50 protein-coding genes and 3 pseudogenes (1 of these 53 cut by a window edge) are annotated in these 50,231 nt (G+C 40.9%); 46 read left to right on the top strand and 7 right to left on the bottom strand.

Translation table 11 applies throughout. From position 1 onward, the window contains the following. On the top strand, window positions 1-641 hold a 641-nt coding region (locus tag ABE547_RS04635; protein WP_347377653.1), incomplete at its 5' end, for an IS3 family transposase. A gap of 209 nt (window positions 642-850) precedes the next feature. On the opposite strand, the gene ABE547_RS04630 is transcribed toward ABE547_RS04635, so the two are convergent. Further along, complete coding sequence (locus ABE547_RS04630; RefSeq protein WP_347377652.1) at window positions 851-2,020, bottom strand: AraC family transcriptional regulator; 1,170 nt, start codon at window positions 2,018-2,020, stop codon at window positions 851-853. Window positions 2,021-2,301: 281 nt separating this feature from the next. Here ABE547_RS04630 and ABE547_RS04625 point away from each other — a divergent pair, with 281 nt between their 5' ends. The 8 genes and pseudogenes from ABE547_RS04625 (at window position 2,302) to ABE547_RS04590 (ending at window position 9,882) form a co-directional block, all read left to right on the top strand. Continuing rightward, a complete protein-coding gene (locus tag ABE547_RS04625) occupies window positions 2,302-3,630 on the top strand; it encodes an MFS transporter (protein ID WP_347377651.1) in 1,329 nt (442 codons plus the stop codon). 51 nt (window positions 3,631-3,681) lie between these two features. After that, window positions 3,682-5,691, top strand: coding sequence for a right-handed parallel beta-helix repeat-containing protein (locus ABE547_RS04620; RefSeq protein ID WP_347377650.1), 2,010 nt, complete (start codon window positions 3,682-3,684; stop codon window positions 5,689-5,691). A 253-nt stretch (window positions 5,692-5,944) separates the two neighbouring features. After that, window positions 5,945-6,073, top strand: a pseudogene (locus ABE547_RS04615) (DNA-binding protein); the annotation flags it as partial. Window positions 6,074-6,375: 302 nt separating this feature from the next. Next, window positions 6,376-7,305 (top strand): DDE-type integrase/transposase/recombinase, encoded by a 930-nt coding sequence (locus ABE547_RS04610; RefSeq protein WP_347377649.1) that lies wholly within the window; start codon window positions 6,376-6,378, stop codon window positions 7,303-7,305. Window positions 7,306-7,433: 128 nt separating this feature from the next. After that, window positions 7,434-7,778 carry a hypothetical protein gene (locus ABE547_RS04605; RefSeq protein WP_347377648.1) on the top strand — a complete coding sequence of 115 codons (345 nt, stop codon included), beginning with the start codon at window positions 7,434-7,436 and terminating at the stop codon, window positions 7,776-7,778. A 6-nt stretch (window positions 7,779-7,784) separates the two neighbouring features. Next, a complete protein-coding gene (locus ABE547_RS04600; RefSeq protein WP_347377660.1) occupies window positions 7,785-8,261 on the top strand; it encodes an ABC transporter permease subunit in 477 nt (158 codons plus the stop codon). A 141-nt stretch (window positions 8,262-8,402) separates the two neighbouring features. Next, the gene (locus ABE547_RS04595) at window positions 8,403-8,963 is read left to right on the top strand and encodes an ABC transporter permease subunit (protein WP_347377647.1); all 561 of its coding nucleotides are present in this window, start codon (window positions 8,403-8,405) and stop codon (window positions 8,961-8,963) included. A gap of 133 nt (window positions 8,964-9,096) precedes the next feature. After that, window positions 9,097-9,882, top strand: coding sequence for an AAA family ATPase (locus tag ABE547_RS04590; protein WP_347377646.1), 786 nt, complete (start codon window positions 9,097-9,099; stop codon window positions 9,880-9,882). A gap of 176 nt (window positions 9,883-10,058) precedes the next feature. On the opposite strand, the gene ABE547_RS04585 is transcribed toward ABE547_RS04590, so the two are convergent. Then, on the bottom strand, window positions 10,059-10,769 hold the full coding sequence (locus tag ABE547_RS04585) for a phosphatase (RefSeq protein ID WP_347377645.1): 711 nt from the start codon (window positions 10,767-10,769) through the stop codon (window positions 10,059-10,061). A gap of 253 nt (window positions 10,770-11,022) precedes the next feature. On the opposite strand from ABE547_RS04585, the gene ABE547_RS04580 reads away from it, so the two are divergent. The 24 genes from ABE547_RS04580 to ABE547_RS04465 all read left to right on the top strand — a co-directional run bounded on the left by ABE547_RS04580 (window position 11,023) and on the right by ABE547_RS04465 (window position 32,118). Continuing rightward, complete coding sequence (locus tag ABE547_RS04580) at window positions 11,023-13,557, top strand: glycyl radical protein (RefSeq protein ID WP_347377644.1); 2,535 nt, start codon at window positions 11,023-11,025, stop codon at window positions 13,555-13,557. A gap of 24 nt (window positions 13,558-13,581) precedes the next feature. Then, window positions 13,582-14,373: a glycyl-radical enzyme activating protein gene (locus ABE547_RS04575; protein ID WP_347377643.1), complete on the top strand. Its 792-nt coding sequence runs from the start codon at window positions 13,582-13,584 to the stop codon at window positions 14,371-14,373. 2 nt (window positions 14,374-14,375) lie between these two features. After that, complete coding sequence (locus ABE547_RS04570) at window positions 14,376-14,753, top strand: BMC domain-containing protein (RefSeq protein ID WP_347377642.1); 378 nt, start codon at window positions 14,376-14,378, stop codon at window positions 14,751-14,753. A gap of 3 nt (window positions 14,754-14,756) precedes the next feature. Then, window positions 14,757-15,221 carry a EutP/PduV family microcompartment system protein gene (gene eutP, locus ABE547_RS04565; protein WP_347377641.1) on the top strand — a complete coding sequence of 155 codons (465 nt, stop codon included), beginning with the start codon at window positions 14,757-14,759 and terminating at the stop codon, window positions 15,219-15,221. 119 nt (window positions 15,222-15,340) lie between these two features. Further along, window positions 15,341-16,141, top strand: a complete 801-nt coding sequence (locus ABE547_RS04560; RefSeq protein WP_347377640.1) for a class II aldolase/adducin family protein — start codon at window positions 15,341-15,343, stop codon at window positions 16,139-16,141. A gap of 29 nt (window positions 16,142-16,170) precedes the next feature. Then, window positions 16,171-16,698 (top strand): heme-binding protein, encoded by a 528-nt coding sequence (locus ABE547_RS04555; protein WP_347377639.1) that lies wholly within the window; start codon window positions 16,171-16,173, stop codon window positions 16,696-16,698. Beyond that, a complete protein-coding gene (locus ABE547_RS04550; RefSeq protein ID WP_347377638.1) occupies window positions 16,689-18,080 on the top strand; it encodes an aldehyde dehydrogenase family protein in 1,392 nt (463 codons plus the stop codon). Before ABE547_RS04555 ends, ABE547_RS04550 begins: the two co-directional genes overlap by 10 nt. Window positions 18,081-18,097: 17 nt before the next feature. Beyond that, a complete protein-coding gene (locus ABE547_RS04545; protein ID WP_347377637.1) occupies window positions 18,098-19,309 on the top strand; it encodes a zinc-binding dehydrogenase in 1,212 nt (403 codons plus the stop codon). A gap of 18 nt (window positions 19,310-19,327) precedes the next feature. Then, complete coding sequence (locus ABE547_RS04540) at window positions 19,328-19,645, top strand: BMC domain-containing protein (protein WP_347377636.1); 318 nt, start codon at window positions 19,328-19,330, stop codon at window positions 19,643-19,645. 51 nt (window positions 19,646-19,696) lie between these two features. Continuing rightward, the gene (locus tag ABE547_RS04535) at window positions 19,697-19,972 is read left to right on the top strand and encodes a BMC domain-containing protein (protein WP_347377635.1); all 276 of its coding nucleotides are present in this window, start codon (window positions 19,697-19,699) and stop codon (window positions 19,970-19,972) included. A gap of 21 nt (window positions 19,973-19,993) precedes the next feature. Then, window positions 19,994-20,278 (top strand): BMC domain-containing protein, encoded by a 285-nt coding sequence (locus ABE547_RS04530; RefSeq protein WP_347377634.1) that lies wholly within the window; start codon window positions 19,994-19,996, stop codon window positions 20,276-20,278. A 147-nt stretch (window positions 20,279-20,425) separates the two neighbouring features. Next, window positions 20,426-20,704: a BMC domain-containing protein gene (locus ABE547_RS04525; protein ID WP_347377659.1), complete on the top strand. Its 279-nt coding sequence runs from the start codon at window positions 20,426-20,428 to the stop codon at window positions 20,702-20,704. A 35-nt stretch (window positions 20,705-20,739) separates the two neighbouring features. Continuing rightward, complete coding sequence (locus ABE547_RS04520; protein WP_347377633.1) at window positions 20,740-21,384, top strand: phosphate propanoyltransferase; 645 nt, start codon at window positions 20,740-20,742, stop codon at window positions 21,382-21,384. 89 nt (window positions 21,385-21,473) lie between these two features. Then, window positions 21,474-21,740 carry a EutN/CcmL family microcompartment protein gene (locus ABE547_RS04515; RefSeq protein ID WP_347377632.1) on the top strand — a complete coding sequence of 89 codons (267 nt, stop codon included), beginning with the start codon at window positions 21,474-21,476 and terminating at the stop codon, window positions 21,738-21,740. 9 nt (window positions 21,741-21,749) lie between these two features. Next, window positions 21,750-23,075 (top strand): 4Fe-4S dicluster domain-containing protein, encoded by a 1,326-nt coding sequence (locus tag ABE547_RS04510; RefSeq protein WP_347377631.1) that lies wholly within the window; start codon window positions 21,750-21,752, stop codon window positions 23,073-23,075. A gap of 16 nt (window positions 23,076-23,091) precedes the next feature. After that, complete coding sequence (locus ABE547_RS04505; protein WP_347377630.1) at window positions 23,092-23,640, top strand: BMC domain-containing protein; 549 nt, start codon at window positions 23,092-23,094, stop codon at window positions 23,638-23,640. Window positions 23,641-23,661: 21 nt separating this feature from the next. Next, a complete protein-coding gene (locus ABE547_RS04500; RefSeq protein ID WP_347377629.1) occupies window positions 23,662-24,426 on the top strand; it encodes a DeoR/GlpR family DNA-binding transcription regulator in 765 nt (254 codons plus the stop codon). A 10-nt stretch (window positions 24,427-24,436) separates the two neighbouring features. Continuing rightward, window positions 24,437-25,582: a 1-propanol dehydrogenase PduQ gene (locus ABE547_RS04495; RefSeq protein ID WP_347377628.1), complete on the top strand. Its 1,146-nt coding sequence runs from the start codon at window positions 24,437-24,439 to the stop codon at window positions 25,580-25,582. A 129-nt stretch (window positions 25,583-25,711) separates the two neighbouring features. Continuing rightward, window positions 25,712-26,563: a class II fructose-bisphosphate aldolase gene (locus ABE547_RS04490; RefSeq protein WP_347377627.1), complete on the top strand. Its 852-nt coding sequence runs from the start codon at window positions 25,712-25,714 to the stop codon at window positions 26,561-26,563. A 23-nt stretch (window positions 26,564-26,586) separates the two neighbouring features. Continuing rightward, window positions 26,587-27,591, top strand: a complete 1,005-nt coding sequence (locus ABE547_RS04485; RefSeq protein WP_347377626.1) for a LacI family DNA-binding transcriptional regulator — start codon at window positions 26,587-26,589, stop codon at window positions 27,589-27,591. A gap of 1 nt (window position 27,592) precedes the next feature. After that, window positions 27,593-29,101, top strand: coding sequence for a xylulokinase (gene xylB, locus ABE547_RS04480; protein ID WP_347377625.1), 1,509 nt, complete (start codon window positions 27,593-27,595; stop codon window positions 29,099-29,101). 11 nt (window positions 29,102-29,112) lie between these two features. Beyond that, window positions 29,113-30,162, top strand: a complete 1,050-nt coding sequence (locus tag ABE547_RS04475) for a galactitol-1-phosphate 5-dehydrogenase (protein ID WP_347377624.1) — start codon at window positions 29,113-29,115, stop codon at window positions 30,160-30,162. 10 nt (window positions 30,163-30,172) lie between these two features. Further along, complete coding sequence (gene pfkB, locus ABE547_RS04470; protein ID WP_347377623.1) at window positions 30,173-31,105, top strand: 1-phosphofructokinase; 933 nt, start codon at window positions 30,173-30,175, stop codon at window positions 31,103-31,105. 14 nt (window positions 31,106-31,119) lie between these two features. Further along, window positions 31,120-32,118, top strand: a complete 999-nt coding sequence (locus ABE547_RS04465) for an aldo/keto reductase (RefSeq protein WP_347377622.1) — start codon at window positions 31,120-31,122, stop codon at window positions 32,116-32,118. Window positions 32,119-32,195: 77 nt separating this feature from the next. Here ABE547_RS04465 and ABE547_RS04460 read toward each other — a convergent pair whose 3' ends face one another. After that, a complete protein-coding gene (locus ABE547_RS04460) occupies window positions 32,196-32,705 on the bottom strand; it encodes a hypothetical protein (RefSeq protein ID WP_347377621.1) in 510 nt (169 codons plus the stop codon). Window positions 32,706-32,883: 178 nt separating this feature from the next. Between ABE547_RS04460 and ABE547_RS04455 the strand changes: the two genes are divergently transcribed. From ABE547_RS04455 to ABE547_RS04430, 6 genes are all read left to right on the top strand, one after another. After that, a complete protein-coding gene (locus ABE547_RS04455) occupies window positions 32,884-33,885 on the top strand; it encodes a LacI family DNA-binding transcriptional regulator (RefSeq protein WP_347377620.1) in 1,002 nt (333 codons plus the stop codon). Window positions 33,886-34,140: 255 nt separating this feature from the next. Beyond that, on the top strand, window positions 34,141-35,115 hold the full coding sequence (locus ABE547_RS04450; protein WP_347377619.1) for an ABC transporter permease: 975 nt from the start codon (window positions 34,141-34,143) through the stop codon (window positions 35,113-35,115). A gap of 31 nt (window positions 35,116-35,146) precedes the next feature. Further along, window positions 35,147-36,643, top strand: a complete 1,497-nt coding sequence (locus ABE547_RS04445) for a sugar ABC transporter ATP-binding protein (protein WP_347377618.1) — start codon at window positions 35,147-35,149, stop codon at window positions 36,641-36,643. Between the two features lie 14 nt (window positions 36,644-36,657). After that, the gene (locus ABE547_RS04440; protein WP_347377617.1) at window positions 36,658-37,632 is read left to right on the top strand and encodes an ABC transporter permease; all 975 of its coding nucleotides are present in this window, start codon (window positions 36,658-36,660) and stop codon (window positions 37,630-37,632) included. A 65-nt stretch (window positions 37,633-37,697) separates the two neighbouring features. After that, window positions 37,698-38,816, top strand: coding sequence for a substrate-binding domain-containing protein (locus ABE547_RS04435; RefSeq protein WP_347377616.1), 1,119 nt, complete (start codon window positions 37,698-37,700; stop codon window positions 38,814-38,816). A gap of 120 nt (window positions 38,817-38,936) precedes the next feature. Next, on the top strand, window positions 38,937-39,380 hold the full coding sequence (locus ABE547_RS04430; protein WP_347377615.1) for a hypothetical protein: 444 nt from the start codon (window positions 38,937-38,939) through the stop codon (window positions 39,378-39,380). 31 nt (window positions 39,381-39,411) lie between these two features. Here the strand turns inward: ABE547_RS04430 and ABE547_RS04425 are convergent, their stop codons facing one another. Further along, window positions 39,412-40,260 (bottom strand): AraC family transcriptional regulator, encoded by an 849-nt coding sequence (locus tag ABE547_RS04425; protein WP_347377614.1) that lies wholly within the window; start codon window positions 40,258-40,260, stop codon window positions 39,412-39,414. 122 nt (window positions 40,261-40,382) lie between these two features. On the opposite strand from ABE547_RS04425, the gene ABE547_RS04420 reads away from it, so the two are divergent. From ABE547_RS04420 to ABE547_RS04395, 6 genes and pseudogenes are all read left to right on the top strand, one after another. Then, window positions 40,383-41,867, top strand: a complete 1,485-nt coding sequence (locus ABE547_RS04420; protein ID WP_347377613.1) for a rhamnulokinase family protein — start codon at window positions 40,383-40,385, stop codon at window positions 41,865-41,867. A 14-nt stretch (window positions 41,868-41,881) separates the two neighbouring features. Further along, window positions 41,882-43,681, top strand: a complete 1,800-nt coding sequence (locus ABE547_RS04415; RefSeq protein ID WP_347377612.1) for an L-fucose isomerase — start codon at window positions 41,882-41,884, stop codon at window positions 43,679-43,681. An 82-nt stretch (window positions 43,682-43,763) separates the two neighbouring features. Then, on the top strand, window positions 43,764-44,210 hold the full coding sequence (locus ABE547_RS04410; protein ID WP_347377611.1) for an RbsD/FucU domain-containing protein: 447 nt from the start codon (window positions 43,764-43,766) through the stop codon (window positions 44,208-44,210). Window positions 44,211-44,455: 245 nt separating this feature from the next. Further along, complete coding sequence (gene arcA / locus ABE547_RS04405; protein ID WP_347377610.1) at window positions 44,456-45,691, top strand: arginine deiminase; 1,236 nt, start codon at window positions 44,456-44,458, stop codon at window positions 45,689-45,691. Between the two features lie 30 nt (window positions 45,692-45,721). Beyond that, window positions 45,722-45,835, top strand: a pseudogene (locus tag ABE547_RS04400) (ornithine carbamoyltransferase); the annotation flags it as partial. Between the two features lie 25 nt (window positions 45,836-45,860). Further along, the gene (locus tag ABE547_RS04395) at window positions 45,861-46,961 is read left to right on the top strand and encodes a hypothetical protein (RefSeq protein ID WP_347377609.1); all 1,101 of its coding nucleotides are present in this window, start codon (window positions 45,861-45,863) and stop codon (window positions 46,959-46,961) included. A gap of 54 nt (window positions 46,962-47,015) precedes the next feature. Here ABE547_RS04395 and ABE547_RS04390 read toward each other — a convergent pair whose 3' ends face one another. Beyond that, window positions 47,016-48,272 (bottom strand): AraC family transcriptional regulator, encoded by a 1,257-nt coding sequence (locus ABE547_RS04390; protein ID WP_347377608.1) that lies wholly within the window; start codon window positions 48,270-48,272, stop codon window positions 47,016-47,018. Between the two features lie 149 nt (window positions 48,273-48,421). On the opposite strand from ABE547_RS04390, the pseudogene arcC reads away from it, so the two are divergent. After that, a pseudogene (arcC, locus tag ABE547_RS04385) lies at window positions 48,422-49,359 on the top strand (carbamate kinase). 140 nt (window positions 49,360-49,499) lie between these two features. Here the strand turns inward: arcC and ABE547_RS04380 are convergent. Then, window positions 49,500-50,069: a phosphoribosyltransferase family protein gene (locus ABE547_RS04380; RefSeq protein ID WP_347377607.1), complete on the bottom strand. Its 570-nt coding sequence runs from the start codon at window positions 50,067-50,069 to the stop codon at window positions 49,500-49,502. A gap of 22 nt (window positions 50,070-50,091) precedes the next feature. Continuing rightward, window positions 50,092-50,231: the 3' portion of an NCS2 family permease gene (locus ABE547_RS04375; RefSeq protein ID WP_347377606.1), read on the bottom strand. 919 nt of this gene lie beyond the right edge of the window; only the last 140 of its 1,059 coding nucleotides appear in the window; its start codon lies beyond the right edge, outside the window; it ends in the stop codon at window positions 50,092-50,094.

Below are 50,231 nucleotides of genomic sequence, written 5' to 3'. Positions count from 1 at the left end.
ACAGGGTCATGGATGAAATAGGCCTTAGTCATCAACCAAAGCGTAAGCCGAATGGTATTACCAAGGCCGATCGGGAAGCTCGTAAGTCAGATGATCTTCTGAAGCGAGATTTCAAATCTGATAAGCCACTTGAAAAATGTGTAACTGACATCACAGAAATCAAGGCTAAAGATGGAAAACTGTATGTTTCAGCTATCTTTGACTGCTTTGATTCCAGTGTCCTTGGTCTGGCAATGGAAACCAACATGAAAGCAACTTTGTGTGAGCATACCCTGGATAATGCCTATCTGTCATATCCTGATCTGCGAGGGGCTATTGTACACTCTGACAGAGGAACACAATATACCAGTGAAACTTATCGTAAGGCTCTTGCTAAATACGGTATTATTCAAAGCATGAACAGTGCTGGTGGCAGGTGCCACGATAATGCCCGATGCGAAAGCATGTGGGCCAGAATGAAAAGCGAGCTTCTCTATGACCGCTACAATACGGAGACCATGACCATAGAGGAACTGAAGGTTCTCATTTGGAGATACTTCATTAGTTACTGGAATAACAGGAGGATCTGCTCTGCCAACGGTGGGCTTCCTCCGATAATTAAGCGCCAGAGATACTACCAATCTCTGGAACAGGCTGCATAGGCAGTGATATCTTTGAGATAAATGTGTCAACCAATATTGACAATATCAAACTGAAATTTTGAAAGCCCTCGAGAATTGTCCTCGAGGGCTTTTTCTTTTGGAAAAATACGAAAGCAGAAAAAACGAGTGTGATCGTAAGAGCAAGGTTATGAATGAAATATGTGGCATGTTCGAAAAAGATGCTGCTGTTTGTCTGAGGTATGGCATGGTTAATTTTTGGAGCGTATTTGTATTCTCCATTCTTTGGGTGGTAAACCATATTTTTCCTTGAATATTTGATAAAAATAAGTCCGATTGGAATAACCCAGTAACATACAAATATCACTCACACTTATGGTGGTTTCTGTAAGCAGACGCTCCGCTTCCAGAAGAGAGAACATCTGGGCATATTGGATGAAGTTCATACCGGTATATTTATGTATGATACGGGTGAGGTGGTCTCCTGTGTATCCTAATTGATGTTCTAATTCGGAACGTGATATATTACCATGTTGGTTTTCAATCATTCTGCTGATTTGAATGAACAGCTCTTCGTGTGGCGGCGTATTCACAAGATAAGATGTCGGTTCATAAAAAACAGTGTCTTCAAAGCAGGATAAAAGCTGGCAAAGATAGTTCAGAGTATTATAATACCATCCTGGTTTCCTAGAGGTGACGGCAATTAACAAAGAATTAATAATGTAAATGGTGTGCTCGGATAAGGTCTTACTGCTGTGGTATTCTTTGTTTTGTATCAATGGTTTAGCAGGGAGCGGAGGGGTCTGCTTAATATGTCGAATGGCTATGAATTCTTTTTTTGATTCTTTTTTGCATTCCTTTTGAAAATCCGTTCTGATCAATGAAGAAAAAATGGGATGAAATGTTCTGCTGGTATCTTCTGTGAAGTCATTTGTCTCATTTTTTAGCACATCTTTTAAAAAGTCTTCCTGAAGCATAATCAAAAAGTACTCACAATCTATATCATGAAGTTCAACATGTCGTATGTTTTTGTTACAGACACAGCAATCATTTTCGTGAAAATAATAATCTTGTCCTTCAATGATCATATGCAATGTCCCGGACACAATATAGGTTATTTCAAAAAATTCATGTCTGTGAAGAGATGTGGTTTCCGCGGTTATAAATTCAGAATAACTGGAAGAGATTGTGAAATTATGAGATTTTGTTACCTCAGTAAGGACAAATTGATCGTTTATCTGACTTACTTTTCCATAGAGAAACATAAATGGGCTGAATAATTCAACAAAAGAGGAAACGGTATCTCCATAATTACGAAATACAAGATCAGAATTGTGAATCCCCTGTCCTTGAAGATAAAGACTGGGATTGCTGGTGCTGTCTGAAAGCCTGATGCCGGGGAAAACGGTATGTTTCGTCATATGTTTTTTTCCTTTCTAAACCTGTGTATTCTTGTTACTATTATAACATTCAAATTCGGATTGAAAAGACAAAAAATGAACAAATCGGATTACGATACAAAATAGATTAGTAAAGACGAATGGCGTTATTTTATTAAACCATTCATTGGCATACAATAAGTACTATAAAAACAACAGTTCTCGAGAAACATGGTTGAAAAATAATTACAAATGAATAATGAATGCGATAATCATATCGGAAAAAGATATCATTATTGCCGTATATGTTTGGAGGAATACGTATGAAGGAAAAATTTTCATTTCGAGAAATGCTCTGCTATGCATTTGGTGATATGGGGTGTAATTTTATATGGACCACAGTAGCATCTTTTTTAATGCTATACTACACAAATAGTGTTGGAATCAGTGCGGCTGCAACCGGTACGCTGATGCTTATCACGAGACTTCTGGACGGAGTTTCTGATTTGGTTGCCGGTTTTGCTATTGACCGTACAAAAACGAAATGGGGAAAAGCACGACCTTGGATTTTGTGGACAGCTCCATTTATGGGAATTGGTCTTGTTTTACTGTTTAGTGTGCCGGAGACTCTTCCGTCAGGAGGAAAACTTGTATACGCTTATATAACTTATATTCTTATGGCAGCCGTAATTTATACTGCTTGTAATTTAGCATATACAACGTTATTGTCGCTTATTACACCAGATCCGGAAATTCGATCCAAGATCAGTTCTATCCGTTTTTTCTTTGTTGTAATAGCAGTATTGGTTATTAGTTATGCAACAACACCTTTAGTTGAAAAAATTGGCTGGGGAGGTATGGCTGCAGTGTTTGGCCTTCTTGGTTTTGCTTTTATTTTGATTTGCTTTTTTGGAACAAAGGAACGTATTACAGAAAGCCATATGGAGAACAGTACCTCATCCGAAGAGAAGGTTTCGGTAGTAGAATCTTTCAAAATTCTATTCAAAAACAAGTATTTTATTCTTGTCGCCTTATTATTTGTATTGAGTTATGTATCAGGTGGCGTCGTTAATGGATCTGGCGTGTATTATGCAACTTATATTCTGGGGAATGGAAACCTGTTTGGAAATTTAATGTTATTCGGAACGTTACCGGGACTCTTGTTTATTCTTTTTATTCCTAAGATGAATCAGGCTATGGGAAAGTGGAGATTGCTCTTGTTAAGTTTTGCCATTCAGATTGTTTCTTATGTTTTAATTGCAATATATCCGGATAATCTTCCTATGCTTTATACGGCTTTGGTGATCCGGGCATTTGGGCAAACGGCACCAATGTCACTTATTTTTGCATTGGCAGCCGATGTGGTAGATTTTGGAGAATTAAAAACAGGGAAGAGAATTGATGGTCTTACCTATTCTGCAGTTTCATTTGGCATGAAGGTTGGTACCGGTATTGGATCCGCAATCGTTGGATGGGCCTTAGCATTTGGACATTTCGATGGAATGGCAGCGGTTCAGCCGGACACTGCAATGACGGCAATTAAGGCATTATATTCCTATATTCCAATTGTTATTGGAGTTATCACATTTATCGTTATGTATTTCACAGATGTTGAAAAGGCAAGTGACAAGTTACGTAGGGAAAAAGCATAAGATTTATCTGTTTTGAAGTTTTTAGACAGAATAGGGAAAGGCGGTTTGATAATGAAATTATTTGTGGATGCAAAATCATCTAAACAGGGAGACGGAAGCAGGGAAAATCCGTTTAAATGCATTAATGACGCTGCAAAGGTAGCTGCTCCCGGAGATGAAATATTGGTTATGCCGGGGATTTATCGGGAAAATGTATGTCCGGTTCGTGCAGGGCTTCCGGATGCGCCAATAGTTTATAAGAGTGTTGAACCGTTAGGGGCGGTTATTACAGGTGCAGAGCCGGCAAAGAATTGGGAATTGTATCAGGATACTGTGTGGCGCATGAGTGTAGATAATGGCATCTTTGCGGATTACAATCCTTATACAACCTTTATTTATGGAGACTGGTATATGGGTCCCAAGATATATCATACAGGAGTTGTTTATCTGGATGACCGTCAAATGTATGAGGTCTCTTCATTGGAAGAATGCATAAAGGCAGAGGTATATCCATATTCTTGGGAACCGGAGTATTCTAGGTATAAATGGTACACAGAACAAAAAGAAAATAAAACAATCATTTATGCCAATTTCCTGGGTAAAAATCCGAATGAAGAAAATGTCGAGATTAATGTACGTAGAAATTGTTTTATGCCGGTACAAAATGGGATCGATTATATAACGGTTCAGGGATTTAACATCAATAAGGCTGCTACTACATGGGCACCTCCTGCAGCATATCAGGATGGAATGATAGGCCCTCATTGGTCTAAAGGCTGGATTATTGAAGATTGTGATATCAGTAATAGCCGGTGCAGCGGCATTTCATTGGGAAAATATTATGACGAAGAGAACGATCATTACTTTACCAAAAACCATGTTAAAAGTCCAACACAGATGGAACGAGATGCAGTCTGCAGAGGACAATATCATGGATGGACCAAAGAAAAAATTGGAAGTCATATAATCAGACGAAATAATATTCATCATTGCGAACAGGCCGGAATCGTCGGACGTATGGGATGCGTATTCAGTGTTGTTGAAAATAATAATATCCATCATATTAATAATATGCAACAGCTTATAGGAGCAGAATTGGCGGCAATTAAATTTCATGCGGCAATTGATGTTGTTATCAGGAATAACAACATTCACCATTCTACCATGGGAATATGGCTGGACTGGGAGGCTCAGGGAACACGAATTTCTGGAAATCTATTTCATCATAACAATGCACCGTCTGAAGATACACCGCTGATGTTTGGCGCTATGATGTGTCAGGATGTATTTGTAGAGGTCAGTCATGGTCCTACATTGATTGATAATAATATTATGCTTTCACAAACTTCTGTGCGTATAGCAAGCCAGGGTGTAGCCTTAGTACATAACCTCTTTTTGGGAGCATTGACCGGAATCGGTGGTGGGACGGATAATATAGCAAATGGTGTAATTGAACGTCGTTATACGCCCTATCATATACGACATGAAACGGAAGTGGCTGGATTTATGACGATACTTCATGGTGATGACCGGATTTACAATAATATTTTTGTACAGAACGAACCGGTTAAAGAGGCAGAAGTTACGGAAGATATGGGATTTACGACGGTAAATAATAATATTTGCGGAACAGAAATTTTTGATTCGTTTTTGAATTATCAAACATGGATTGACCAATTTGACATGGAACATCTGCCGGATATGACTGCTCTGCAGGATTACCATTTCAGAAGTCTTCCTGTCTGGATCAATGGAAATGTTTATCTCAATGGTGCAAGATCCTGGAAATTGGAAAAGGATAAATTTGTAGATCATACACATAAGGTTACGGTAGAGTTAATTGAAGAAGGGAATCAGTATAGATTAAAAACCAATTTGGCACAGGTTCTTAAAGATTATACAACGGGAATGATCTGCACACAGACTCTTGGTAAAGCTTTTGAACCAGATGAATATTTTGAAAACCCGGATGGGACACCTATTATTTTTGATAGGGACTATTTTAGTGAACATCGGAGTATAAATGTCATTCCAGGACCGTTTGCTGATCTGACAAAGGCGGAAGACGGTTTATGGTACTGAATAAGATGTGACAAATGAAAATATGTAGTAAATATGATAATGATAATATGGGACTGATGTTAAAAATATTAAATTCGTGTATGTGCATATTATAAAAAAACCGGTTATTGACATATGCCCATAAATTATAAAATAAAGAAAAGCAAAAAGACACCGGAATTTCTGACAGTAGATGAATACGAGACAATCCGTCTTCTGGATAAAGAAGGATATAGTCAGGAGCAGTGTGCAGGGTTTTTATCAAAAATATGCAGCAGTGGAAGCTTTTGGGAACGGAACATTAGATTATAATCAGGATGTGAAATGTAATCATCATGACCATAATCATGGAGAGGAACATACCTGTGGTGATCACGGTTGCGGAAACCATAGCTGCCATTAATGAAAATCAGATAGAACGTTGGGATTTTCCATCTTAACGTTCTATTTTCTTTTCTTTGCAAAGAAATTTTTCCCGGATTTGACACCTGAATCCGAATTTGAAAAATTTGAAAAAAAGTTTAAAAATATAAAATTAATAATAATGTTTCCATTTTACTACATCCATTGACACCGTACCATTTTACCGCACAGGCATGTTGGGATACAATAGATAGGTAACAAATAAAATACAAGGATTCACTTCGATATGATATATTGGAGTTGACGAAAAACCAATGATCTTAACGAAAGGAGAATCCTTGTATGCCAAGTTTATCACACCCAAAATATCATCGTCAACGTATTGTTAAATATGCGCAGAAACATTCTGTAACAGAAACGGCAATCCGTTACCGTGTGAGCCGTAAAACGGTTTATAAATGGATTTCACGGTACGACGGAACCATAGAAAGTCTGGAGGATCGAAGTCACAGACCCAAGACTTCTCCAAGAAGTCATACGGAACAGGAGCTTCGCCAAATTCGGCGCCGACTGAAAAAACACAAATGGACAGATCTGCTTCTGGCATATCAGGATTTAATAGAGAAAGATGGATATACCAGAAGCTATGGAGGTTTCAAACGAGTTGTAAGGAGCTTAAAGGCTTTAAAACCAGACAAAAGGAAGAAAAAGAAACGCAAACTGAAACCGTATCAACGAGCCGATTATCCAGGGCAGAAAATACAGATAGATGTAAAATATGTGCCATCTTACTGTGTGACAGATGGAAGAAAGTATTACCAGTATACGGCAGTAGATGAGTGTAGCAGATGGACATACCGAGAGATGTACGACGAGCATAGTACCTATAGTTCCAAAGATTTTTTGATCAAACTAATACAGCACGCACCGTTTCCGATTCGAGAAGTTCAGACGGATAATGGATGTGAATTCACAAATCGGCTGTTGGTGATTAAGAGCAAACATCTCACCATGTTTGAGAAAGCGTTGGAGGAACTGGGAATCTTATATCATCGGATCCAGATAGCAACTCCAAGACATAATGGGAAAGTGGAGAGGCAGCATCGTCAGGATGAAGCACGGTTTTATAAGCAAATGCGGATGTATAATCTAGAAGATGGACGAAAACAGCTTGCAGTATATCAGAAGAAATCAAACAACTATATAAAAACGTGTTTAGGAATGAGAAGTCCGAATACCGTTGTAAGAATGTATCAAAATGTTATGTTTTAGAATAGACAAGGGCGACAGCATAGAGTGCTGCCGCCGTGAACCAGTATATCATGAAGGATAATGTCAAGGTCAGGTAGTATTCTCTTCGAGAATCTCCACCTTTCCCTTGACATTATCTTGGGGGTGAAGTGTTACCAATCATTGACACCTATACAGAAATTATTTTCAATACATTAAAACTGGGTGTGATTACAGTTTGTATTTGTGGTATAATAGAAATTTCTCTTGCGTTTTATATGACATTTCATTGTGTTAGATTAAAAAAATTAATTCACCTGATTTTATTGACGCCAATGATGGTTCCGGGGATTATCATTGTGATTGCGTTTGTGCAGTTGTATGGTGAAACGGGAATTATTACGTCGATTATTTGTTATCTGTTTAAGCTTGAAGGTGCTCCTTACACTTTTAGGGGATTAGGGGGAATTGTATTTGTTCATGCATTTACGCAATATATTCATTTTTATCTGTAGACATATATTGCTTTAAAATATATAGATTATTCGGAAATAGAAGTTGCGAGAGGGATTGGGGCATCAAGAGTGCGGATCTTTGTAGATATCATTTTCCCAGCAATCAAACCGGCTGTTCTGCTGTCAACAATGATGACCTTTATATCTGGTATTAGTTCTTATGCAGCTCCAAGCATTTTGGGACATGGATATAAGGTTTTAAGTACTCAGATTGCGATATCGAAAGCAAATTTTGATTTTCAAAGGGCAGCGTTGGCAGCGATTGTATTGTTTGCAATTGGATTTTGTGTTCTGGTCTTTTCGCAATATAACAACAGGAAAAACAGAACGAAGCGGAATCTGCGGGCAACGCAGTTCGTACGAAAAAACAGAAGAAAACTCACAGCAGGTAACGTGATAGAGAATGTGCTGGTGTTTGTTGTAGTATTGCTGATTATGCTGCCGGTTATAGCAATTATTTATTTGTCATTTATAGATAATTAGGCAATCTTAACAGAGTTGCTTCCGCATGATTATACGGTTTCAAATTATATTGCGATTTTCCAATCAAAGCGTACGATTGACCCATTTTTCCATAGTGTACAAATGTCGATTTTTGTAGTAGCCGTGGGATTTATATTTACAGTGCCATTATCTTATATGGTGTCAAAGAAAAAGACATTTACGAATAACCTGGCATGGTTTTTGGTTACTTTATCATGGAGTATTCCGGCCAGTGTTTTGGCGGTAAATTTGATCACAGCATTTAATGAGAAAAATATATTTGCTTTCGGGCAAGTGCTGATCGGAGGATATTATATTTTGCCGATCGCATATACAATCCATGCACTTCCGGTGATGATGAATAACAATATGATTGCAATGGATAGTTTTAATCCGGCTTTGGAAGATGCATCAAGAGGCTTGGGAGCAGGCGCAGTACAGACGTTTGCAAGGGTTGTTCTTCCTAATGTGCTGCCGGGAATCATATCAGGAAGTATGCTGGCAATTATCAATACATTAGGTGAATATACAATTTCTAATCTGTTATATGGTATTCACAATCTTCCGATATCTGTTGCGATGTTAAAACGATTTACGAATTATTATTTCGGCGAGACAATGGCATATGCAGAGGTTGTTATTTTACTCTGCTCATTGTTGTTCTCAATTGTGTTTAAGTTAGATAAGAAAAGTTATTTTTAATGTGCCTTCATATCCGGGTAAGGAAACAGAGATCGAACAAAGAGTAAAAAGGACTGGATATCCGATTGTTATCGTGACATAATAAAAGTATACAGAATTGATGGAAGCAGGATCGGAAGAGGAGGAAGCATAGATGAAGACGCAGGTGATTTGTTTTGCAAACAACAAAGGTGGAAGTGGAAAGTCAACTACTTGTGCAAACGTAGGGTACGGTCTAACACAGCTCGGGAAAAAGGTACTGCTAATTGATGGGGATATGCAATTGAACTTATCTTTATCCTATTTTTCGGAAGATGAAGTCCTTGCTTTTGCACAAGGAGACAAAAATCTTTATTATGCAATTAAGAATCAGAGAGATTTGAAGAGTTATATCATACATACTCCATATGAAAATATAGACATCATCCCATCGTCGACATTAATGAGTTCGGTTGAATATGAACTGTTCACAAAATGGCAAAGAGAGTTTATTTTGAAAAAAGGATTACAGAGCATCCGGGAGTCGGAAGAATATGATTATATTCTGATTGATGCGCCACCAACGCTTGGCGGATGGGTAATGAATATTTTGTGTGCTTCCGACAGGGTGATTATTCCGGTTGAAGCGACTCCGTGGGGAATGTTTGGTCTTGGTAACATGTTTGAATTTCTGGAACAGGTGCAGCAGATGGAGCCTGCGCTTGACGTGATGGGTATTCTGGTAACTAAAGTAGATACAAGGAAGAATTACTTTAAACAGACATTTGAAACACTGCATGATCTGGAAGATGTGCATGTGTTTGATACATTTATCCGTGTGGACAGCAGTGTGGAATGGTCACAGGATAATAACATGCCGATCATGGCGTACCGTAAGGGATCGAGAAGTGCACAGGAGTATATGGCCCTCACAGAGGAGATTGTGAACTGTTACGTTTAAAAAACTGTGCTTTCCTGATAAGATGTAAAAGGAGATCACTGCAAAATAAAGAAACATCAGCTTGAATAAAAAGTTTCCACAAGAAACACTGAGGTAAGCGAGTGAGCGTCGAAGTGTTTCTTGTGGAAACTTTTTTATTCTAATTGAAATGTTTTTATAATTTTGCAACAATCCCTTTATGCTTCGATAAAACTTTTAAATCTTTTGGTGGAAGTGTTGAGTATCAGCTCTTCCGGGAACTCGTCTTCTTTTATAAGTTCTATTGCATATCTGAAATCACCCACATTCTCTTTTCCGTGACTGTCGCTGGAAAGAACGATTGGGTGTCGATAATACCTGCACCAATATAAAATGGATCTGGCATTGGAGCGTGTGTCTCCGCGATATCCCTCCGGACTTAAGGAACTGTTATTTAATTCCAGAACTACGCCATAGTGCTTTGCTGCCAGGACCAAAGCCTGATAGTCTACAGGGTATTTGGTGTCATCGCAGTGTCCGACGATCTTCACCTTTGGATGCTTCATTGCATTTACATAAGCAAAAGTGTTCTCTTCCGTGGAACCGGGCCTGATATTCTGCGGATGCATACTGATAATCGCGTAATCAAGAGATTCCAGGGTTTCGTAATCCAGATCGATGTTCCCTTTATAATCTAAGATGTTGAGTTCCACTCCGTAGAGAATCTCAACGCCGCAACGATTCTTTGGTGCGTATTTCAGATTACGGAAATACGAAACACGTCCGGAATGCATGGTGGCAGGACCGTGGTCAGTAAGACCGATCATGCTTAGATGCTGTTCTCTGGCTTGCTTAGCTAAATCTGTAATTGTATGTGTTGTGCCATGGCCGCTTGCAATGCAGTGCAAATGGGGATCAAATTCATACATGCAGTCTTTTCCGGTCCTTTCCTCGTTTTCTAACATTATTATGAGCAAAAGGGAATGAAATGTCAATAGGTAAATTTACTGAAAACAACATAAAAACAACAAATTGAAGATTGTGATAGAATTAAAAACAACATAAAAACAACAAAAAACAATAAAATATGTATTGCTATTCCGGTAGTTGTGTTATATAATGATAACATAATTAGGCTTAACAGGATAATTATGTAAAAAACAGAAGGGAGAAGGAAAGAACATGGGATTGTATAAGTACAATAGCGAGAGTATTCCAAAGACGGACAGAATCGATCGACTGAAAGATCATCTGTTTGCAAAGATGCCCGAAATTGAATCCGCGCGTGCTATATTACTCACAGAATCATACAAAGCCACAGAAAATGAACCTATGATTATAAGACGTGCAAAAGCGTTCGAGCATGTTTTGGAGAATCTTCCGATCATTATCCGTGACGAAGAGTTGATTGTCGGCAGTACTACAATTGCTCCGCGTGGATGTCAGACATATCCGGAGTTTTCTTTTGAATGGCTGGAACCGGAATTCGAAACGGTTGCAACCAGAAGTGCAGATCCATTCTACATTTCAGATAAGACCAAAGAGGAACTTCGTGAAGTGCATAAGTACTGGAAAGGCAAGACCACAAGCGATCTGGCTACTGCATACATGGCACCGGAAACACTCAAAGCGATTGAACATAATATCTTTACACCGGGAAACTATTTCTATAATGGTGTAGGGCATGTGACGGTTCAATATGAGAAAGTGCTGGCGATCGGATATGAAGGAATTATTGCCGAAGTTGAAAAAGAACGTGCAAAATGCAACGTAGGTGATGGGGATTATGCAAGGCGTGAGCATTTCTATGAAGCAGTCATCATAAGCTGCAGAGCAGCAATTACCTATGCAAAGAGATATGCAGAGCTTGCAAAACAGGAAGCAGCCGGCTGCACGAATCCGCAGAGAAAGGCAGAGCTTCTTCAGATTGCGGCAAACTGTGAAAGAGTTCCTGCAAAAGGAGCTACAAGCTTCTATGAAGCATGTCAGTCATTCTGGTTCGTACAACAGTTGCTGCAGATTGAGTCAAGTGGCCATTCGATTTCACCGGGGCGTTTTGATCAGTACATGTATCCGTACTACAAAGCAGATCTGGATCGCGGTACATTGAAACGGGAATTTGCTCAGGAACTGATGGATTGTATCTGGGTGAAACTGAACGATTTGAACAAATGCCGTGATGCTGCATCTGCAGAAGGATTTGCCGGATACAGCTTATTCCAGAATCTGATTGCCGGCGGACAGAATAAAGACGGTGTTGATGTGACCAATGACCTGTCCTTTATGTCGATTCAGGCATCTATGCATGTTATGCTCCCGCAGCCGTCATTTTCTGTGCGTGTATGGAATGGTACACCACATGAATTTTTGATCAGGGCAGCGGAACTGGTGCGTACCGGACTTGGACAGCCTGCATATTATAATGATGAGGTTATCATTCCGGCACTGGTGAATCGTGGATTAACACTTGCAGATGCAAGAGAATACAATATCATCGGATGTGTAGAACCGCAGAAGGCAGGTAAGACAGAAGGGTGGCACGATGCAGCATTTTTCAATATGTGCAGACCACTGGAACTGGTATTCTCTAACGGCGTTGATAAAGGGGAACAGATCAGTATCAAGACCGGCAGAGTCGAAGATATGACAAGCTTTGATGAGTTCTATGATGCATATAAAGCACAGATGGAATACAACATAGGATTATTGGTAAATGCAGATAATGCGATTGACGTTGCACATGCAGAAAGATGTCCGCTTCCATTTTTGTCATGTATGGTAGATGATTGTATCAAACGTGGCAAGACGGTTCAGGAAGGCGGAGCAGTGTATAACTTCACAGGTCCTCAGGGATTTGGTGTTGCCAACATGGCAGATGCACTGTTCGCGGTGAGGAAGCTTGTATTTGAAGAAAAGAAGTTTACATTGTCTGAGTTAAAACAGTTGCTGGTATTTAATTATGGAAAAGGTCTGGACGACATAAGCCTTGCGGATATGACGGCTGATGTTGCAAGAGAATTGAAAGCGGCAGGAAAAGATGTCGGTGCGAAAGAGATTGAGACAATTTTGACAGCGATTAAAACAGCTTCGGAAGCTCCGGAACTGAAGGCAAGAGGACAGGAAGTTCTGGATATGATTGATGAGGTTCCGAAATTCGGAAATGACATTCCGGAAGTTGATGCATTTGCGAGGGATGTAGCATACACATATACGAGGCCGTTGGAAAAATACAAGAACCCAAGAGGCGGTCAGTATCAGGCGGGACTTTATCCGGTATCTGCCAATGTTCCGCTTGGTGCACAGACAGGAGCTACTCCGGATGGAAGGCTTGCGCATACACCGGTAGCTGACGGGGTGTCACCATCCGCGGGAAAAGATGTACTTGGTCCGACTGCTGCAGCAAACTCCGTTGCAAAACTTGACCATTTTATTGCATCAAATGGAACATTGTTCAATCAGAAGTTCCACCCATCTGCTTTGAGCGGACGAACTGGACTGGAGACGTTTACAGCGTTGATCCGTTCCTATTTTGACCAGAAAGGAAGTCATATGCAGTTCAACGTAGTAAGCAGAGAGACGCTGCTTGATGCACAAAAGCATCCGGAACAATATAAGCACCTGGTGGTTCGTGTTGCGGGATATAGTGCGTTATTTACAACATTATCCAGATCTCTTCAGGATGACATTATTAATCGTACTGAGCAGGGGTGGAAGTAAGAGAATGAAGAAAGGTAAGACGCCATGGATTATTTGAAAACGCAAGGTCGTATTTTTGATATACAACGTTACTCCATACATGATGGAACGGGAATCCGCACGATCGTATTTTTGAAAGGGTGCCCGCTTAGATGTCGATGGTGTTCAAATCCGGAATCACAGGAATATAAGATTCAGACAATGATGGTCCAGGGGAAACCAAAAACAATCGGCCGGGATGTTACAGTGGCAGAAGTTATGGAGATTGTGGAAAAGGACCGTCCCTATTATAGACGCTCTTACGGAGGCATGACTCTGTCGGGAGGAGAAAGTCTGATGCAGCCGGAATTTGCAAGAGATTTGTTAAGGGCTGCGAAAGAGAGCGGCATCAATACCGCACTGGAAAGTACGGCGTATGCCAAGTATGAAGTGATTGAGAGCATCCTCCCGTATCTTGATACATATTTACTGGATGTAAAGCATATGGATTCCAGAAAACATAAGGAGTTCACAGGACGCCCGAATGAGTTGATACAGGAAAATGTTAGAAAGATTACGGATTCCGGTATGACAGAGGTGATTATTCGCGTACCGGTCATTCCAGGGTTTAATGACAGGAAGGATGAGATCGAAGCGATTGCCAGATTCGCATCTACTCTTAAAAATGTGAAAAAAATGCATTTACTTCCGTATCACAGGCTGGGACAGGACAAATACGCAGGATTAGGCAGAGAATACTTCCTGGATGGAATACTTCCTCCTACGAACGAGTATATGGAGATGCTGCTTGATGCAGCGGTCAGGGTGTCAGGCCTTGACTGTCAGATAGGAGGGTGAGAATGGATATACAAGATCGGTTATCTAGTGAGGGAAAAGCCCGCATTATCCAGGAACTTGTTCCTGGAAAACAGATTACAATTGCTCATTTGATCGCGAATCCGGATAATGAGCTGTATGTGAAGCTGGGGCTGAATCCTGACATTGATTACTCAAAATCAGCAATCGGACTTATTACGATCAGTCCGGCAGAGACAGCAGTGATCGCTGCTGATATCGCAACAAAAGCGGCAGGGGTAGAACTTGGATTTGTAGACCGTTTCAGCGGAACCCTGATCGTGACAGGAACAATATCAGAAACAGAGGCCGCATTGAGAGCGATTCTGGATTATGTGAAAGAAAAGATGGGCTTTACAGTTTGCGATATTACAAGGACTTAGCTTATGAAAAAAATTGTACTGATTGGGCGGAGTGAAGCGGGAAAGACAACGTTGACACAAGCTCTGAAAGGTGAGAAAATTGAATATCATAAGACACAATATGTGAACAATTTTGATGTGATCATCGATACTCCCGGTGAGTATGCACAGACGGCCGGACTGGGACATGCGCTGGCGTTATATACCTATGAAGCGGATATTGTAGGACTTCTGGTATCAGCCACAGAGCCGTACTGTTTGTTTCCACCGTGTTGTACACCGATGGCGAACAGAGAAGTGATTGGTATTGTGACAAAAGTCGATCGGAAAGAGGCGAATCCGGAGCAGGCAAAACGATGGCTGGAGCTTGCGGGGTGTAAGAAGATTTTCTTTGTAAATTCCAAAGGAAATGAAGGAATCGCCGAATTATTGGAATACCTCAAAGAAGAAGGCGATGTATTGCCGTGGGAAAATGAGAAAAACCAATAAAAACAACATCTGTTAATATTGACATGTGTGGTATTTGGTGTTAATATTGCAATAGAAACAACAAAAAACAACAAAATCTTCAAAACAAGGAACCCAAAAACACAAGGAGGGACAAACGAATGCAAAACGAATTCGAAATTAAGAAATTGATGTGTGAGATCGGAAGAAGAGTTTACAACAGAGGAATGGTTGCTGCTAACGATGGAAACTTTTCTGTAAAATTGAATGATAATGAATTTTTATGTACACCAACAGGTGTTTCTAAAGGTTTTATGACACCAGAGTACATCTGTAAAGTAGATGCAAAAGGTAATGTGCTTCAGGCAAACGGAAACTTCAGACCGTCTTCAGAGATCAAGATGCACATGAGAGTATATGAAAAGAGACCAGATGTTGGTGCGGTAGTTCACGCTCATCCAAGTTATGCTACAGCATTTGCAATTGCCGGTATTCCATTAACACAGCCGATCATGCCGGAAGCTGTTATCGCTCTGGGATGTGTACCGATCGCAAAATATGGTACACCAAGTACTATGGAAATTCCGGATGCCATCGAAGAGTATTTACCATACTTTGACCAGGTATTGCTGGAAAGCCACGGAGCATTGACATGGAGTACAGATCTCCTGAGTGCATATCACAAGATGGAATCTGTTGAATTCTATGCAGAATTATTATACAAATCAAAAATGCTTGGCGGACCGAAGGAATTTGATAAAGAGCAGATTGAAAAATTATACGAAATCAGAAGAAAAATGGGATTATCAGGAAAACATCCTGCTAACCTTTGCCCGAACGCAAAAGCAGGCAAAGAAAGCTGCCATAGCTGTGGTGGTTCCTGCACTTGCGGAACAGGAAAAGCAGATGCAGCATTAGTTTCTGAGATCACAAAGAAAGTAATGGAGCAGTTAGGATTATAATCGAGGATTCGGAACAGAGAGGAAATGCTATGAATGAACAGATGATTGCAAAAGTGGTAGAAGAAGTTCTGCGCGATATGCCGTCTGGACACGGAGCACATCATCAGGAACACGATCATGTGTGTAAATGCAACAAGCATAAGATGACGTTAGCTTTGGCAAAATCCTTAATTGAAAAGGTTGAACAAAAAGCACAGGAGATTGGTCTGGCTGCGGTGATCGCAGTTTCTGACCAGGCCGGCAGAATTACAGCAGTTCACTGTATGGATGGCGCTTTTATCGCAAGTTACGACATTGCGGTAAATAAGACATTCACATCAGCGGGACTTAAGATGTCGACAGCAACTCTTGCAGAATTGGCACAGCCGGGACAGCCTTTATATGGTATTCAGAATACAAATGAAGGGAAAATAGTAATCTTCGGTGGCGGGGAGCCATTAGAAGTAGATGGAAAAATAATCGGAGCCCTTGGTGTAAGTGGTGGTACTGCAGAGCAGGACACTATGCTTGCTGCTTATGGCAAAGAAATACTTAAGGAGGTAATTTCGTGTCTGTAAATGAACAAATGGTTCAGGACGTTGTGAAAGAAGTAATGGCAAAACTTCAATTGCAATCAGCAGCACCTGCAGCACAAAAAGGTATCTTTGCTGATATGAAAGACGCAATTGAAGCTGCGAAAAAAGCTCAGAAGTATGTTCACAGAATGTCAATGGACCAAAGAGAGCAAATTATTTCAAACATCCGTAAGAAAACTCGTGAAAACGCAGAGATCTTAGCTCGTATGGGTGTTGAAGAAACAGGAATGGGTAACGTTCCACATAAAATTTTAAAACATCAGTTGGTTGCTGAGAAGACTCCTGGTACAGAGGATATCACAACAACTGCATGGTCAGGAGACAAGGGTCTTACCCTTATCGAAATGGGACCGTTTGGTGTTATTGGTGCAATCACACCATGTACAAATCCAAGCGAAACCATCATTTGTAATACGATTGGTATGCTGGCAGGTGGAAATACAGTTGTATTCAACCCACATCCGGCTGCGATCAAAACATCATTGTATGCAATTAACATGCTGAATGAAGCTTCCTTAGAGGCTGGCGGACCGGAAAACATTGCAGTATCTGTTTTCAAGCCAACCATGGAAACAAGCAAGATCATGACATCTCATCCTGATATCCAGCTGATTGCTGCAACAGGAGGTCCTGGTGTTGTAACGGCAGTTTTATCTTCCGGAAGAAGAGGAATCGGTGCAGGAGCCGGTAACCCGCCTGCATTGGTTGATGAGACGGCAGACATCAGAAAAGCAGCGGGAGACATCGTAAATGGTTGTACATTTGACAACAACTTACCATGTATCGCTGAAAAAGAAGTAGTAGCAGTTGATTCTGTTGTTTCTGAATTAATGCACTATATGCTTACAGAGCAGGGATGTTACCTTGCATCAGATGAAGAAGTTGAAAAACTGAAAAATACAGTGCTTACACCAAAGGGATTGAACAGAAAATGCGTAGGACGCAGTGCCAAAGCATTACTGGAAATGATCGGTGTAACTGTACCGGATAACATCAGATGTATCATTTTCGAAGGCGAGAAAGAACATCCGTTGATCGCAGAAGAATTGATGATGCCAATACTTGGTATCGTTAGAGCAAAAGACTTTGATGATGCAGTAGAGAAGGCAGTATGGCTTGAACACGGCAATCGTCATTCGGCTCATATTCATTCAAAGAATATTGACAACATCACACGCTATGCAAAAGCAATCGACACAGCAATCCTTGTAAAGAATGCACCGTCATATGCAGCACTTGGTTTCGGCGGAGAAGGTTTCTGTACTTTCACGATCGCCAGCAGAACCGGTGAAGGACTTACAAGTGCAAGTACATTTACAAAGAGAAGACGTTGTGTAATGTCAGAAAGCTTATGCATTCGTTAATTGGAGGGTAAAATAATATGGATATGAATCAGGCAAATGTAGAAGCAATTGTAAAACAGGTACTGGAAGGTATGCTGGAAAAACAATCTGCTCCTGCAGCAACAACAAAACCAGCAGGTGGAGCCATCCCGGCTACATCAAAAGCAGCAATGCTTACAGCATTGGAAAACTATGAAATTAAAGAATTCCCAATTCCGGAAATTGGAGATGACGATATCTTAGTAAAAGTTGAAGGATGTGGAATCTGTGGTACAGATGCTCACGAATTCAAGAGAGATCCATTTGGATTGATTCCGTTAGTTCTTGGACATGAAGGAACTGGTGAAATCGTAAAAATGGGTAAAAACGTAAAGAAAGACAGTGCCGGAAAGCCATTAAAACTTGGTGACAAAGTTGTTACTTGTATGATTTTCAAGGACAATCCGGATATTACAATGTTCGACCTGAACAAACAGAACGTTGGCGGAGCTGATGTATATGGATTACTTCCGGATGATGACATTCACTTAAACGGATGGTTTGCAGATTACATCGTGATCCGTGGTGGTTCAACTGTATTTAACGTAAGTGATCTGGATCTGGATTCCCGTATCTTGATCGAGCCATGTGCAGTATTGATCCATGCAGTAGAAAGAGCAAAAACAACAGGAATCTTAAGATTCAACAGCAGAGTAGTTGTTCAGGGATGTGGACCGATCGGTCTGATCTGTATCTCAATTCTTCGTACAATGGGTATTGAAAATATCGTGGCTGTAGACGGAGAACAGAAGAGACTTGACTTTGCGAAAGAAATGGGCGCAACAAAATCTGTTAACTTCAAGGATCACAAAGGAATTGAGGCATTAACAGATGCTGTAAAAGATGCATTTGGCGGATACCTGGCTGACTTTGCATTCCAGTGTACAGGATCACCGATCGCTCATGCGAACATTTACAAATTCATCAGAAATGGTGGAGGACTTTGTGAATTAGGATTCTTTATCAATGGTGGAGATGCTACGATCAATCCGCACTTTGATATTTGTTCAAAGGAAATCACGATCGTAGGATCCTGGGTATACACATTAAGAGACTATGCTACAACATTTGATTTCCTGAAGAGAGCGAAAGGAATCGGGCTGCCAATTCACAAACTGATCTCACACAGATTCCCGTTAGATCAGATCAACGAAGCTCACAAGACAAACCTTAGAATGGAAGGTCTGAAGATTGCGATCATCAACGAATAGCAATAAGTGAGGTAGAATATGGGACAAGCAGTTGGCATTGTAGAATTATTCGGGTTAGTTGCAGCATTTGCAGCGGCAGACGCAGGCTGTAAGGCGGCAAATGTAACGTTAGAAGAATTTGATAAAAATAAACCGGCAAATGCAGACGCATTACCTGTTCCACTGATCGTGGCAATCAAATTCAGAGGCAGTGTTACAGATGTAGAAGCAGCGGTGGAAGCAGCGGTGAGAAGAGCGAATGAAATCACTGGTGTAATTACAAGTTACATAATTCCAAGACCAGAGGCTGACACGGAAAAAATGCTGAAGATTAGCGGTTTAGACAAAACAAAATAAAACAAGTAAATGAATTTGAAAAGATTAAATTAATATTAGGAGGATTAAAAAATGGTACAGCAGGCATTAGGAATGGTAGAAACAAGAGGACTTACAGCAGCAATTGAAGCAGCAGATGCAATGACAAAATCAGCAGAAGTTACATTAGTAGGAACAGAGAAGATCGGATCTGGTCTGGTAACAGTTATGGTTCGTGGAGATGTAGGAGCTGTAAAGGCAGCTGTAGAAGCAGGATCAGATGCAGCATCCAGACTTGGTGAATTAGTAGCTACACATGTAATCCCAAGACCACACGCAGATGTTGAGAAAATTCTTCCGACAATTTAATTAAATTAAGGAGTTAATTTCATGGGAAAATCATACGGATTCATTGAAATTCCTAGTACGACGGCAGCGATAGACGCATTAGACCATATGGTCAAAGCTGCAGATGTTGAATTTGTCACATGGGAAAAGAAGCTCGGTGGCAGACTTGTAACAGTAATAGTTCAAGGCAGTGTTTCGGCAGTAACAGCAGCTGTGGAAGCAGCGTCACAATATGCGATCAAAAAACCGGTGGCAACAGCTATAATTGCGAATCCCCATGAAGAGATTGTAAAAATCGTCAATAAAAGCGCTAGCCGCTTGAAGTAGGAGGCAGGTATCATGGCGGAAGAAAAGAAAGCTGCATCAAAACCTGCAGCAACAAAAACAACGGCAGCCAAAGCGAAGGCTCCGTCAAAAACAGTACAAAGAGTAAAAAAACAAGCACCACAACAACCACAAAAGGAGGATATTGTAATGGTACAGCAGTCATTAGGAATGGTAGAAACAAGAGGTTTGGTAGCAGCTATTGAAGCAGCAGATGCAATGTTAAAAGCAGCTAATGTAACATTAGTCGGAACAGAAAAAATCGGATCTGGTTTAGTATCAGTTATGGTTCGCGGAGATGTAGGAGCTGTAAAGGCTGCTGTAGAAGCAGGATCCGCAAGCGCATCCAGACTGGGTGAACTGGTAGCTACACACGTAATCCCAAGACCACACGCAGATGTAGAAAAAATTCTTCCGGAAATCAAATAATTAATTACGAAGAATTTTAAAAGGTGGTTTTGAATATGGAAAACAATAATATTGAATTGATCACAAGACTTGTGATGGAAGCAATGGAGAAGAAGGAAAATTCCAGCAACGGATTTTTAGTTCCGATCGGTGTTTCTGCAAGACATATTCATTTAACACAAGAACATGTTGATGTTTTATTCGGAAAAGGATATCAATTAACTAAGAAAAAAGAACTTATGGGAGGACAATTCGCAGCAAATGAATTGGTTACCATTGTAGGTCTGAAGCTTAGAGCAATTGAAAACGTAAGAGTTTTAGGTCCTGTAAGAAGTAAATCACAAGTTGAAATTTCAGCAACAGATGCGATTCGTTTGGGCGTAAAAGCACCAATCAGACCATCTGGTGACATTAAAGGTTCTGCACCTATTGCAGTAGTAGGACCAAAAGGCGTATTATATCTTGATGAAGGATGTATTATCGCTAAAAGACATATCCATATGGCTCCGAAGGATGCTATGGCAGCCGGAGTTAAAGATGGTGACGTTGTATCTGTAAAAGCAGACAACGAAAGAGGAACTGTTTTTAATCATGTGCAAATTAGAGTTGATGACAGCTTCACATTAGAGATGCATATTGATACTGATGAAGCAAATGCAGCAAAAATTGCTACAGGTCAAACAGTGACTATTATTAAATAATAAGATTAACCGTATGAATTCAGAGTCAGCTGTGGGAATGCGATTGTGTTTTCACGGCTGGCTTTGGATAAAACTAGTTGGAGGTAGTTATGCTCGCAGGGAAAGTAGTGGGAAGTATCGTTGCCACAAGAAAGAATGATAAGTTAGTAGGAAATAAGTTTATGATCGTTGAGGTTGTAGACAAAATGAGAGCAAAAGAACAACAATTGATTGCGGTTGACAATATTGGCGCAGGAATCGGTGAGTACGTTCTTGTAGCACAAGGTAGTGCTGCTCGTGTAGGATGCAATATGAAGGATGCACCTATAGATGCAGCCATTGTTGGAATTATTGATGATGGAACAAGACTGGAGTAGTGAAAACTTATGGAAATGAAAGAATTGAGCAACATATTGCAACAAAATGGAATCGTTGGAGCAGGTGGTGCGGGATTTCCAACATATGCAAAGTTGAATGAAAATGCGGAAACAATCATTTTGAACTGTGCAGAATGTGAACCACTACTGAGATTACATAGACAATTATTGGAAAAACATGCTCGTGAGATCGTTGAAACTTTTTATATGATGGGACAGGCAATGGGTTCAAAAGATATCGTGATCGGTATCAAAAAAGCCTATAAAGCTGCAATCGAAGCGTTGACCAGCGTAATCGGTGATTATGAAGGTGTAAGACTTGGTCTGCTGGATGAAGTCTATCCGGCCGGTGACGAAGTAGTCCTCATCTATGAGGTGACCGGAAAAGTAGTGAATCCGGGCGGGATTCCAATACAAAGTGGTGTTGCGGTATTTAATGTTGAAACCGTTTATAACGTATATCGTGCAATAAAAAAGAATACGCCGGTTGTTGATAAACTGGTATCGGTAGTAGCAGAAGTAAACAATCCTGTAACAGTAAGAGTACCGCTTGGATGTACGATTGAAGAGGTTGTAAAACTTGCAGGCGGCGTTAAAATCAAGGATCCGGTATATTTTATCGGAGGACCTATGATGGGGTACATTGGTACAGCATCACAGCCTGTTACAAAGACAACAAATGCAGTGCTTGTGCTTCCGGAAGATCACCTGATCATTAAGAAGAAGAGAAGCAAAGCGTCAATTGACCTGAAGCGTGCAGCTGCATCCTGTTGCCAGTGTACAATGTGTACAGATTTATGTCCGAGAAATCGTCTGGGACATCCGATCGAACCACACAAATTTATGCGTGCGGCAACATGCAAAGATATCCAGGATACGGATGCATTTATTAACACGATGTTCTGTTCTTCCTGTGGATTATGTGAAATGTATTCTTGTATGCAGGGGTTGTCTCCAAGATCACTGATGGCTGAGTACAAAGCAGGTTTAAGAGCGCATGGTATCAAACCACCTCAGGGTGTAGTACCAAAACCGGTTGGAGAAGAGAGAGAATACAGAAAAGTTCCTATGGAACGACTGATGGCAAGGCTTGACTTGACAAAATACAACAGTGAAGCACCGTTAAACGATGAAGTAGCTGATATGAAGAAAGTCAGAATTCTTCTGAGCCAGCATATCGGAGCACCTGCATCACCAATCGTAAATGTAGGTGATAAAGTGGAAGCAGGCCAGATGATCGCGCAGCCGGGGAATGGCTTGAGTGTAGCAATTCATGCGTCAATCAGTGGTACAGTAACAGAAGTAAGCGAAAAGTATGTTGTAATAGAGAAGTAGGAAGGATGTGCACCAAATGAGTAAGGCAATTGGAATGGTAGAATACAAAACTGTTTCAGCAGGAGTTGTAGCAGCAGATTCTCTTGTGAAGACTTCTGATGTTAGCATTATCGAAGCACAGACAGTTTGTCCTGGTAAATATATTGTTATTATTACCGGGGATTTGAGTGCTGTTGATGCAGCGATCAAAAATGCGAAAGTAATGCATGGGGAACAGTTAATCAGCAGTTTCGTGTTAGGAAATCCACACGAATCGATTTTCCCTGCTATTTACGGTGCTACAGAAATTGGAGAGGTATCAGCACTTGGTATTTTAGAAACTTATGATGCAGCATCCATGATCGTAGCAGCAGACGAAGCGGCAAAGACTGCAATCGTAGATTTGATTGAATTAAGACTTGCAAGAGGTATGTGCGGAAAATCATATATGTTCTTAACAGGAGAAGTGGCAGCTGTTGAAGCAGCAATCCAGCGTGCAAAAATGACAGTTGCAAAGGAAGGTATGTACCTGGATTCTTCCGTAATCGCACATCCGGATAAACAGATTCGCCAGGCGATTTTGTAGCAGGGATTTGGAGGAGAGAGTATGCTTGCAATAGAGAGACGTAATGCGATATTAGAAAAGTTACAAGTAGAAAGACGTGTTGTTGTTAGTGAACTCAGTATCCTGTATGATGTGTCAGAAGAAACAATCAGAAGAGATCTGGACAAACTGGAAAATGACGGATATGCAATCAAAAGTTATGGTGGAGCGGTTCTCAATGAGAACTCGAACATGGACTTGCCGTTCAATGTAAGAAAGAACAGAAATGTTTTAGGCAAACAGAAAATTGCAAATATTGTCAATGAAATGATTCGTGACGGTGAAAATATTATGTTGGATGCAAGTTCGACCGCCGTCGCGATTGCAAAAACAATAAAAAACAGAAAAGATTTGACGGTGATCACCAACTCACTGGAAATCGCACTGGAACTGCTCGAAGCACCTGGAATCCGGGTGATTTCAACGGGTGGTGTCGCAACAGGAGGATCACTTGCGCTGGTCGGTCCCGTGACAGATAGTACGATCCGTTTATACTATGTAGATAAGGCGATCATTTCTGCCAAAGGGTTTGATATCGATTCCGGATTCATGGATAGTGATGAACAGCATGCCACGAATAAAGCATCCATGCTGCATATGGCTAAGAAAAAAATTCTTGCAGTAGACAGTTCCAAATTTGGAAAAATTGCATTTGCAAAAATAGGCGATTTAAAAGATCTCTCAGCAATCGTAACCGATAAGAAGCCAGATGATGAATGGCTTAAGAGGTTCGAGGAATTAGGTATAGAATGTGTATTCCCGGAATAAGAGGTAAGGCATGAAGAGTTTTGAGATTAAGACAAAAATATTCTTTGGTGAACAGGCATTAGACCGATTAAAGGAATTGCCTTATAAAAAGGTTCTGATCATTACGGATCCCTATGTAGTGCAGAGCCGCATGATTGAATTGATCACAACGCCATTAAAAGAAGGCGGGATCGATTACGATATTTTTAAGGACGTTGTTCCGGATCCGCCAATCGAGAAGATCAGTGAAGGCGTCAGAGTATTATTGGAATACAAACCGGAAGCGATTGTAGCAGTCGGTGGTGGTTCCGCAATTGATTCATCCAAATCCATTCGCGAATTTGCAAAAAAAGTGGATGATTATGGAGAAATTGGGCTGGTTGCAATTCCGACCACAAGTGGTACAGGATCGGAGGTTACCTCTTTTGCTGTTGTATCTGACAGACAGGCAGAAAGAAAATATCCTCTGGTTTCCAAGTCACTGACACCGGAAGAAACGATTCTTGATGCAGAACTGGTAAAGAGTGTACCGCCGGCAGTTACAGCAGATACAGGGATGGATGTATTGACACACGCCATTGAGTCTTGTGTCAGTACAGAACGCAATGAATTTGCCACAGCTCTGGCTGAAAAAGCAATTGAAATCTGTGGTGTATTTCTGCTGAGAGCATATCTGGATGGCCATGATATGCATGCAAGACAGAAAATGCATGTGGCGTCCTGCCTGGCCGGATTGGCATTTAACTCAACATCTTTGGGATTAAATCATGGTATGGCACATCAGCTGGGAGCTATGTTCCATATTCCACATGGACGTGCCAATGCGATGTTATTGCCTCACATTATTGAATTTAACAGTGATATTAACAAACATAGTAAAAGCCGGAAAGAATATCTGCCAGCTGTAAAAAAATATTCTACAATCGCCCAGATTCTGGGATTAAGCAGTTATAATAAGATCATGACCGTTCGTTCTTTGGTAAACTGGGTACAATTTATGTTAAAAGAAATGGATATTCCACTTTCGATTTCACAAATGGGTACGATTACGGAAGAAGAGTATATGTCTAAGATTGATGAAATGGCAGATGCAGCTTTAATGGATGGCTGTACAGCAACAAATCCAAGACAGGCGACAAAGGCAGACATCGTGTCAATCTATAGGGCGTTATGGTAAGTAAAGTAAGGAGGATTCTTAAGAATTCTCCTTTTATTATTGACAAATAAAAGGAACTGTAATATGATTTATATAGAATAAAACCGAAACGTTTCGGTTTTAAAATTAATATTATTGGGAGGGTTTCATATGCCATTAGTTACATCAGAAGAAATGTTATTAAAAGCCAGAGAAGGAGGATATGCTGTAGGTGCGTTTAACGTAGAAAATATGGAAATGGTGAAAGCAGTCATTGCAGCTGCAGAAGAGCTTCGTGCACCGGTAATGCTTCAGACAACACCATCTACAGTAAAATATGGTACTCTGGAGACATATGCAGCTATCGTTGCTGCAGAAGCTGAGAAAGCAACAGTTCCGGTTTGCCTTCATTTGGATCACGGCAACAGCTATGAACTTGCAATTGCGGCAATGGAAGCTGGATATACTTCTGTCATGATTGATGGTTCACATGAAACTTTTGAAGATAACATCGCAGTAACAAAGAAAGTTGTTGAAGTTGCAAAGACAAAAGGAATTCCGGTAGAAGCAGAACTCGGTAAAGTTGGCGGAAAAGAAGATGATCTGGAAGCAGATGCGGATACGAATACAGATCCACAGGAAGCAAAAGAATTCGTAGAAAGAACAGGAGTAACTTCTCTTGCAATCGCAATTGGTACCGCTCACGGATTCTATGCAGGAACTCCGGTACTGGATAAAGAAAGAGTATCCGATATCAAAGCATTGGTTGATACACCACTCGTATTGCACGGAGCGTCCGGTCTTTCAGAGGAAGATGTAAGAGAATGTGTTGCACGCGGTATGTGTAAAGTAAACTTCGCTACAGAACTTCGTGTGGCATACACAGATGCTGTGAAGAAATTACTGGCAGAAAAGCCGGAGACTTATGATCCGAAGAAATTTGGTGTTGTCGGAATGGAAGCAGTAAAAGAGATTGTAAAGAGCCGTATGCTTATGTGTGGATGCGATAACAAGGCAGAATAAAAAGCAGAGAGCAGGGAACGATCGTGGCAGCAACGATAAAAGATATTGCAAAAAAGACCGGATTAGGGCTCGCGACGATATCTTCTTATCTGAATGGCGGGAATGTAAGAGAACAGAATCGCATCAAGATAGAAGAAGCAATCAAAGAATTGCATTATGAAGTGAATGAAGTTGCACGAGGATTGAAAACGAACCGGACGAAGCTTATAGGAATCATCATTCCGGAATTGAATAATATATTCTGTGCAGAGATCATTACAGAGGTGGAAGATATTCTGAGAGGCTACGGATATGCGACTATGATCTGTGATTGTCGTACCGATGTGAGCAGAGAAATTGAAGCGGTAGAGTTTCTGAAGAAAAGAAGGGTAGATGGTGTGATCGTAATGCCGTCGGGCAATACGGGAAAGCATTTTGAAAAACTGATTCGAAATCATATCCCTGTAGTGCTGCTTGACCGAAGTTTGTCGGATATTCATTGTGATTGTGTACTGGTTGAAAATCGATCAGGTGCAAGACAGGCAGTGGAGAAGCTGATTGGCGCCGGACATAAAAAAATCGGCATCATAACCGGACCAAAAGAAATCTATACTGCGAAAGAACGTTTGGCAGGATATATGGAAGCACTCCGGGAAGCGGGGCTGCCGGTGGAAGAAGAGTTGATTGCATGCAATGAATATACGATCAAAGCCGGAATGAAAAGCCTACAGATACTGGCTGAAAAGAACCCGGATATGTCGGCAGTTTTTGTGGCAAATTATGAATTGACCATGGGCGTTGTGATAGAAGCAAACGAGCTGGGGATGAATATACCGGAACAACTGTCAGTAATTGGATTTGATAATGTGGAGTTTGCGAAGGCCTGTGTGCCAAAACTTGATATTGTGACACAGCCGGTGAAGGAGATCGCAAAGGAAGCGGCAAAGTTAATGCTTGAACGATTGGAAGCGTATTCTGACATGGAAGACAGAGCGGTTGTGAAGCTGGAAACGGGATTTGTAGAGGGAAAATCTGTAAATAGGAGATAACATGGGAAAATATTTATTAGGAATTGATATTGGAACAAGTGCATGTAAAGTTGCAATATTTGATAAAAATGGAAATGTGTTATCCACATCAAATGGCGGTTATGAGGTGTATTATCCACAGCCGGGCTGGGCAGAACAAAATCCGGAAGAATGGTGGACTGCCGTGTGTGGAGCAATTCAGGAAGCAATGGATAAAGGACAGATCCAACCAGAAGAAATTGCCGGAGTCGGGATCGACGGGCAAAGCTGGTCGGCGATCGCAGTGGATAAAGAGGGAAATGTCCTTACCAACACACCGATATGGATGGACACAAGAGCAAAAGATATCTGTGATGAATTGAATGAAAAGGTTGGAGCGGATACCATATTTAAGCTGTCGGGAAATTCACTGCAGCCATCTTATACGACGGCAAAAATCATCTGGTATCAGCGTAATATGCCGGAAGTATATGAAAAAATATATAAGATTTTACAGTCAAATAGTTACATTGCGTATAAGCTGACGGGGAATATGACGCAGGATGTGTCGCAGGGATATGGACTGCATTGTTTCGATATGCATACCGGGACATGGGACGCCGGCATGTGTGAAGCACTTGGAATTCCGATGGAAATCCTTCCGGATATTCACGCATGCCATGATGTGGTAGGAACAGTTACGGAAAAAGCCGCCAAGGAAAGTGGATTGGCGATAGGGACACCTGTTGTAGCCGGAGGACTTGATGCTGCATGCGGTACACTGGGAACAGGAGTCATTCATAATGGAGAAACCCAGGAACAAGGGGGACAAGCAGGCGGTATGAGTATCTGTACCGATACCTATAAAGCAGATGCGAGACTGATCCTTGGTTATCATGTAGTACCGAACTGCTGGTTACTGCAGGGAGGAACCACAGGCGGTGGCGGTGTAATGCGCTGGCTGGAAAGAGAATTTGGTGATTTTGAAAGAGTTGAGGGAGAGCGCCTTGGAAAGAGTTCGCTGCAGTTGTTCAACGAAGCGGCAGAGCAGGTTGCACCGGGAAGTGATGGGGTTATTTTCCTCCCGTATATGTCCGGGGAACGGTCACCAATCTGGGATCCGGATGCGAAAGGTGTATTTTATGGACTTGACTTCAGTAAAACAAAAGCACATTTTGTCAGAGCAGCAATGGAAGGTGTGGCGTATTCGCTGAAACATAACCTGGAAGTTGCGAAAGAAGCCGGTGCAGATGTCATTGAGCTTCGTGCCATGGGAGGTTCTGCAAATTCACTTTTGTGGACGCAGATCAAGTCTGATGTCACAGGAAAGCCGATCGTAGTTCCGTCGTCTGACACAGCGACAACACTTGGTGCCGTGATCCTTGCAGGCGTCGGAGTCGGAATGTATCAGGATTTTGAAGAAGCGGTAGCGCTTACCGTAGAAAATAAGCGTTCACATGAACCAAATATGGATAATGCAGAAGTATATGAAAAAAATTATCAGACCTATCTGGAATTATATAAGAATCTAAAAGGAACCATGAAGAAATAGGAGGAAACACAATGAAAGCAGCAGTTGTTTGCGCAAACGAAGATGTTCAGTATCTGGATTATGAAGAACCGCAAGTGAGCGCAGGGATGGTAAAGATCAAAGTAAAAGCATCAGGAATCTGTGGATCTGACATTCCAAGAGTATTACATAATGGAGTACATTTTTATCCAATTGTTCTTGGACATGAATTTTCAGGCGATGTTGTAGAAGTTGGAGAAGGTGTTACAAAAGTTAAAGTTGGAGATCGTGTATCTGGTGCACCGTTAGTTCCGTGCATGAAATGTGATGACTGCCAAAACGGAAATTTCTCTTTATGTAAACATTACAGCTTTATCGGTTCAAGACAACAGGGAAGTAACGCAGACTATGTGGTAATTCCGGAGCAAAATGCTGTTCCATTTGATCCATCTATCTCTTATGAACAGGGAGCTATGTTCGAGCCATCTACAGTAGCGCTTCACGGATTGTTGCAGAATGACTATAAGGGCGGCGAATATGTGGCAGTTCTTGGATGTGGAACAATCGGTATCTTTACAACACAGTGGGCGAAGATTTTTGGTTCTAAAAAAGTAGTGGTATTTGACATCAGTGACGAAAGACTGGCACTTGCAACCAGAATGGGAGCGGATGCAGTTATCAATACAACCAAAGAAGATTTTATGAAAGAGGCCATGGAGATTACCGGTGGAAAAGGATATGGCTTTGTATTTGAAACAGCAGGACAGGTTCCGACAATGCATATGGCGTTCGAACTTGCCGGAAATAAATCCCATGTATGCTTTATCGGAACACCGCATGTAGATCTGACATTTACACCAAAGATGTGGGAAAATATGAACCGCAAGGAATTCAAACTGACGGGTTCCTGGATGTCCTACAGTGCGCCTTTCCCAGGAAAAGAATGGGATCTGACAGCACATTATTTTGCAACCGGTCAGCTGAAATTTGACCCTGCATTTATTTTCAGGAAGATGCCTATGAGTCAGGCACAGGAAGCATTCCAGATGTTCAAAACACCAGGGCTTGTACAGGGAAAACTGATGCTTATGAATGAAGATTAGGGAGGGGCATATGATCTTAACAGTAACGTTAAATGCAGCAATTGATAAACGATATGTTGTGGAGAACTTTAAAACTGGCGAGGTTAACCGTGTGAAAGAGTGTGCCTATACTCCCGGTGGAAAGGGACTGAATGTGTCCAAACCGGCTGCAATAGCAGGTGCAAAAGTGGTTGCAACCGGCTTTGTCGGAGGACATGCGGGAAATTATATTGAAGCCGCGTTGAAACCATTTGGCATTGAGAGTGCATTTTATCATATGGAGCAGGAAAGTCGTTCCTGTATTAATATCTGGGATTCTATGCAGAAGGTACAGACAGAATTTCTGGAGCCGGGATTTGCGGTGACAGAAAGAGATTTTGAAGGATTCGTAGAACAATTCAGAAAGCTTGTACAGGAAGCAGACGTAGTGACAATGTCAGGGAGTGTTCCTAAGGGACTGGACGGAAGTGCATACCAGAAACTGGTAGCAGTCGTAAAAGAGGCAGGGAAAAAAGTGATCCTTGATACGAGCGGAGCGCTTCTTACGGCGGGGATCGAAGCAAAGCCGACGATGATCAAACCTAATATTGATGAGATCCGTATGTTGACCGGAAGTTCCTGTGACAATCTGGATGAGATCATTGACGCAGCTGTAAAAGTACAGCAAAGCGGCGTAGAAATCGTTGCAGTATCTCTGGGTGGGGATGGATCTATCGTGGCATGTGAAGATGGTGTATATCGTGCAATTGTGCCAAAGATTGATGCGGTCAACACCGTTGGCTGCGGAGATTCTATGATTGCAGGATTTGCACTTGGACTGAGCGAGGGATTGACAGTTACCGAAACGTTGAAAAAAGCAAGCGCAATCTCAGCTGCTGCAGCGTTGAGAGAAGAAACAGGATTCTTTGTAGTGGAAGATATGGAAAACATTTTGTCAAAAGTGGAAATAAAAAAAATAAGATAAAAAGGAGAACGAATATGGAATTCATTGAGCCAGCAATCGTACCAAAGAAAAAACTCTATACAGGAGTGGAAATGCCGTGCATCGGTATGGGAACTTTCGGTTCAGACCGTGTAAGTGCAGAAGAAGTATCAGGAGCAGTCGCAGGTGCAATTCGTTGTGGCTATCGTTTGTTTGACTGCGCAGCCTGCTATGGAAATGAAAAACAAATTGGGGAAGTATTCCAGGCAGCATTTGATGAAGGTGTAGTAGAACGTAAAGATCTGTTCATAATGTCAAAAGTATGGAATGATATGCACAGAGATGTAGAAAAAGCATGCAGAAAGAGTATTGAAGATTTAAAATGCGACTATCTTGATATGTACTTCATTCACTGGCCGTTCCCGAACTACCATGCACCAAAATGTGATGTAGATTCAAGAAATCCGGATTCAAAACCGTTTACGGTGGAAGAATTTATGGATACATACCGTCAATGTGAAGAATTAGTTGAAAAAGGATTGATCAAACATATAGGTATTTCTAATATGACAATTCCAAAAATGGACGCTGTATTAGATCTGATGAAGATTAAACCGGCAGCGGCTGAAATCGAAATGCACCCTGCATTTCAGCAGCGTGAAATCCAGGAATACCTGGAAGCAAGAGATATCCTTCCGGTAGGTTATATGCCAATTGGCTCTCCGAGAAGACCAGAAAGAGATATCATGGATGAGGATATTGCGGATCTGGAAATGCCGGAAGTGGTTGCGATTGCAAAAGCACATAATGTACATCCGGCAATCGTTGCATTGAAATGGGCTCATCAGAATGGTCAGGTTCCAATCCCATTTTCTGTTCACAACTATGTAGCAAATCTGAAATGCATGATAGATGATCCGTTGACAGAAGAAGAGATGGCATCCATGGCTACGCTGGAAAGAGGCAATCGCCTTGTAAAAGGACATGTGTTCTTGTGGGAAGGCGCAAAAGACTGGCATGATTTGTGGGATGAAGAAGGAGTTATCGTAAAATAGAAAATACGATATAAAAAGAATGCGGCAATGAACTGTGCGAATACCGTGATGTTCATTGCCGCATATTTTATAACATATTATTTGTCTGAGCGTTCTGCAACGTCAGGGTGTGTAAACGTATATTGGAGCGTGTAAGCTGTTGATGCAGAAACTGTAAAAATGGAGATATTTCCATTATCCAGGTACCATACATTGGCTTTTGAATTGTAGTTTGGCGGGGTAAAGTCGCATTCCCCGTACTGATCTGTTGTCTCGTCTAAAATCGTCTCATAAATGTCGTCCAGTTCTTCCTGGCTGTCCAGGGTGCATTGCCATGCGATGCATACGATTTTTCCATCTTCATCTAGCATGTATTTTACAACGCCATCGATATCTTTATAAGACTTCTCATAGGAATAAGTTGTTCCGCCATATGTAGAATCATATGTTTCTAAAACATCTCCTTCCAGCTCCTCGACGTCCTCTAAAGAATTTTCCCATGTAATCTCAGTGAATGGAATGCTTAAAGAAGAACTGCATCCGGTAAGAGTGAAAATGCTAAGTACAAAAGCAAGAATCACACAAAAAACTTTGCGATTAGTTTTCATAATAACCTCCAATTTGTTTTATATACCCCAATAGTATACTACAAATATGAACTGATGAAAATAATTTTTCTGAAAATTAAAAAAGAGATATTGACTTGAAAAATAATTATGGCATAATGAAAGACATAACACAGCGAAACGGTTCGTTTGGTGTAGAAAGGATGAGAGGTGTTGCAGTATGGCAGCTACAATGAAAGACGTTAAAATTAAAACGGGTCTGTCGATGGCTACGATTTCCAAATATCTCAATGGAGGAAATGTTTTACCGGAAAACAAAGTCTTAATCGAAAAGGCGATTAAAGAACTGAATTACGAGGTGAATGAAATCGCGAGAGGTCTTGTAAAGAACAAAACAAAAACGGTCGGGGTTATGGTATACGATATCTCCAGCTTTTTCACAAGTCAGATCATCCATTTTTTGGGGCAGGAATTACGAAAAAACGGGTATGGAATGATGATTTGTGACTCTTGCAATGATGAGCAGATTGAAGAAGAGAATGTGCGGTTTTTGATTAACCGAAAAGTGGACGGAATCATTGCTATTCCGGTAAGCATCAGTGGGAGATTTCTGGATCCGACGAAAAAGGATGGGATTCCGGTCGTGCTGGTTGACCGTTCGTTTCAGGATACAAGTTTTGATTGTGTGTGTATTGATAATAGAGTTGCGGCTTATCGTGCAGTGCAGATTCTGTTGGATCATCATCATACAAAAATAGCAATTATTGGTTCGAATATTGCGGATACAGGAATTGAGCGTATGAAAGGATACAAAGATGCGTTGGACAATGCAGGTATAGAACTTCGTGAAGATTATATAAAGCTGGGAGGCTTTTCTGTTGAACAAGGATATAAGGAAATGAAACAATTAATGGAAATGGAAGATCGACCGACGGCAGTATTTCTAAGTAATTACGAAGTGGCACTTGGTGGTGTGATGGCAGTGAATGAGTCGGATCTTTCAGTTCCGGATGATATCTCTATATTCGGTTTCGATGATTTGCTGGTATCCAGTGTAGTCAGACCACGTCTTTGGCTCATGGTTCAGCCGATGGAAACGCTCTGCAATAACGCGGTAAGAGTGATTTTAGACAGGATTACAGAAAAAAATACAGAGGAACCGATAAAGTTGAGTTTTAGTGCAAAAATACAGAAGGGTGAATCGATTCGCGATATTGGGTGAAACGTTTTGCCTTGTGAATAAAAAAAACGAAAAGTAATACGAAAAAAGTATAGAAATGACCTAAAACCATATTGACTGAACTGGAAAATGCTAGTATAATATGCACTATAAGATGCGGAATCGAACGGGGAATGTGTGAAAAAATGACGAACGATAGAAAACGAAACGTTTTGCGATATTTTGCATGGAAGTTCACGTTGAATCAGACGTTGAGTTCGATTTTTTTGTGGCATTAATTATGGAGGAGGAATAAAGGTGGAAAAAATTAAACAAAATGCATTTGTAAAAAAGGTGGGGTTTAATAGAATTGTCCTCGTGGCGCTGATGCTCCTGCTATATCTGTTGTTTGGAGTTTTGACGGGCGGCGAATTTTTCGGAGTCTCACGTTTGCTGAATACCTTGAACTATGTTTATTTCCTGGGGTTCTTGGCATTGGGTGTTACTTTCGTAATTGCAACGGGAGGTATTGACTTCTCGATCGGACCGGTAATGTTCTGCTGTGCACTTGTTTCAGGTTACTGCTTAACAACACACGGTGTTCCGATGGTTGCAGCATTGATTCTTTCTGTTGTGATTGGATTGGCATTTGGTATTTGGAATGGTTATCTGGTAGCGTTTTGGAATGTTCCACCATTTATCGTATCAATGGCTAGTATGAATATTGCAAAGGGTATTGCGGCAGTATTTACAAAAACACAGTCAGTAAGCTGGCCTCAGTCATCAGCGGCTGACGGTTGGTACAGAAATATCATCAGTTGCAATGGTTTTCCGGTAGGTCTTGTTATCTTCCTGGCTGTAGCAATTATTTGTGCAGTAGTATTGAACAAAACAAAGATCGGACGTTACATCCTTTGCCTGGGAAGTAACGAAGAAGCAGTAAGACTTTCGGGCGTTAATACGAAAAAATGGAAAATGTTGGCATACGTTATCTGTGGTGTGCTTGTTGGAATTGGATCAATTTTCTTTGTGGCAGCTTACACAACAGTTCAGCCGGGATACGGAGATCAATACAACAACGAAGCAATTGCCTGCTGTGTAATGGGTGGTACATCAATGGTTGGCGGACTTGCTTCTATCAGTGGTACAGTCATCGGAACATTTATTATTTCTCTTTTACAACAAGGTATTCTTGCACTTGGCTTCTCAAAGGATTACCAATTTATTATTACTGGATTGATTGTAATCGCAGCAGTTTACTCAGATGTATCTGCAAGACGCAGAAAGAACTAGTTAAGAGTACATAGAAAGGAGAGGTAATAAAATGGGTGATATTATTTTAACAATGAAAGGTATTGATAAGTCCTTCCCAGGTGTTCATGCGTTAGATCATGTAGATTTGGAAATCAGAAAAGGTGAAGTTCTTGCACTCATGGGTGAAAACGGTGCTGGAAAATCTACTTTAATGAAAGTATTGACAGGTATCTATACAAAAGACTCCGGTACAATTACATATGAAGGAAAAGAAGTAGAATTCAAAAATACAAGAGAGGCTCAGGATGCCGGTATTGTTATCGTTCATCAGGAACTTAACATGTTAGGACATTTGACAGTTGCACAGAACCTTTTCATCGGAAGAGAATTCAAACGTGGAATCAGAATCGATGACAAAAAAATGAACGAAGAAGCAAAGAAACTCTTCGACAGATTGAATATTGACATCGATCCTACAGAGCAGATGTCAAATCTTACGGTAGGTAAGCAGCAGATGTGTGAAATTGCAAAAGCAATTTCATTCGATGCAAAGATCATTATCTTTGACGAACCTTCAGCAGCTCTTACAGAGTCTGAAATTGAAGAAATGTTTAAGATCATCAGAGACCTTAAGAAGAAAGATATCGGTATGGTATATATCTCACATCGTATGGATGAAATTAAGGTGATCACAGACCGTGTAACAGTAATGCGTGATGGTGCATATGTTGGAACGATCATTACAAAAGATTCAACAAAAGAAGACATCATCAACATGATGGTTGGTCGTGTTATTTACGAAGATCCTAAGACAGAAAGTGCTGTTCCGAAGGATGCTCCGGTAGTATTAAAAGTTGAAAACTTAAATGCCGGCAAGATGGTACAAAACGTAAGCTTTGAACTGCGAAAAGGTGAAATCCTTGGCTTCTCAGGACTTATGGGTGCTGGACGTACAGAAACAGCTCGTGCTTTGTTTGGTGCAGATCCAAAAGACAGTGGTGATATTTATATCAATGGAAAGAAAGTGGAGATTAAATCTCCGGAAGATGCTGTTAAGAATGGTATTGGTTATCTTTCAGAAGACAGAAAGAGATATGGTTGTGTAGTTCAAAAAACAGTTGCTGAAAATACAACAATGGCAAACTTGAATGACTTCGCTAACGGAATCTTCATTGATAAAAAGAAAGAAGCAGAAGTTGCAAAGAAGTATGTAGAAGCATTGGATACAAAAACTCCGAGTATCGATCAGCTGGTAATCAACTTATCAGGTGGTAACCAGCAGAAAATAGTTATTGCAAAATGGTTGACACGTGATTGTCAGATCCTGATCTTTGACGAACCTACCAGAGGTATTGACGTTGGTGCTAAGAATGAAATTTACAAACTCATGAATAAATTAGCATCAGAAGGTAAATCAATCATCATGATTTCCTCAGAAATGACAGAAATCTTACGTATGAGCGATCGTATAGTAGTCATGTGTGAAGGTAAGAAAACAGGTGAAATTGATATTGCAGAGGCAACTCAGGAAAATATCATGAACCTCGCAACAAGAGAGATTGATTAGGAGGAGTATTTAAGATGGGAAATAAAAAACGTTTTGGTATAATAAGTGGACGCGAAGCCATTGTGCTTGGGATCGTTCTTGCGATGACGATAGTCTTCAGCTTTCTTAGCCCAAGTTTTAGAACTTACTCTACATTTGTAAGTGTATGGGATTGTGCTTACTACGTTGCACTGATGGCAATTGGAGTAACCTTTCCGTTGATCACAGGTGGTGTAGATCTTTCTATCGGTACTGGTCTTGTATGTTATTCGCTGGTTGGTGGTTATCTGATTGTACATAAAGGAATTCCAGTAGCAGTTGCTTTATTAATAACTATTTTGTTGGGTGTTTTGATTGGATTATTTAATGGTGTGCTTATAGCAATTATGGATTTGCCACCATTCCTTGCTACTCTTTGTACTTGTATGATTACTCGTGGTCTTGGACCTGCGCTGTGTGGTGGATTTGGTGTATCCTGGCCTTCAGCTTTAGCAGCAGATGGATGGTTCAGAAAAGTATTTAAGTTCACAACAGCAGAAGGAAAGGTTATTCCTTCCGGTATTATCTTTATCGTTGTACTGGTAGTGATCATGTCCTTCGTATTGAATCATACAAAAATCGGACGCTACACAATTGCAATCGGAAGTAACAAAGAAGCTACAAAGTTATCAGGTGTTAATGTAAAATTCTACCACGTATTTGCATACGTAATTTCAGGATTCTTTGCGGGTCTTGCAGGTATTGCATACGCTAGTACATATGCAACAATCTATCCGGGTGCCGGTGCAGGTTTTGAAATGGATGCTATCGGCGGAGCAATCGTAGGGGGCGTGTCTGCATCAGGTGGATCTGGAACAATCCTGGGAACATTCCTTGGAGTTATGGTTATCAGTTTGATGAAGGTTGGTTTACCGTTCATCGGATTACAGGCAAACTGGCAGCAGATTTGTACTGGTATCGTATTAATACTTGCGGTATTGGTTGATATTAAGAAGAAAAAAGTAGTATAAAAATTTCATGATTATGATGTCGGGAGACTTCATATAAATTAAAACTCAAAAGGAGGAAACAAAAAATGAAAAAGAGAATCTTAGCGTTATTGCTTAGTACTGCTATGGTAATGACATTGGCAGTAGGATGCGGATCAAAAGATGACTCATCAGCAGAAGGGGATGCAGAAACAGAAGAAAGTGGAGAGGCTTCGGGTGACAGATCATTTGAAATCATCGTAAAATCTTTCCAGTCTACATACTGGCAGGCAGCTGTTAAAGGTGTAGAGCAGGCTTGTGAAGAGTTAGGTGTAACAGCTAACTGTAACGGACCGGCTAACGAGTCTGATATCGCTGACCAGGTTCAGATGCTTGACAACGCAATCGAAAAGAAACCAGCAGGTATTGGATTAGCAGCTTGTGATACAAAGGCTGTTCTTGATTCACTTGCAAAAGCAGCAGAAGCTGGTATCCCAGTTGTATGTTTCGATACAGGTGTTGATGACGCTCCGGAAGGTTCTGTATATGCTACAGTTGCAACAGATAACGAAGCAGCTGGTGCTTGTGCAGCAGAAAATATGTTCCCGGTTATCGAAGAAAAAGTTAAAGCAGCTACAACAGACGCTAAAGTTAGAATCGGTGAAGTTAACCAGGATGCTACAGCTCTGAACATTCAGCAGCGTGGTATGGGATTCATCAACAAGATGAAAGAACTTTGCGAAGGTGCTGGCAAGAAAGTTGCTGTAGTAGGAAACGAATTCTATGTAAATGCTACAGAAAACAATGCAGCAGAAGCTGAAGCAGAAGTTATCATCGAAGTTGCTGTTCCGGCTCAGACAACAGTAGACTTAGCTACAACAGAAGCTAACAAGATTATGTCTAAAGACGACACAATCGCAATCTTTGGTTCAAACCAGACAACAGCTGAAGGTGTTATCGGTGCTAATGCTACACTGAATAAATTAGGCGAAGATGGAATCATCGGTGCAGGATTTGACGCTGGTACTCCACAGAAAGAAGCTATTCTTGATGGTCAGTTAATCGGATCTGTAACACAGTCTCCATTAATGATGGGATACAAATGTATCTACACATTAAATGATATCTGTGATGGAAACGAAGTTGCTGATATCCCAATGGATGGTTACTGGTACAATGCAGAGAACATGGAAGCTGATGACATCGCTCCAAACCTTTACGACTAATCTTAGTCTCAGACAGGTGTTATATGTGAATGAAAGGAACCGAATTTTTCGGTTCCTTTATTGATTTATAAGAACGTTCACGATATAATGACACTAAGATTGTAATTCGGGAGGAAGAAGATGTTAAAGGATGTTCAGACAATTTTTGAAGATTACAGGCAAATGATGAATCACCTTAAAAAGAAGTCTTATGAAAAGAACATGGGGATATTCATAGAAAAGTATGGTCATTATCTCACAGAAATGACAGATTATGTGGATAAAGCGGAAGAAAAAGAAATTGCAGCGAAAGAGTTGGCAGTATGTTTTGTGGATGCAGTTGACAACACATTTTCGAAAGGGATACGAAAGAAAATTCCTTCCTCTTTGCAGGCAGATCTTAATATGTATATGATTTATTTTGTGTTTCCTGCACTCTTAAAAACAGAACATGAACACAGTAAATTGATTGCGGATGCCCTGTGTGATGAATGGCGGTCAAGATTCAAAGAGAGCCAGTTCAGTTACGCGGACTATGATTTTATCTATAATTCATTCAGAGAAAAAATATTTGGGATTTTTTAATATAAAAAAGGACTTTTGCGAAAGTCCTTTTTTATGTTTTTAGATATTTTTTTGGGGTAGTTCCTTTATACTTTTTAAACGTTTTGATAAAATAGCTCAGGTCATTGAATCCAGAATTATAAGCCACTTCTGTAATAGACTGGCTGGTTGTAAGCAACTGGTAACAGGCCATCTCGATGCGATAATAATTCAGATAATCAATGGGGGTTCGATGTGTCATCTCCTGAAAAAAACGGCAGAAATACTTGGGAGACATGTCTACGCTGTCAGAGAGCTCCTGTAAAGTGATCTGGTTTGTATAAGAGGATTCGATAAATTCCAGAGCTTTTTTTAATTGTTTGATTCGTTTCAAGACTCTGGAAGAAGAAGTTGCAGTGGTATAATAGCCGTTTGAATATATCAGACCAAGGAACTGAAAAAGAGTTCCGTGTGCAACCAATTCGTAACCTAAAGATTGAGAGGAGCATGCCTCAAAGAGTGTCCATGCAATTTGGTGGATATTGTTATATGAATCATCATAGATTATCTGGAACTCAATTTCATGTTCGGAGATTTTTCGGACTAATTTACAGCAGGAATCTGACTTGTTCATTAACATATTAATGTCAAATACAATACATTCATAGACACAATCGTCATCCGGGATCCCGGAATGAACAGCTCCGGCAGGTATAAAAATGACGAAATTCTTTGAAAGCCTGTATTCTTGTCCGTCTAAAGTGAACAAAAGATTCCCCTCAAGAATCCGAATAAGTTCAAATTCCACATGCCAGTGAAAGGGCATGTAGTGCTGTGGATGTGCTTTTGAAACATGGTGAAACTCTAATGGAAAGTCAAGGGTGCCTCGCTGTCTTTCTTCTCTGTAATTAATGTACTGCATAAAGCTCCTTTATGTGAATATTGTTATATTTTTTTCTATTATAACACTAGCATAATCAGAAACACAATGGTAAAATAAAAGAAAGAATTTGATTATGATATACTTTGAAAGGAGGAACGGTTTTGAGCGGAAAGAAAAAGCAGGTTCTTGCGTTTGATTTTGGCGCTTCAAGTGGCAGAGCCATTCTTGGCAGATTAGAAGATGGAAAAATCATTATGGAAGAAGTACATAGATTTTCGAATGATCCAGTCAGAGTAGGCAATACAATGCATTGGGACACGCTGAGACAATATTTTGAAATCAAGCAGGGAATGATCAAAGCCAATCAAAAAGAAGGCGGATTTGACAGTATCGGAATCGATACATGGGGAGTTGATTTTGGCCTCTTAGATGAGCATGGTGCTTTGCTGGAAAGTGCAGTGCATTACAGAGATGACAGAACGATTGGTATGCAGGAAGAAGTATTTAAGGCAATTCCGTCAGACGAGCTTTATGGACTTACAGGAATTCAGTTTGAAAACTTCAATACTGTATTCCAATTATACTCTCTGGTTCAGAAGAGACCGTGGCTGCTGGAAAGAGCAAAGACATTGTTATTGACACCGGATTTATTTAACTACTTCTTAACAGGAGAGAAGAAAGCGGAATATACAATGGTGACAACAACTCAATTGATGGATGCTGAAAAACAACAGTGGTCAGATAAAGTAATGGATGCGTTGAATATTCCAAAAGATATCTTCCCGGAAATTGTACAGAGTGGCACGATCGTGGGAGATGTCAGCAGAGAAATTTTAGAGGAATTAAGCATTGACAGACCGGCAAAAGTGATCGCGGTTGCCAGCCACGACACACAAAGTGCAGTTGTTGCAGTCCCTACACAGGAAGATGATTTCATCTTTATCAGTTGTGGAACATGGAGTTTGTTCGGTACAGAATTAGATAAACCGGTCATTGGAGAAGCTTCTTATGAATTTAATGTAAGTAACGAAGGTGGATATGGCGGAACATATAACTTCCTTAAGAATATCATTGGTTTATGGCTTGCACAGGAAAGCAGAAGACAGTGGATCCGTGAAGGCAAAGAATATAGCTTTAGTGAATTGGAACAGATGGCACAAAAAGCAGAGCCTTTCCAGAGTTTCATAGATCCGGATTCTCCGGAGTTCAATACTACAGGAGATATTCCGGGAAGAATTCGCGCATTTTGTGAGAGAACAGGACAAAAAGTTCCGGAAACAATCGGAGACATTATGTGCTGTATCAACCAGAGCCTGGCTTTAAAATATCGCTATGCTTTGGAGCAGATTGAGACCATCACAGGCAAACATTTCAACATGATCAATATGATCGGTGGTGGAATTCAAAGTAAATTACTCTGCCAGATGACAGCAAGCGCAAACAATCGTAAGGTATTAGCAGGACCTGTAGAAGCTACAGCTTTAGGAAATATTGCAGTTCAGTTGATGGCATTGGGTGAGATCAAAGACGTAAAAGAGGCGCGTCAGATCATTGAAAATTCAGAAAAAACATATGAATACTTCCCACAGGATAAAGAAAAATGGGATGAGGCATATGAAAAATTTAAAACAATTTTAAAAAAATAAGGAGGACAAGTAAAATGGCAGAAAGCAGATTGATCGGCGGTTATCCAGTAATCGGTATCAGACCAACAATTGATGGAAGAAGGGGACCATTAAAAGTACGTGAAAGTCTTGAAGAACAGACAATGGGAATGGCTCAGGCAGCTAAGAAACTTTTCGAAGAAAATTTAAAATATTCAAATGGTGAACCAGTAAAGGTAGTAATCGCTGATACAACAATTGGACGTGTTGCAGAAGCAGCAGCTTGTGAAGAAAAATTCAGAAAAGAAGGAGTTCAGATTACTCTTACAGTAACACCTTGCTGGTGCTATGGTTCTGAAACAATGGATATGAATCCAGAAACAATCAAAGCTGTTTGGGGATGTAACAAAACAGAAAGACCAGGTGCTGTATACTTGGCATCCGTTCTTGCTACACATGCACAGAAAGGACTTCCGGCATTTGGTATCTATGGACATGACGTTCAGGATATTGATGATGATACAATCCCGGCAGACGTTGAAGAGAAGTTATTAAGATTTGGACGTGCAGCAGTTGCAGCAGCTTCCATGAGAGGAAAATCCTACTTACAGATCGGTTCCATCTGTATGGGAATCGGCGGATCTATCATTGACTCTGATTTCTTAGAGAGCTACCTGGGAATGAGAGTAGAGTCTGTTGACGAAGTAGAAATCATCCGTCGTATGTCAGAAGGTATCTATGATGAAGCTGAATTCCAGAAAGCAATGGCCTGGGCAAAACAAAAATGCAATATTGGTTTCGATAAGAACCCGGACAGCGTAAGAAAGAGCGATGAAGTTAAAGAAGAACAGTTTGAATTTGTAGTAAAAATGGCAGTTATCATCAAAGACTTAATGAATGGTAACAAAAACTTGCCAGAAGGATGCGAAGAAGAGATGGTTGGTCATAACGCAATCGCAGCTGGTTTCCAGGGACAGAGACAGTGGACAGACTTCTATCCAAACGCTGACTTCGCTGAAGCTGTATTAAATACATCATTCGACTGGAATGGGGCAAGAGAGCCATATATCCTTGCTACAGAGAATGACGTATTGAATGGTCTTGGTATGTTATTCATGAAACTTTTAACAAACAGAGCTCAGATGTTCGCAGATGTTCGTACATACTGGAGCGGAGACGCTGTTAAGAGAGTAACAGGATATGAGATCGAAGGAAAAGCAAAAGAAGCAGATGGAATTATCCACTTGATCAACTCCGGTGCTTGCTGTCTGGATGCTTGTGGTGAAGTAAAAGATGCTGATGGAACACCGGTTATGAAACCATGGTATGAAATGACAGAAGCTGATCAGGATACCGTTATGTCAGCTACAACATGGAATGCAGCTGACAACGGATACTTCCGTGGAGGCGGATTCTCTTCTCGTTTCTTAACAAGAGCAGAAATGCCAGCTACAATGATCAGATTAAATCTGGTAAAAGGTTTAGGACCGGTTCTTCAGATTGCTGAAGGATGGACAGTTGCTTTACCGGATGAAGTATCTGATGCATTATGGAAGAGAACAGATTACACATGGCCATGTACCTGGTTCGCACCAAGATGTGATCACAAAGAAGGAAGCTACTTCAAGACAGCTTACGATGTAATGAATAATTGGGGAGCAAACCACGGTGCAATTTCTTACGGACACATCGGTGCTGACCTGATCACAATGTGCTCTATTTTAAGAATTCCTGTATGTATGCACAATGTACCGGAAGAAAAGATCTTCAGACCAGCATCCTGGAATGCATTTGGTATGGATAGAGAAGCTGCTGATTTCAGAGCATGTGATACATACGGACCAATGTACAAATAATATAGTTGCATAACGCATAGACATATCGCATAAAGCTTACGCGCTAGCGTAAGCTTTATGTACAAAAAAGGAGAAGATGATTATGTTAAAAGGGATTCCTTCAATTTTATCACCAGAGTTATTGAAAGTATTATGTGAAATGGGACACAGTGACAGACTTGTTATTGCTGACGGAAACTTTCCTTCAGAATCTATGGGAAAAAATGCAATCGTGATCCGTATGGATGGGCATGGTGTTCCGGAAATTCTGGATGCGATTCTTCAGGTATTTCCGTTGGATACATACGTAGAAAAACCAGTAAACTTAATGGAACTTATGCCAGGAGATGTAGGAAAAGTAGAAACCCCAATCTGGGATACCTATAAAGAAATCGTTACAAAGTATGATGAACGTGGAGCTGAAGCGGTTGGAAATATTGAACGTTTTGCGTTTTATGATGAAGCAAAAGAAGTATACTGCATTATCGCTACAGGGGAAACAGCAATTTATGCAAATGTAATGTTACAAAAAGGTGTTGTAATCAATTAGACAGACTTTATGGAAAACTCGCGCAGTGTTATATGTGCGAGTTTTTTTGATTTATATACATACATCAATATGTACAAGAATATCAGGTCGGACTTTTAAAGGTTTTTTTCTTGTATTTTAACTTGTTTTTTTAGAATTAAAAGAACCGATTAAAATACCCGTTTTTATTTTTTGAATGTCCGAAAGAAAATTCATTGAGATACTAAAATTAATATAATAAAGCAAATATGCGAAGGAGGAAAGATATGGCGATCCAGGTGAAAAGTGAAATAGGAAAGTTAAGGCAGGTTATGCTTCACAGACCGGATAAGGAACTTGAGCATCTTGTACCGGACGATCTGGAACGACTTCTTTTTGATGATATTCCTTACCTGAAAACAGCGCAGAATGAACATGATCTTTTTGCGGGAATCATGAGGGGACAGGGAGTAGAGGTTGTCTATCTGGAGGATCTGATCGCGGAGGTGTTAAAGGAGAACCGGGAGCTGAAGGATCAGTTTATCAGGCAATTCATAGAAGAGGGCAATGTAGTGGATGAGCGGATGAGAGATTACCTTTTCGCCTATCTGAATGAAATTCAGGATGCGAAAGAACTGGTGCTGAAGCTGATGTCGGGAGTCAGAGCCGGGGAACTGAAAGTCCGGACAAAACGTCCGCTTGTGGATCTGATTAAAACGGACAACCAGTTTATACTTGATCCGATCCCGAATCTGTATTTTACAAGAGATCCGTTCGCATGTATCGGAAATGGGGTCAGTTTAAACCGCATGTATTCCCGCACAAGAAGAAGAGAAACACTTTTCGGCAAATATGTGCTGGAGAATCATCCGAATTTTGCAGGACAGACGCCTTTCTATTATAAAAGAGAATTTCCTTATGCAATTGAAGGAGGAGACATCCTGAACTTAAGCAATCAGGTGCTGGCGGTCGGTATTTCGCAGCGGACAACAGCGGAGGCAATAGAATTGCTGGCGCAGAATATCTTTGCGGATGAAACCTCGGAGATTGAGACGATTCTGGCGCTCGATATTCCGGCAATTCGTGCATTTATGCATCTGGATACGGTTTGTACGCAGGTTGATTATGATAAGTTTACCATTCATCCGGGAATACTGGGAACATTGCGGATCTTTGAGATCAGGAAGGGTGATAAAAAAGGAGAACTTAAGGTAGCAGAGACGAATTCTTCATTGGAAGAAGTCCTTGCATCCCATCTGAAACTGGATTCGGTAACACTGATTCAGTGCGGCGGTAAAGACCGGATCGCATCGGAGCGTGAGCAGTGGAATGACGGATCCAATACCTTATGTATTGAACCGGGAAAGGTAGTTGTATATGACCGGAATTATGTGACAAATCAGATCTTAAGAGATAACGGAGTCATTGTTCTTGAAATGGCAAGCTCAGAACTTTCAAGAGGAAGAGGCGGCCCGCGTTGTATGAGTATGCCGCTTGTAAGAGAACTGATTATAACTCCTTAATCCGGAGAATGATGGGAAAGGTGATTATAAACAAAAATGGAAGTTACGAATGAAGTTTTTGAATCAAAACAGTCTGTAGTATTTGATGAGGCAGAAAATCGTATGCATACGATTAAAGCCGTTATGTATGCAACACTTTGCTAAAACGTATTTGGAGAGGAGAAAGATTATGTCATTTGAAATGCCAAAATATCATCATCCGGATTTTACAAAAGAACAGTTTGTGAACGCTCCGGATGTACAGTATAAAGAAGCTGAAACGGATGGTGTAGCGCCGGATGATTATCACAGCACATCCATGTATCCGGAATATTTTAAGATCGACGGAGAGTGGAGACTGGCGGAAGAAAGCCGTATGGATTCCTGTGTGATTCTTTGTGATGACGGACACCTGGCGGTTGTGGAAGCCAGAAATATTAAAAAAGGTGACAAAGTAATCCTGGGCAGAACCGAGAAATGTGAAGATGGAATCTATATGCACTGTCATGGATTTGAAGACGAGGAATCCATCCTGGAAGATCAGTTCGTATTCCGTCAGGGAAGAAGCCGTGAGACGTCTTATTCCCGTGATTACGACAGGCTGTTTGAGCTTCTGAGACATGAAAGAGAACACGGAAATGTTATCTGGGTTATGGGACCTGCATTTGCATTTGATGCAGATGCAAGAGCAGCCATGAGTGCATTGATAGATGCCGGATACGCAGATGGACTTATGGCAGGAAATGCCCTCGCAACGCATGATCTGGAAGGTGCGCTTCTCCACACCGCACTTGGTCAGGATATCTATACGCAGAAGTCCCAGCCAAATGGACACTATAACCACCTGGATGTATGTAACAAAGTGAGAAGAAGCGGTTCCATTCCGCAGTTTATCAAAGATTATAATCTGGATGACGGTATTATCTGCAGCTGTGTAAGAAACAACGTGCCAATTGTACTGGCCGGTTCCATCAGGGATGATGGTCCGCTTCCGGAAGTAATCGGAAATGTATATGAAGCTGCCGATACGATGAGAAGTCTGGTACGCAAGTCTACCACCGTTATTTGTCTTGCGACGATGCTGCACACAATTGCAACAGGTAATATGACACCATCTTTCCGGGTGATGGATGATGGAACTATACGCCCGGTATATCTGTATACCGTAGATGCAGATGAGTTTGTAGTGAATAAACTGTTAGACAGAGGAAGCCTGTGTGCTACAACCATGGTAACCAATGTACAGGACTTTATAACAATCGTTGCCAAAGGACTGGGAGTCATGAAATAACCTTATATATGACATAGAAGAAAGAAGGGACTGCTGTATCTGATACAGCAGCCCTCAGATATCATTTTTCTGTAATTCGACTGAACGCCGGAAGTTTCCCGGTGTCATCGAACGAAAACGAAGAAAATTACGGGACAGAGTCTTTTCTGTATTGTAACCAACTTCAAGTGCAATCGTAAGAATACTTTTATCTGTTTCCAGAAGGAGTTCGGAGGCACGATTCACCCGTATGTAGTTCAGATAATCGTTAAAATTCATTTCCACCTGGAAAAGTAAGATACGATTCAGTTCTTTTGGTGATATGCCAAACTGGTCACTGACTGTTCTGGGGTGCAGATCCTCAGCATAGTGTCTGTATATATAAGAGACAATAGAATAGAAGACCCGGCGGTCTTTGATGCGGCATTTTTCCCCGACAGACTGGTAGGTTTTCCGGAAATCATTCGCTCGCATTCCGACTCGTGCCAGAAAAACTTTGCTGATATGAGCGCTGTCAACAAAGCCCAGAATCTCAGCGAGTTCTTCCAGTGTAAAATCTGTATACAATAGATAATTGATAGTTTTGCCGACTCTCATTTCGTTTAACAGATCAAAAAATGATAATCCGGTTTTTTTCTTTATATACGAGCTGATTGCAGACTCACTCATGTAAAATTTTTGCGACAGCATAGAAAGAGTGATCTTTTCGTTTAAATGAGTATATAAATACTGAAATATTTCACTGGCTTCAATTAAGGAGGCTGATGTCGGCATGGTCCGGTTGGCGCGAATAAATGAAACGATGATTTCTATCAGCTTGTTTGTTATGTATAGATTACTTATACCATGCGATTCCACAGCGAAACTGGAGTCGGAACTGTTTATCTGCGACTGTGCCTGGAGCTCTTCCTTGATCTGAAGAAATAGTTGCTTCATCTGTTCATAACTTTGCGTGTCGAGAGAAGCGATAGGTGCCTTGAACATGGATTGGGCGACGGAGAGATGTACACTGTCCGGATTATAAAATGTTTTGATGATTTCATTAATGTTATCAAAGTAATAGGCGACAACAAAAAATTGAAGAGGTGATTTCACCTCTATGATATCTGTGATCTGCCATGGAAGGACGGAAACGAGAGCCCCTTTTTGAAGATGATATTCTTTATCATTTAGCAAAAGAGTACCTTCGCCTTCGTTTATCAGCCATAATCTGGACAGGGGATGGATCAAAGGGGTGGTGGGTGCGGATATCACTTCTACATCAAAGCCGCATAATCTGGATTCGTCCTCGTTTGAACAGTAGATGCTTTGAATCGGTACCAGTTTTGACATTCGTTTGACCTCCGATTGATGGTTTCTTACACAAATTATAAGATATTTGAAATTTATATGCAAGAGAATGAAATTGAAGAAACAGAGAGAATAATATTGGAAATATATAAGGAAAAGAGCAGAAAATAAGTCAGGAGGGTGATCAGGTTATGGAAAAAATTGTAATTGCATTAGGAGGTAATGCGCTCCAGACAAAAGGCAGTGCTCCGACGGCAGAATGTCAGCTGGAAGCAGTAAAAAGAATATGTGAAAAGATTGCAGATATCAGCTGCAAAGGATATGAAGTTGCAATTGTACATGGAAACGGGCCGCAGATCGGACGAATCTTACTTGCATCTGAGTCTGCGAATGATGTAACACCGGCGATGCCGTTTGATGTATGCGGCGCCATGAGTCAGGGCTATATCGGATATCACATTCAGCAGGCATTAAAATATGCATTGAGCGTCAGAAATAAAATTGTCCGGTGCTTACTGTGGCAACACAGGTAGTAGTTGATGAAAAAGATCCCGGATTCACGAATCCGACGAAACCGATCGGATCTTTTTACAGTGAGGAAGAGGCCCTGGTTCTGCAAAAAGAAAAAGGCTACACCATGAAGGAGGATGCAGGAAGAGGCTGGAGAAGAGTTGTTGCATCACCGATTCCGAAGAAAATAGTAGAAATAGACGCAATTAAGAACCTATGGGCCTCTTCGATTGTGATTTCCTGTGGTGGTGGAGGCATTCCGGTGATTGAAAAGATGGATGGAACACTCCAGGGAGTTCCGGCTGTCATTGACAAAGATTTTGCGGCAGAACTTCTGGCAGAGCAGGTAGATGCGGATGTTCGCATGATCCTGACCGAGGTGGAAAAAGTAGCTATTAACTGGGGAAAAGAAAATCAGCAGAATCTGGATCATATGAGTCTGAAAGAAGCAGCAGGGTATGTGGAGGAAGGACAGTTTGCGTCCGGAAGTATGCTTCCGAAAGTAGAGGCAGCCATGAAATTTGCACGTACATATCCGGATAAGAGGGCAATTATAACAAGCCTTGATAAAGCGATAGACGCCCTGGAGGGAAGAACCGGCACGGTCATCACATTTTGATGGATTGTTGTATCATACATTCGCATCATTCTGGTATTATGCAGTTTTTACAAGAAAAGCCGAGGTAAGCGAGTCAGTGCCGGAGCGTTCCTGTAAAAACTGCATATAACAAAAGATTTTGCGATCATCCCTGTAAAGTTTTAATCCGTAATTTCTTTATATCCGTCCTCTGTTTTTGTAAAGAGAGGAAGTTTTTTTAAAAACAGAATATCTTCTCTTTGAGCGGCTTTGCCTTCTGCCAGTAAAGCAGCTTTTTTTACAATCTGCGCACCTGCGTTTTCTGCAAGAACTTCCAGAGCATGAAGCGATTCTCCTGTTGAGATTACGTCATCAATAATACAGATTTGTTTTCCGCGAATCTTTCCCGCATCTACACCGTCCAGATACAGATGCTGTTCTCCGGTTGTGGTGATGGAATGGACTGAAGCGGAAACAACGTCCTGCATGTAAGATTTTTTACTTTTTCTTGCAACAATAAATTCCTTCAATCCAAGACATTTGCTGACCTCATAGGCGAGAGCGATTCCCTTTGCTTCCGCAGTAAGAATGGCATCCACCGGACCGATTAATTCTGCCAGTTTTGGGGCGCAGGCAGCGACAAGCTCTGTGTCTCCCAAAACAACAAAACTGGCAAAAGCGGTATCTTCATTGATTGGGATAAATGGAAGTACTCTATGAACTCCACATAATTCCATTGTATATTCAGTCATGATATTTCCTCCAGATTATAAATTAAATTCCAAGAAATCTTACAATGATACCGGCTATCATTCCAAGGAATGGGTTGGTAACAGCTGTGACAACCAGAGTTGATCCACCGACAGCCGCGTTGGTTGCAAGCGCAGCCGGTGCGTCTAAAGCAACCGTTTTGA

It is taken from the genome of Dorea sp. YH-dor226 (assembly GCF_039832105.1).
Taxonomy (GTDB): Bacteria; Bacillota; Clostridia; order Lachnospirales; family Lachnospiraceae; genus Dorea_A.
The sequence above is the reverse complement of the archived record's forward strand: the minus strand, read 5'-3'. Positions and strand labels throughout refer to the sequence as shown.

Bases quoted from the DNA above. Each gene is read 5' to 3' on its own strand.
- ABE547_RS04630 (WP_347377652.1), bottom strand. From the start codon at position 2,020: ATGACGAAACATACCGTTTTCCCCGGCATCAGGCTTTCAGACAGCACC.
- ABE547_RS04625 (WP_347377651.1), top strand. From the start codon at position 2,302: ATGAAGGAAAAATTTTCATTTCGAGAAATGCTCTGCTATGCATTTGGT.
- ABE547_RS04620 (WP_347377650.1), top strand. From the start codon at position 3,682: ATGAAATTATTTGTGGATGCAAAATCATCTAAACAGGGAGACGGAAGC.
- ABE547_RS04610 (WP_347377649.1), top strand. From the start codon at position 6,376: ATGCCAAGTTTATCACACCCAAAATATCATCGTCAACGTATTGTTAAA.
- ABE547_RS04590 (WP_347377646.1), top strand. From the start codon at position 9,097: ATGAAGACGCAGGTGATTTGTTTTGCAAACAACAAAGGTGGAAGTGGA.
- ABE547_RS04585 (WP_347377645.1), bottom strand. From the start codon at position 10,769: ATGTATGAATTTGATCCCCATTTGCACTGCATTGCAAGCGGCCATGGC.
- ABE547_RS04580 (WP_347377644.1), top strand. From the start codon at position 11,023: ATGGGATTGTATAAGTACAATAGCGAGAGTATTCCAAAGACGGACAGA.
- ABE547_RS04575 (WP_347377643.1), top strand. From the start codon at position 13,582: ATGGATTATTTGAAAACGCAAGGTCGTATTTTTGATATACAACGTTAC.
- ABE547_RS04570 (WP_347377642.1), top strand. From the start codon at position 14,376: ATGGATATACAAGATCGGTTATCTAGTGAGGGAAAAGCCCGCATTATC.
- eutP (WP_347377641.1), top strand. From the start codon at position 14,757: ATGAAAAAAATTGTACTGATTGGGCGGAGTGAAGCGGGAAAGACAACG.
- ABE547_RS04560 (WP_347377640.1), top strand. From the start codon at position 15,341: ATGCAAAACGAATTCGAAATTAAGAAATTGATGTGTGAGATCGGAAGA.
- ABE547_RS04555 (WP_347377639.1), top strand. From the start codon at position 16,171: ATGAATGAACAGATGATTGCAAAAGTGGTAGAAGAAGTTCTGCGCGAT.
- ABE547_RS04545 (WP_347377637.1), top strand. From the start codon at position 18,098: ATGGATATGAATCAGGCAAATGTAGAAGCAATTGTAAAACAGGTACTG.
- ABE547_RS04540 (WP_347377636.1), top strand. From the start codon at position 19,328: ATGGGACAAGCAGTTGGCATTGTAGAATTATTCGGGTTAGTTGCAGCA.
- ABE547_RS04535 (WP_347377635.1), top strand. From the start codon at position 19,697: ATGGTACAGCAGGCATTAGGAATGGTAGAAACAAGAGGACTTACAGCA.
- ABE547_RS04530 (WP_347377634.1), top strand. From the start codon at position 19,994: ATGGGAAAATCATACGGATTCATTGAAATTCCTAGTACGACGGCAGCG.
- ABE547_RS04525 (WP_347377659.1), top strand. From the start codon at position 20,426: ATGGTACAGCAGTCATTAGGAATGGTAGAAACAAGAGGTTTGGTAGCA.
- ABE547_RS04520 (WP_347377633.1), top strand. From the start codon at position 20,740: ATGGAAAACAATAATATTGAATTGATCACAAGACTTGTGATGGAAGCA.
- ABE547_RS04515 (WP_347377632.1), top strand. From the start codon at position 21,474: ATGCTCGCAGGGAAAGTAGTGGGAAGTATCGTTGCCACAAGAAAGAAT.
- ABE547_RS04510 (WP_347377631.1), top strand. From the start codon at position 21,750: ATGGAAATGAAAGAATTGAGCAACATATTGCAACAAAATGGAATCGTT.
- ABE547_RS04505 (WP_347377630.1), top strand. From the start codon at position 23,092: ATGAGTAAGGCAATTGGAATGGTAGAATACAAAACTGTTTCAGCAGGA.
- ABE547_RS04500 (WP_347377629.1), top strand. From the start codon at position 23,662: ATGCTTGCAATAGAGAGACGTAATGCGATATTAGAAAAGTTACAAGTA.
- ABE547_RS04495 (WP_347377628.1), top strand. From the start codon at position 24,437: ATGAAGAGTTTTGAGATTAAGACAAAAATATTCTTTGGTGAACAGGCA.
- ABE547_RS04490 (WP_347377627.1), top strand. From the start codon at position 25,712: ATGCCATTAGTTACATCAGAAGAAATGTTATTAAAAGCCAGAGAAGGA.
- xylB (WP_347377625.1), top strand. From the start codon at position 27,593: ATGGGAAAATATTTATTAGGAATTGATATTGGAACAAGTGCATGTAAA.
- ABE547_RS04475 (WP_347377624.1), top strand. From the start codon at position 29,113: ATGAAAGCAGCAGTTGTTTGCGCAAACGAAGATGTTCAGTATCTGGAT.
- pfkB (WP_347377623.1), top strand. From the start codon at position 30,173: ATGATCTTAACAGTAACGTTAAATGCAGCAATTGATAAACGATATGTT.
- ABE547_RS04465 (WP_347377622.1), top strand. From the start codon at position 31,120: ATGGAATTCATTGAGCCAGCAATCGTACCAAAGAAAAAACTCTATACA.
- ABE547_RS04460 (WP_347377621.1), bottom strand. From the start codon at position 32,705: ATGAAAACTAATCGCAAAGTTTTTTGTGTGATTCTTGCTTTTGTACTT.
- ABE547_RS04455 (WP_347377620.1), top strand. From the start codon at position 32,884: ATGGCAGCTACAATGAAAGACGTTAAAATTAAAACGGGTCTGTCGATG.
- ABE547_RS04445 (WP_347377618.1), top strand. From the start codon at position 35,147: ATGGGTGATATTATTTTAACAATGAAAGGTATTGATAAGTCCTTCCCA.
- ABE547_RS04440 (WP_347377617.1), top strand. From the start codon at position 36,658: ATGGGAAATAAAAAACGTTTTGGTATAATAAGTGGACGCGAAGCCATT.
- ABE547_RS04435 (WP_347377616.1), top strand. From the start codon at position 37,698: ATGAAAAAGAGAATCTTAGCGTTATTGCTTAGTACTGCTATGGTAATG.
- ABE547_RS04430 (WP_347377615.1), top strand. From the start codon at position 38,937: ATGTTAAAGGATGTTCAGACAATTTTTGAAGATTACAGGCAAATGATG.
- ABE547_RS04425 (WP_347377614.1), bottom strand. From the start codon at position 40,260: ATGCAGTACATTAATTACAGAGAAGAAAGACAGCGAGGCACCCTTGAC.
- ABE547_RS04415 (WP_347377612.1), top strand. From the start codon at position 41,882: ATGGCAGAAAGCAGATTGATCGGCGGTTATCCAGTAATCGGTATCAGA.
- ABE547_RS04410 (WP_347377611.1), top strand. From the start codon at position 43,764: ATGTTAAAAGGGATTCCTTCAATTTTATCACCAGAGTTATTGAAAGTA.
- arcA (WP_347377610.1), top strand. From the start codon at position 44,456: ATGGCGATCCAGGTGAAAAGTGAAATAGGAAAGTTAAGGCAGGTTATG.
- ABE547_RS04395 (WP_347377609.1), top strand. From the start codon at position 45,861: ATGTCATTTGAAATGCCAAAATATCATCATCCGGATTTTACAAAAGAA.
- ABE547_RS04390 (WP_347377608.1), bottom strand. From the start codon at position 48,272: ATGTCAAAACTGGTACCGATTCAAAGCATCTACTGTTCAAACGAGGAC.
- ABE547_RS04380 (WP_347377607.1), bottom strand. From the start codon at position 50,069: ATGACTGAATATACAATGGAATTATGTGGAGTTCATAGAGTACTTCCA.